The organism is Streptomyces sp. A 4/2 (assembly GCF_940670765.1).
GTDB lineage: Bacteria > Actinomycetota > Actinomycetes > Streptomycetales > Streptomycetaceae > Streptomyces.
Genome location: NZ_CALNVW010000019.1, coordinates 57,044 through 112,475 on the forward strand (window position 1 = coordinate 57,044; position 55,432 = coordinate 112,475).

Genomic DNA, 55,432 nt, shown 5'->3' on the forward strand with positions numbered 1-55,432 from the left:
ATCGGCGCCGGGGGTGTCGATGAGTGCGGGTCCTTCGGCGGGAGCGACCCGCACGCTGTGCAGCAGAAGTCCGAGGGCGGGGAGCACCTCCGTCGACGGTTGCAGAGCGTTGGTCAGGAGCAGCAGCGAACTCATCGCGGTCCACCTGCCGTGGTCGTCGTCCTACGGTCGTGCATATGTCGCTCGCCCATTACGTCGGTTCCTCCTCGGTCCGTGCGGAAGGGCACTGCTTTTGACTGTGCAGGTCAGCGCGGTTTCGTATACAACGCGCCGAAAGCACAAAAGGACCTGGCGGCAACTTTGCCCAGGTCCTCGTTCCACGAGAATAGCCCACATGACTTCCGCGTCAGAAGGCCAATTCCACAGATCGCCTGTTCCTTCGGTCACTCCGGGCGACCGGCGGGTGATGCTTCGTACCCGTGACGGGGTGCCGATCGAGGCCCTGTACGAGCCCTGCGCGGCCGGTCCGACGGACACCGCGATCGTGGTCGCGCACGGCTTCACGGGGGCGGTCGACCGCCCCGCGGTACGGCGCGCCGCCGGGGTGTTCGCCCACCGTGCGGCCGTGATCACCTTCTCGTTCCGCGGGCACGGACGGTCGGGCGGACGCTCGACGGTGGGTGACAGGGAAGTGCTCGATCTGGTTGCCGCAGTCGAGTGGGCGCGTGTTCTCGGTCACACGCGGGTGGTGACGGTCGGCTTCTCGATGGGCGGCTCGGTGGTGCTGCGGCACGCGGCGCTGGACGGTTCCCTGCACGGGGGGCGCACGGAGGCACGTACCGACGCGGTGGCCTCGGTGAGCGCCCCCGCGCGCTGGTACTACCGGGGCACGGCCCCGATGCGGCGCCTGCACTGGATGGTCACCCGGCCGCTGGGACGGCTGGTGGGCCGGGTCGGTCTGCACACCCGTATCCACCCCGAGGACTGGGACCCGGTCCCGTTGTCACCGGTCGACGCGGTGCCGCTGATCGCCCCGACACCGCTGCTGGTCGTGCACGGCGACCGGGACCCGTACTTCCCGCTGGACCATCCGCGGATGCTGGCCGCGGCGGGGTCCGCGGAGCTGTGGGTGGAGGCGGGGATGGGCCACGCGGAGAACGCCGCGGGGGACGAACTGCTGGAGCGGATCGCGGAGTGGCTGATGACCGCCGGCCGTCCTGGGGCCGGCCGGCCCTGACCGGGCAGGTCCTGAGGCCGGTCGCTCCTGATGCCGGGTCGGCCCCGAGGCGCGCACCCGGCATCATGGATCCGCGCGACGCACACCACTGAGGAGTACTCATGCCCGCGGGAACCATCCGCTACTGGGCCGCCGCCAAGGCCGCCGCAGGCACCGCCGAAGAGCCCTACGCGGCTGCCACCCTCGCCGAGGCGCTCACCGCGGTACGCGAGCGGCACCCCGGTGAACTGGCGCACGTGCTGCGGCGATGCTCGTTCCTCGTCGACGGCGATCCCGTCGGGACCCGTGGCCATGAGACGGTACGGCTTGCCGAGGGCGGCACGGTCGAGGTGCTCCCGCCGTTCGCAGGAGGGTGACCCCCACTCATGAGTGACCAGCAATATCCGTACGGGCAGCAGCCGCACCAGCAGCCGCACCAGCCGGGCCGGCAGCCGCACCAGCAGGCCCAGCAGGCGTTCCAGGACGCGTACGCGCAGGACCCGTATGCGCAGGATCCTTACGCGCAGGACCCTTACGCGCCGCAGGATCCGTACGCGCAGGGCCCGGCGCAGGGTTCGTACGCGCAGGGTTCGTACGCACAGGACCAGAGCGCCCACGACCCGTACACGCAGACCTGGGAGGGGCAGACCTGGGACACCCAGTACCAGCCCGTCCAGCAGCCGTACGCACCGCAGGCCACCCCGCAGCCTCAGCAGGAAGCCCCGCAGCAGGAAGCCCCGCAGGAAGCCCCTCGGGCGACCCCGCAGCAGCCGTACGCCCAGCAGCCGTACGCCCAGCAGCCGCAGCCGCAGCCGCAGCACCAGGCAGCTCAGCAGCACCAGCAGTACCAGTCGCCCCCGCCGCCGCAGTCGTACCCGCTGCCCCCCGAGGCCCCGACGCCCGCCCCGTACACCGCGCAGCCCGTGGCAACCGCGCCCGCGGCCGTCGCCGGTGACGGGCCCGCGTACAGCGCCCCCAGCACGCTCGGCAACGCGCGGATCACCGACGCCCAGCGCGCCCGCGCCGAAGGGCGGTCGCCGATCATCGCGCCCGGGATGCAGCCGGCCGCGCTGACCGCCGGGCTCGGCGTGCTGCTCGCGGTTGCCGCGATCGGCGGGCGGTTCGCCGTCGTCGTACCGCTGCTGGTCCTCCAGGCACTCACCGCGGCCGGCTGGTTCCGGCTCAACGGGATGTGGCCCGCCCGTCAGGGCATCGCGCTCGCCTTCCTCGGCGGCGCCGTCGCCGACGTCGCCCTGCTCGTCGCGGGCGCCGACCACGCACCCGCCGCGATCATCGGCACGCTCGGTGTCTGGGTGCTGCTCACGCTCGTGCTCCAGCTGCGCAGCCACGCGTCGGCGGACGAGCGGATGACCGGACTGATGGCCACCATCGCCTCCTCCGCCCTGACCGTCGTCGCGACCGGGATCCTGGCGGCCTCGACGGACGCGGTCACGGTCGGCTGCATCGCCGTCGCCGGCGCCGTACTCGTCCGCGCGCTGTCGCTGCCCGGCCCCGTGCCGGTCGTCGCGGCGCTCGTGGTGGCCGCGGTCGTGGGCATCGTGCTGGCCCCGATGACCGGGCTGTCCGGCGGCGCCCCGGGTGCGCTGCTCGGCTTCGCGGCCGGTGGCTGCGCGCTGATCGGGCTGCGCGTCGCGAGCTACGACTACCCGTCCCGGTTCGTCCACATGACGGCCGGAGTGGCCCTGCCGCTCTCGGCAGCGGCTCCCGCGATCTATCTGATCGGCCGGGTCATCGGCTGATCCGGCGGTTAGGCTCGCCCCCGGTGCCACAGGCACGCATCACGGGACACGGGGACGACCAGGGGGACCGACCGGCCATGCGCGCACTGCGGATACTGCTCATCTTCGTTGTGATTCTGGGCGGCCTCTTCGTCCTGGTGGACCGCGTCGCGGTGAACGTCGCGGAGAACAAGGCCGCGGACCGGATCCGCAGCAGCGAGGGCCTCTCCGGGACGCCGGACGTCGACATCAAGGGCTTCCCGTTCCTGACCCAGGTGCTCGACAAGAAGCTCGGCCGGGTCGACGTCACGCTCAAGGGCGTCGAGGCGAACGCGTCCGGCCGCCAGGTACGCATCACGAACGTGCGGGCCGAACTGCACGACGTGAAGATATCCGGCACCTTCACCAGTGCGGTGGCCGCGCGGGCGAGCGGCACCGCACACATCTCGTACGAGGACCTCACCAAGGCGTCCGAGTCCGGCGCGAAGATCGCGTACGGCGGGAACGGCAAGGTCAAGGTCACCGGCTCGGTCAACATCCTCGGCCGCACGCTCACCCGCAGCGTGACGTCCTCGGTGACCATGGTGGGCACCGACCGGATCAAGGTGCACGCGGACACGGTGCCCGGTGAGGGCATCCCCGGCCTGGAGGGCCTGGTCCGGCAGAAGACGGACTTCGACAGCGCGGTCGGCGGGCTGCCCGCCGGTCTGAAGCTCGACCAGGTGCGGGCGACGGAGGACGGCGTCGACATCGGGGTCACGGGTACGGACGTCGCGCTGGCCGGATAGTGAGACGGCACTGTCCGATCCGCAGATGGTGAACAGAACGGGAGCAGGCGGGAAGCGCGGCCGTAGCCCCTTCCTCCCCCTTGCATCCCACAGTGCGGACGATCCCGTCTTGCCATGCGGAACGACGGTGACATCTCCACCCGTACTTCCCTACGATCGATGGCATGAAGCGACAGGCTGATCTCACGAAGCGGCGGGCAGTGGACCTGTGCCGCGTCGCTGCCATGCTCTGTCGCGCTCTCTGAGCGGGAGTTCTGCCTTCCCGTGTCCCCCGGGCCCTTCGACCGTTGTCAGGGCCACCTCCTCGGTGCCGGACGCGCTCATTCCGCCGGTCTCCGTGGATCCGTACGCCGACACCATCGCACCACCCGCCGCACTTCCCCAGGCTCCGCAGGGAGCAGGGGATACCCCATCCCCGGAGGAGAACCCGCATGAGCCGCAGCGACGTCCTGGTAGACGCTGACTGGGTCGAGGCCCACATCGAGGACCCGCAGGTCGCCATCGTCGAGGTGGACGAGGACACCTCGGCGTACGAGAAGAACCACATCAGGAACGCCATCCGGATCGACTGGACGAAGGACCTCCAGGACCCGGTCCGCCGTGACTTCATCGACCAGGCCGGCTTCGAGAAGCTCCTGTCGGAGAAGGGCATCGGCAACGACACGACCGTCGTGCTCTACGGCGGCAACAACAACTGGTTCGCCTCGTACGCGTTCTGGTACTTCAAGCTCTACGGCCACAGCGACGTCCGGCTGCTCGACGGTGGCCGCAAGAAGTGGGAGCTCGACTCCCGCGACCTGGTCGACGCCGTGCCGTCCCGCCCGGCCACCTCGTACAAGGCCAAGCCGCAGGACGAGTCGATCCGTGCGTACCGCGACGACGTCGTGGCCGCGATCAACAACAAGAACCTGGTCGACGTGCGGTCGCCCGACGAGTTCAGCGGCAAGCTGCTCGCCCCGGCGCACCTCCCGCAGGAGCAGTCGCAGCGCCCCGGCCACGTGCCGAGTGCCCGCAACATCCCGTGGTCGAAGAACGCCAACGACGACGGCACCTTCAAGTCGGACGACGAGCTCAAGGCCCTCTACGAGGACGAGCAGGTCGACCTGGCCAAGGACACCATCGCGTACTGCCGCATCGGTGAGCGCTCCGCGCTGACCTGGTTCGTGCTGCACGAGCTGCTCGGCCAGGAGAACGTCAAGAACTACGACGGCTCGTGGACCGAGTACGGCTCCCTCGTGGGTGTGCCGATCGAGCTCGGCGCCAACAAGTAACCCCTCTCCCGCTTTCCCGACCTGAAGGACAGATCCGTATGTGTGGAGCAAAGGCCGGCGGCCCCGACGCTTCGACGATCAAGCCCGGTGAGACCACCATCCAGGGCAGCGTGACCCGCGACGGCGAGCCCGTCACCGGTTATGTGCGACTCCTGGACTCGACCGGCGAGTTCACCGCCGAGGTCCCGACCTCGGCGACCGGGCAGTTCCGCTTCTACGCGGCCGAGGGCACCTGGACGCTGCGCGCGCTCGTCCCGGGTGGCACGGCGGACCGTACGGTCGTCGCGCAGACCGGCGGACTGGCCGAGGTCGCGATCGCCGTCTGAGTCCGGTGGACCTTGACGGGATCCACGCACGGCTCACGCACGACTCATGAACCGGCCGGAGGGCCGCACCCCAGGGGGTTGGACGCCACTTGGAGCGGGTGCGGCCCTCCGCGCTGTCCCGGAACCACCCGCGGAGTCCCGGGTACGACGCGAGCAGGCCGACCCCGTCGTCCGGTCTTACGCTGGAGGCATGTACTCGCGACGTCGGCGCGGCTATTTCCTGCTGATGGGCGGATGCCTGGTGCTCTTCGTGTCCGCCTGGGCCTTCGTACGTCTCTGGTCGGTCCCGGCAGCGATCGCCATGTGCGGCGTGGCCATGATCATCCCCCCGGTCGCCGCGATCGTCGGCAACCGGCGCGGCCCCGACGACCACTGGTGGGACGAGCCGTCGGGCGACGACACGTCCGACAAGTGGTGGGACGAACTGGACGGCAAGGACGGCAAGAAGAGCAAGAAGCGCCGGTAGCTCTGGTGCGGCCGGTCCATGGACCGGTGCCGCCACACAGCACAGCACGGCCCGGCACGGCCCGGCCCGGAACGGTACGGCCCGCCACGGCCCGGCACGGCAGCGGTCAGTAGACCAGCGCCTGGACGCCGTCCGTCATCGCTTCCTGTACGAAGACCTGCGCACCCGCGATCCGTACGCCTTCCAGCACGTCCTTCTCGGTGATGTCGCGACGGGTCGCACACTGCGTGCAGAGCGTGACCCGACCGCCCGCCAGAATCGAGTCGATCAGGTCCGGCAGCGGCGCCGCGTGCGGCAGTTCGAACTCCGCGGCCCTTCCCGGCAGGGCGAACCACGAGGACTCACCGGTCAGCCAGAGCGAGACCTCCACCCCGCTGGCGACCGCGACCGCCGCCACGGTGAAGGCCTGTGAGCAGCGCTCGGGGGCGTCGGACCCTGCGGTCACCTTGATCACTAGCTTCTTCTGCGCCATGACCGAACTGTAATCGGCGGGCGTACAACCCCCGTGTCGCCTGGTGGGTCAGTGGGGTGTGCAGGTATCGGAATCTGTGCCTCAGGTCTCGTGGGGGGACCCCTTTGGAAGCGTCACACAACGTTCCTGAACAGCAGGAACAGCAGCAGGAGCTGCAGCAGGACCAGCAGGAACAGCAGGACCCCGAAAGAAAGCCGCGCCGCCGCGGCCGTACGACGCTGATCGTCGCCGCTGCCGCGCTGCTCGGCCTCGTCGGCGGCAGCGCCGTCGCGTTCAAGATCCAGGCCGACCGGCCGCCGACCCCGCTGCCGCCCCTGGCCCAGCAGCGGCTGTCGTACCCCGCCGAACCGCTCGCCAAGGGCGCGGGCCGTGCGCCGCTGTCCGTCAAGGACGACAGCCGGTTGCGGACCGACGGCGACCTGCGGAAGCTGCTCGTCGCCCGGCCGAAGGGCGCGCACGAGTCGGAACTGCCGATCTACGAAAAGGGACCGATCCCGTACGACCACTGGCTGTCCACGGACGAGTACGCCACTGAATTCCGCGACGACGCCAGCTTGTTCACCGAAATCACCGCGGCGGGCATCCGTCGGATCGCTGCGGCGGGCTGGATGCAGGGGCACCGTATGACCGGTGTGCGGCTGGTGCAGTTCCGGGCCGGTACGGAGATGGGTGCCGCGGACATGTTCCAGGGGCAGGCCGACTACATGGCGGAGTCCAAGTACGGCGCGGGCAACGGCGGCACCGCGGTCAAGGGCAGCGGCAATGCCAGGTATTACCTCTTTCCGGTCGACAACGAGCCCGGATACATGCCCAGTTACGAGGCCCGTGCACTGGGCTGGCGCGGCGACGTGATGGTCGACATCGTCATTTTCGACACCCGGCCGATCAGCAAGAAGGACATCAGGACGTTGGCCGAGCGGCAGCTGGAGCGCCTGTGAACGACGAACAGACCGCCCTGCCGGAGCCCTCGGACTCCCCGGAGCCGCTGAGTCTCCCGGAGGCGTCGGAACACCCGGAGGCGCCGGAAGTCCCGAAGCCGCCCGTGCAGCGGTCCCGCGCCTTCAGGATCGCGGCTGCCGTACTGCCGGTGGTCCTGGTGCTCGGTGTTGCCGGTGGCGGCATCGCGTACTCCGCGTCCACGGCGGACAAGGCCGACAAGAAGGCACCGACCCGGTCCTGGGGAGACGACCCCCGCGGGCCGGGCAAGGACCCGGTGACCAGGTCGGCCGAGGGGCGGCACGACACCGACCTGAGCAAGATGCTGCTGCCCGCCACGGGTGAGTACCGGCTCGGTCCGGACATCGGCGCGTACGGCAATGACGCCGAACTGACCGCCAAGCAGGCCGAGGCCATGCTGAAGGCGGGCGGCAAGGGCCTCTCCGGCACCCGGCGCCGGGACTGGAACGAGCGGGTGGAGAAGCTCGGCGCGAAGGGACAGGCGATGCGTTCGTACGCCAACGACTCCGGCGATCTCGTCATCGAGGTCCAGATCTCCCGTATGACGGACAAGAAGGCCGTGCGCAACGCCTACACCTTCCGCACGGAGCTCTTCAAGGCGATGGAGGTCTTCGAGGCCGGTCCGAAGGTCGAGGGCCACCGGAACACGGCGAACTGCTTCCTGCCGCCGAAGGAGAAGAGGTCGGGCCTCGACGAGATGATGTGCACCGCCTACGAGGGCGAGTTCCTGATCTCGTTCGATGCCTACGGTGTCCAGCCGTTCCCCCGGAAGATCGTCGCGGCCCTGTTGGAGAAGCAGATCGACTACGTCAAGTCCCCGGGGGAGTCCGTATGACCGAGCCTCTGATGTCGACGGATCCCGCCGAGCCGCCGACGGCGCCGGACAGCGGGACCACCGCACCGGCCGTGCCGCCCATGCCGACTGCGCCGCCCGTGTTCGCCACGAATCCGATGTACCACGTGATTCCCGGTGCTCCCGTGACTCCCGTGAAGAAGGACCGCAGGGCGCTGCGCGCGGTGGCCCGCTGGACCCTCGCGGCCGTCGTCTTCGGCGGCTGCGGCGCCGGGGCCGCAACCGGTCTCACCGCCATGCACCGCACCGATGTGCCGGGCCTGGCGACCGCGTCCGACGGCCGCTGGGACTTCGCCGACCTGAAACTGCCCGCGCTGCCCGCCGGGACGCCGCGGCCGTTCAACGACGGCAACACCGCGCAGATCCATGCCACGGACGCCCGTGACCTGCTGCTGCCCGCCCCGGCCGGGGCCACCCCGGACAAGAAGCTGACCGGGGGCTGGGTGACGGTCGGCCAGTACGCCTCCGAGTACAGCGGCAAGGACGCACGGGCCCTGCTCACCGAGCAGCTGCGCGACTACGCGGTACGGCACATCGCGGCCCGTGGCTGGACCATGCCGGACGGCACGTCCACCCGGATCTACCTGCTGACCTTCCAGTCGACTGCTTTCGCCGCGGCGTTCAAGGACCAAGTGATCGACTCCGGGACGGGGCGCGGCTCCGGGGCTCCCGTGCTGAACGGGGTGACCGACACCGAGATCGACGAGGGCTGGAGCAGCGCGGGCAGCCTGCGGGACATCGACGACTACGTGTACGTCGAGCAGCAGCCGTACGGCGCGCAGCAGGTCCGGCAGGCGTACTCCATCGCCGGGGACACGCTCGCGCTGGTGGTCGAGCGGGGGAAGGGTGCGGCTCCCGCGGTGCCGTTCCACCAGACGGTGATCCTCCAGGACCAGCTGCTCAGCTAGGACCAGCTGCTCAGAGCCAGGACCAGCTGCTCGGCCAGGACCCTGAGCCGAGGTCCGCCGGCGGCTCGCGACCGGCCGCCGCGCACCTCGCAGAGAGGGCCGGGCCCCCACCCATTAGGCTGGGACCCGGCCCTTCCTTCACACCGTTCATGCAAGGAGCACCTCGTGCTTGAGGCAATCTTCTCCACTCTGCTGGTTCTGGTCTGCGTCGGCGTCATCGCGTTCGCCGGTCTGTCCGTGAAGAAGCTCTACCAGGGCCAGCGCTGACCCTCGGCCCGAGAGCTTCCGAGCCCGAGCCCGCACCCTCCTCACAGATCGTCTGAGCCCTCATGATCGAGATTCCGTCGGACCTGCATCCGAGCCTCGTCCCCCTCGTGTTCCTCCTCGGCCACTGGGAGGGAGCGGGCGTCGCGGCTCCCTTCGGTGACGCCGGGGAAGGCAGCCCCGCCGGGGAGCAGTGCAACTTCGGCCAGGAAGTCGACTTCAGCCACGACGGCCGGGACTTCCTGGAGTACGTGTCGCACACCTGGGTGCTCGACGCCGAAGGCAAGAAGGTCAGGCCGCTGGAGTCCGAGTCGGGCTACTGGCGCGTCGACGAGCACCGCAAGGTCGAGGTCGTGATGGTCCGCGACCAGGGCGTCGTCGAGATCTGGTACGGCGAGCTGGCCGACCAGAAGCCGCAGATCGACCTGGTCACGGACGCGGTGGCGCGTACCGCGGCGTCCGGTCCGTACTCCGGTGGGAAGCGGCTCTACGGTTATGTGAAGAGCGACCTGATGTGGGTGGGGGAGAAGGCCACCCCCGAGATCGAGCTGCGGCCGTACATGTCCGCGCATCTGAAGAAGGTCGTCGACCCGAAGGAATGGGCGAAGGACGTCGTGGATCTGCCCGACGACGGAATCGCGTTCTTCAAGTAGCCCGCGTTCTTCGAGCAGCCTGCTTTCTCCGAGCGGGCTGCTTCCTCCAAGTAGCCCGCTCCGGGGCTGCCGCTCCTAGACTGGGGGTGTGGTGACCACCGACTGGCAGAGCGACCTCCGCAGCCGCGGGTACCGGCTGACCCCTCAGCGGCAGCTGGTGCTGGAGGCTGTCGACAGGCTGGAGCACGCGACGCCCGACGACATCCTCACCGAGGTGCGCAGAACCGCGGGCGGCGTGAACATCTCCACGGTCTACCGGACCCTGGAGCTGCTGGAGGAGCTGGAGTTGGTGAGCCATGCCCATCTCGGGCACGGCGCTCCCACGTACCACCTCGCCGACCGGCACCACCACCTCCACCTGGTGTGCCGGGACTGTACGAACGTGATCGAGGCGGACATGAGCGTCGCCGCCGACTTCACCGCGAAGCTCCGCGGGATGTTCGGTTTCGAGACGGACATGAAGCACTTCGCGATCTTCGGGCAGTGCGAGAAGTGCGCCGGGAAGGCTTCCGGCGGTCAGCCGTAGGCTTGCGTACATGAAGAGCCCGCTGCTGTCCCTGCCCGGTGCCGTCCCCGCCGAAGGACGAGACGAAGGTGTTGCCGCGCACTACGGCGACCTGTTCCGCGAGCAGCGCGCGCTCGCGGCCGGTACCGGCCTCGTCGATCTCTCGAACCGCGGTGTCGTCACCGTCTCCGGCGCCGACCGGCTGAGCTGGCTGCATCTGCTGATCACCCAGCACGTCAGCGAGCTGCCGCCGGGGGTGGCCACCGAGGCGCTGATCCTCTCCTCCAAGGGCCACATCGAGCACGCGCTCTACCTCGTCGACGACGGCGAGACGCTGTGGGCGCACGTGGAGCCGGGGACGCAGCAGGAGCTGGTCGCGTACCTGGAGAGCATGAAGTTCTACTACCGGGTCGAGGTCGCCGACCGGACCGACGCGTTCGCGGTCGTGCACCTGCCGGCCGGTTCGATCGCCGCGGTGCCGGACGGCGTGACCGTACGGGAGACGGCGTACGGCCGTGATCTCTTCCTGCCGCGGGAGCAGCTGGAGGCGTACGCGGCACAGCACGGCCCGGCCGTCGGACTGCTGGCGTACGAGGCGCTGCGCATCGAGGAGCACCGGCCGCGGCTGGGTCTGGAGACCGACCACCGCACCATCCCGCACGAGCTGGGGTGGATCGGCACGGCCGTGCACCTGGAGAAGGGCTGCTACCGGGGCCAGGAGACGGTCGCCCGTGTCCACAACCTGGGGAAGCCGCCGCGGCGGCTGGTCTTTCTGCATCTGGACGGGAGCGAGGTGCTGCTGCCGGGGCACGGTACGCCGGTCAGGCTCGCCGCGGACGGTGCCGAGGGCCGCCAGCTGGGCTTCGTCACCTCGTCGGCCCGCCACCACGAGCTGGGGCCGATCGCGCTGGCGCTGGTGAAGCGGAACGTGCCGGTGGACGCGGAGCTGATGGCGGGGGACACGGCGGCGTCCCAGGAAGTCGTCGTCGAGCCCTGAGACGTCAGCCCTGAGACGTCGGGCCTGAGCCGCCTCAGACCCGAGACGGCTGAGGCCCTGGATCTCCGAGGCGCCTCAGAGGTCCAGCACGATCGTGAACGGGCCGTCGTTCGTCAGCGAGACCCGCATGCTCGCGCCGAACCGGCCCGTTCCCACGGTCGCCCCCAGGGCCCGCAGCTGCGCCACGACCTCGTCGACGAGCGGCTCCGCCACCTCGCCCGGCGCGGCCCCGTTCCAGGTGGGCCGGCGGCCCTTGCGGGCGTCTCCGTAAAGAGTGAACTGGGAAATCACCAACAAGGGTGCATTTACGTCCGAGCAGGATTTTTCGCCCGACAGGATGCGTACCGACCAGAGCTTGCGGGCGAGCTGCGCTGCTTTTTCCTTTGTGTCCTCATGGGTGACACCCACCAGGACGCACAACCCCTCGCCGGTGATCTCACCGACCGTCTCACCTGCCACGACGACGCTCGCGCCGTCCACCCTCTGCACCACTGCACGCATACGGGCCAATGTACCGGGGGGCCGAACGGGTGCGATCGGTCGGCGCAGGGGCTACCGGGAGTGGCAACATGCACGGGAGGCGGTGCTTCCCCTCGGCTCTGAGGGCCCGGGGAGACCCCATGCACCGGTCGAGGGGACGGAATACGCATATGAGCACATCTGGTATCGGGCGCTCGCCCGGTCCCGTGTCCATGACCCGGATCAGCTCCGTACAGCGAGCACCCGCACCGAGGTCGGGCACCGCGCTCCCGGCGGTCACCGAGCACGACATCGGCGGTCTGCGTCTGCCCGAGCTGCGTACGCTGCGCAGGGACGCCCAGCGGGACGAGGCCGATCTGAGCTACGTACGGCGGATGCTGCACGGGCGGATCGACATCCTCCGCGCCGAGCTCTCCCGGCGTACCGGCCCGGAGTCCCCGGTCGTCGACCGGCTCTCCGAGATCCTCGCGGACGTCCCCTCCTCGCACCGTTCGTCGGCCCGGCACGTCACGCTCTCCCCGCCGCGCAGCGCGGAGAACAGCAAGCTGGCCACCGACATGCTGGCCGAGGTGGAACTCTCCGACCTCGGCGCCCGTACGGACGAGGAACTGCACACCGGCATGGGCCGTCTGGTCCGCTACGAGCAGCAGGTCTCGCGCCGCAGGCAGCACCTCCAGCGGACCGCCGACGATTGCAGCGCGGAGATCGCCCGCAGGTACCGTGAAGGCGAAGCACAAGTAGACGACCTGCTCACCTGAGGCGATCCTTCCGGTCGGGCGGGCCACCCCCGTTCGGAAGGCCGACCATGACCGCCAGTTCCCCTGCCCCGCTGTCCCCGGTTCTCGCGGAGGTCGTCCGGTCCGGCTTCGTCGAGGGGCGGCACCGGGGCTCGCTGGTGGTCCTCGCCGCCGACGGCAGCGTGGAGTACGCACTCGGCGACCCGTCACTGCCGGTCTTCCCGCGCTCCAGCAACAAGCCGATGCAGGCCGCCGCGATCCTGCGGGCCGGTCTGGATCTGGCGGGCGAGAGGCTGGCACTGACCTCGGCGAGCCACTCGGGCGAAGGCTTCCACCTGGCTCTCGTACGGAAGATGCTCGGCGAGTACGGGCTGAGCGAGGCCGATCTCCAGTGCCCGGCGGATCTGCCGCTGGACCCGGTCGAGGCCGAGGCGTACCTCGCGGCGGGTCAGGTCCGTGAGCGCGTCACCATGAACTGCTCGGGCAAGCACACCGCGATGCTGGCCGTCTGCGCGCGGAACGGCTGGCCCACCGACTCCTACCTCGACCCCGCGCACCCGCTCCAGCAGCTGGTGCTCACGGTGGTCGAGGAGGCCGCGGGCGAACGGGTCACCGCGATCGGTACGGACGGCTGCGGGGCGCCGCTGATGGCGCTGAGCCTGGTGGGTCTGGCCCGCGCGTTCCGTACGTTCGTCCTCGCCCCCGAGGGCTCGCCCGAGCGCCGGGTCGCGGACGCGATACGCGCCCACCCCGAGTACGTCGCGGGCACCCGCAGGCCCGACACCTGGCTGATGCGCGCCCTGCCCGGGACGCTGTCCAAGATGGGCGCCGAGGCGGTCCAGGCCCTGGCCCTGCCCGACGGCCGGGCGCTCGCCTTCAAGGTCGACGACGGCGCTACCCGGGTCCTCGGCCCGGTGCTGGCGCGGACCCTGGAGCGGATGGGCGTGGACAGCCCGGTGCTCGGCAGGCTGGCGGACGCACCGCTGTTCGGCGGCGCCGCCAAGGTCGGTGAAATTCGCGCGACAGTCTGAAACGGGGGCCGTTAGCGTGCGGCGTATGACTGTCGACGTCCGCACGATCACCGAATCCGAGTTCCCCGACTGGTTGCGGGCCCTGCGCACCGGCTTTCTGCGCTCGCCCCTGGTCACGGACGCCGAGGTCGAACTGCGCCGCCCGCGCCTCGACCCGCCGCGCACCCGGGGCGCGTTCGACGAAGGGCGCTGTGTGGCGACCTTCCGGTCGTTCCCGCAGGAGATCACCGTCGTCGGCGGGGCCTCGCTCCGGGCGGACGCGGTCTCCAACGTGACGGTCTCGCCCACGCACCGCCGCCGTGGCCTGCTCAGCCGCATGATGGCCGCGGACCTGGCCGCCGCGAAGGAGCGCGGGGACACACTGGCGACGCTGATCGCCGCCGAGTACCCGATCTACGGGCGGTACGGATTCGGGCCCGCCACCTGGGTCAGCGACTGGACGGTCGACGTGGCCCGGACGGGACTCGACCCGCGCTGGTCGGGGCCGGAGGACGGCGGCCGGATCGATCTGGTCGACGCCGACGACGTACGGAAGACGGGCCCCGAACTGCACGACCGCTTCCGGGCCGGGCAGCCCGGTGCGATCAGCCGCGACGAGCGCTGGTGGCAGATCGCCACCGGTCTCCACCCGCTGCCCGACGAGCCCTGGACGGAACCCTTCCACGCGGTCTACCGCTCGGCGTCCGGCCAGGTCGAGGGGATGATGACGTACCGGGCCGACGACGTCTGGGGCGACAACAAGCAGCCGCAGGACACCGCGACCGTGAGCCGGATGCTGGCAGTGACCCCGGCCGCCCAGCGGGCCCTGTGGCACTTCCTCTGCTCGGTCGACTGGATCACCACGGTCAAATCCGGCCACCTGGGCCCCGACGACCTGCTCCCGCTGCTGCTGCCGGACCCGCGGGCGGCCAGGCTCACCACGCACGCGGACTATCTGTGGGTGCGGCTGCTGGATGTCGTACGGGCGCTGGAGGCCCGGACGTACCCGGTCTCCGGCACCCTGGTCCTGGACGTCCGGGACGCGGACGGCCTGTCGGCGGGCCGCTACCGGCTGGACGCGTCACCGGACGGCGCGACCTGCGCGCCGACCACCGGGTCGGCCGATGTCACGCTGGACGTACGGGAGTTGGGGGCCCTGTACCTCGGCGACGAGTCGGCGCTCCGGCTGGCGGCGCTCGGCCGCATCTCCGAGGAGACCCCGGGCGCGGTCGCGGTCACGGAGGCGCTGTTCCGTACGGCGGCCAGGCCCTGGTGCCCGGACGTCTTCTGACCGGGATTCCGGCCCCGCTGCGGTCCACGTCGAACCCCACGTACGGATCCGGCACCGCACGCACGCTCGGGCCGTCTGAGGCGCGAGTCCGAGGCACGGGTCCGAGGCGCGGGTCCGAGGTGGGAGTTTGAGTGCGGGGGAGACGGCCAGGAGAACGGAAGGAAGCCCTCCCGCCGAAGTCAGAAGCTGGTAGAAGAGCCACAGAAGTGGTTCGATGCGGTCGGAACCACCAGCAGTTCGGACCTGGGGCTGTCCGAACGACCTCTGATACGACATGACCTCGGCCACGAGGCGAAGCGAACAGGCGGCATCCGTGATCCGTGAGAACCTCCGAGACCGGATCAGGTCGACCCGCTCCGTGCTGTTGGGTTTCGACGGTCCGATCTGCCGGCTGTTCGCCCGCCACGAGGCGCTGGGGGTGGCCGCCGGGATGCGGCAGTTCCTGGCGGAGCGCGGGGTGGACCTGGCTCCGGGCACGGCCCCGGAGACCGCCGGCCCGCACGACATCCTGCGGGCGGTGGGCGCGCTCCACCCGGGCAGCGCACTGATCGTGGACCTGGAGGAGTGGCTGGCCCGGCAGGAGCAGCTGGCCGTCCCCGGGGCCTGGCCCACGATGTACGCGGACGGGGTGATGCGGACCTGGTCCGCGAGCGGCTGCCGGCTGGCGGTCACCACGGACAACTCGGCCCGCGCGGTGGACGCGTACCTCGCGGCGCGGTCGCTGTCCGAGTGCTTCGGCCCGCACATCCACGGCCGCACGGCGGACATCCAGCTGCTCAAGCCGCACCCGCACACCCTGGAGAAGGCCCTGGCAGGCCTGGACGCCGACCGGTCCTCGACGCTGGTGGTCGGCGACACGGTGACGGACCTCGAGGCGGCCCAGGAGGCCGGTCTGGCGTTCCTCGGCTACGCGACGAACGACCGCAGCGTCGACGAACTGGCCTCGGCTGGTGCGGACTTGGTCCTCAACACCTGGGAGCCGGTCCTGGACATCCTGTGGGGACGCTGACGGGTGCCTGCGGTGCGCGGGGCCGGTGATCCGCGCCGTGCGAGGGGGCGGCGGCCGTCCCGGGAACGTGATGGCGCATATTGAGGACCATGCTGGAGCAGGACGAAGGCGACACGGGCAGCCCGGTGTGTACCGGCGGTCCGTCTTCGTTGATGCTTGCGGGAGCCGGAGACGGTGATCTGTGGGCCGCGTGAGTGGGGACGACATGGAAATCGTGGTGGATTTCGACCGGGACTCCCGGGCGGAGCGCCGACTGACCGAAGAGCTGCGCGCCGGGCTGCCCGGCGAGGGCGCGGACCTCGGTGAAAGCCGTCCGTACCCCGGGCTGCTGGGCACTGCGATCGCTCGGGCGGACGGTGAACTGCTCGGGTGGGCAGCGGTGTTCAGCCCCGGGCCCGACCCGGAGGCGGCGGCCGTCCAGTGGCAGCTGGTGTCCCTGGAGCGGGAGCGCATCGTCTCCGGGTGCGTGGCCGAACCGGACGGGACCGGCGACCAGGAGGCCGTGCTGGCCCGCCTCTTCCGGGTGGCGGCCGACGAGGCCCGCGCCGCCGGATTCCGCGCGCTGGACTGGGACGGCACCGAATCGGAGCTCGACGCCCGGGTGGCGGCCGAGCTGGAGGCGTCCGTGCACCAGGAGCTCGGCCGCAAGTGGGGCATCTCCGCGCTCGGCCGCTGGCAGCGGCCGGCCGGACTGCCGACCGTACGGACCCGCCGCGCCCCCGAGGGGACGGGATGGCAGGGGCTGGAGCTGCTGACGGCCGCGGGGCGTACGGCGGCCCGGATCGCGGCGGTGGTGGCAGGACCGGAGGTGTACGTCGAGAAGGTCGGTCACCACGGCGTGGACGCACCCGAACTGGGCTCCCTGGTCGCGGAGTTCGTCGAGCAGGTGCGCCGGGACCATCCCTCGGTCGAGTCCATCCAGGTCCGCGAGGTGGACGACGAACTCCTCGGGCGGGGGCTCAAGGCGGCCAAGCTCCGGATCAGCCACCGGTGGTGGCAGTACCGGCTGCCGCTCTGAACGCCCTTCCTGGGAAGGTGCGTTGGGCTATTGGCGCGGCCGGGCGGGCTGGACGCGGCCGGGCGCGGCAAGCCCGCAGGCCCGCGTGCCGACGGCCGTGCGCGCCCGCTCAGATCTCCCGTACGACCCGGGCCGGGTTGCCGACCGCGACCACATTCGCGGGCAGGTCCTTGGTGACGACCGAGCCGGCACCGACGACGGTGTTCTCGCCGATCGTCACACCGGGGCAGACGATGACGCCGCCGCCGAGCCAGACGTTGTCCCCGATGGTGATCGGCTGCGCCGCCTCCCACTTGGCGCGGCGCGGCTCGGGGTCGACCGGGTGGGTCGGGGTGAGGAGCTGGACGTTCGGGCCGATCTGTACGTCGGCGCCGATCGTGATCGCCGCCACGTCGAGCAGGACGGCACCGAAGTTGATGAAGGTGCGCGGCCCGATGGTGATCCCGCTGCCGTAGTCCACCCGTAGCGGCGGCCGTACCTCGCAGTCCTCGCCCACCTTGCCGAGGAGTTCGGCGAGTGCGGTCCTGCGGCCTTCCGGATCGGCCGCGGACGTGGCGTTGAACTGCTCGCTGAGCACGGCCGCGCGCAGCGCGTCGGCGGCCAGCTCGGGGTCGTCGGCGAGGTAGAGCTCGCCTGCGAGCATGCGCTGCTTATGACTGGTCACGACGGGTGTCCTCCTGATCGACCGGTGGTGCTCGGACATACGTATCGACAGTACGGGGACGCCCGCCGGGCCGTCGGCGGGTGCGCCGCCGGAGTGGTCGCGGGCAGCCGGAAAACAAGTGGCAGACAACCGTGGGGCGCGCATAACTTGATCGCTCGTGACTGATGATCCGGAGGCGCTCGCCGAGCAGTTGGCGCACGGCGCCACGCACAGCACTGACGGCACCGACGGCGACGGGGATGATCGCCCGCGAGGAGCGGGAGCCGACGCGGGTGCCGACGCCGGCGGCGGGCTGTGGTCCCGTAAGTACCTCGCTGCCACCGCCAGTTTCGCCGCGGTGATGTTCCTGACCGGGTTCGCCGCGCTCGCGGTGGTGCCCACCCTGCCGGTGGCCGCACGGGACCTGCACGGGGTGTCGCTCTACCCGCTGGTGGCGGGCTGTTTCGTGGCCGCGAGCCTGCTCGGCGGGGTGCTGGGCGGGGACTGGGCGGACCGCGCCGGGGCGCGCCGTCCGCTGGCGGCGGGGGTGGTGCTGGCGGTGGTCACCCTGCTGGTCTCGGCGACCAGTACGACGATCTGGCAGCTGGCGGCCGGGCGCTTCCTGGACGGGGTGGCGGCCGGGATGGTGGCGGTGTCCATCAACGCCGCCATCGCCCAGTCCTACCCCGAGCGCCTGCGCCCGCGCGCCCTGTCGATGATGGCGAGCTGCTGGATCGTCCCGTCGCTGGCCGGTCCGCCGCTGGCCGGGCTGGTGGCGGCCTGGTGGTCCTGGCGGGTGGTCTTCTTCGGCCTGGCTGTCCTGACCGTGATTCCGTCGCTTGCCGTGGTGGCCCTGCTGCGCGGCCGTTCCGGGCAGACCGGGACGGCGCCGTCCGGGGACAGCGGGCCGCGCCCCGCGCTACTGGTCGCGGGAGCCGTGAGCGTGGGTGCGGCGCTGGCGCAGTACGCCGTGTCCGGCTGGGACGTGCGCCATCTGCTGTCCGCGGTGGCGGGGCTCGCGCTGCTGGTGGTGTTCACCCCACGGCTGCTGCCCCGGGGCACGGGGCGCGCGGCGCGCGGCCTGCCCGCCGCGGTGCTGCTGCGCGGCCTCAGCTCGGGGGCGTACTTCACGCTGGAGGCCTTCGTACCGCTGCTGCTCGCCACCTCCCGGCGGGTGCCGCCGGTGGCCACCGGGCTGGCCTTCACGGGCGCCGCCGTGGCCTGGGCGGCATCGTCCTGGGTGCAGGGCCACCTGCTGGACCGCCGGCCCCGCCACCACCTGGTCACGGCGGGTGCGGTGGTGATGGCCGCGGCGGTCGCGCTCGCGGCGGCCGGGACACATCCCGCGATGCCCGCGCTCACCGCCGCCTCGGCCATGGTCGTCGCGGCCGTCGGCATGGGCGTGCTCGCCCCCTCCCTCACTCTGCTCTCGCTCTCCCACAGCCCGCCGGGACGGCAGGGCTATGCCAGCAGCTCGATGCAGACCAGCCAGAACCTGGGCCAGATCGCGGTCATGGGCATCGCGTCCGCCCTGTTCAACGCCTGCCTGGGCTTCGGCTCGGCCGATCTGGCGGGCTACGCCGCCGCGTTCGGGCTGCTGATCGTGCCGTGCGCCCTGGCCGCCGTGCTCGCTTCCCGCGCCCGTGTGGACGGACCCGCTGTGTGAGACGGCGGGGCAGGGGCCGTCGCCGGGGCGGGGCCACCCCATGCGTCGTACAGATGCGCCCCCACGCGTCGTACAGATGCGGCCCCGCCGCCTCGGTCACCCCTCGGCGACCGGCCGGTAGGTGCACACATGCACGCCGGTCCCGCTGGTGACGGTCGAGACCAGTTCGAGCGCGTGGAGCGCGCCGTCGCCGGGGAAGATCGACTTACCGCCGCCGACGATCACCGGCATGATCACGAGCCGCAACTCGTCGACCAGACCCTCGTGCAGCAGGGTGCGTACGAGGGTGGGGCTCCCCATGACCAACAGGTCACCGCCCTCGGCCGCGCGCAGCTCCCGGATGCGGGTGACGGACTCGTCGCCGGGGATGCGTGTGCTGTTCGGCCAGGTCCGGCCGGGGTCGCCCGGCTCCCGGGTCACGACGTACTTCGGGATGGCGTTCATCCGGTCGGCGAACGGGTCGCCCGCACGCTCGGGCCACGCCGCGGCCATCGACTGCCACGTACGGCGGCCGAACAGCAGAGCCCCGGCCTGCGTCAACGCGTCGTCGAAGGCGCCACCCACCACCTCCGGATCGAAGAAGCGGTGGGACCAGCCGCCGTGCGCGAACCCGCCCTCGGTGTCCTCGTCGGGACCGCCCGGCGCCTGTACGACGCCGTCCAGGCTCATGAACTCACTGATGACGATGCGCACGGACTCGCTCCTACCTCGTTAGGGGATACCGCAAGGGAGACTGCCGCGCCGCTCGGAACTCATCGCACCGCCGTGAAGCCGGGTGGGAATGGGAACGATACGGGCGGTCGCGCCAGGTGTACGGGACCTGCACTCGGCGCAATCCGGCCGTGGAGCGGGGAAGGGAAGCCCTGGCTTTTGTGCGGGTACGGGTCACGGAGAGCCGGGACAGTGCCGCTGAACTGGTCTAGCCGCACCAGCGGTTGGGGCGCAAAGGCGCAAAGGCGCGAGGGCGCGAGGGCGCGTTGCGCGGACGCGTGCGGACCGAGATGCGGCCGAATGAGGAACTTCTGAACCTCGGTCCACGTCTCATCTGACGTGAGACCTGCGGCTGTTGTGCGCGTGGCCCCTCCCCGGTGTGGCCCGGCTCACAGCCCGGCTCACAGCCCGGCTCACTGTGACGCAGTCCTCACCACACATCCGGCAAGGACACCGCAGCGGCCTCCCGTTCGACAGCCTTCATCGTTACCATTCCTCCATGCCTTCCGACCAGGACGTTCATGACTCCGCGCGACGGGACGCCGCCCACGCGAACGAGCAGATCCGGGCGCTGGTCGACGCGGGAAACCTGGCGGGCGACGAGTACGAACAGCTCCTGGCCGAGTGGGTCGCGGCCCATCTGCACGGCGACCGGCCCGAGGCCCAGGGGCCCCAGGGTCCCTCGTAGCCCTCCGCGTTGAAGGTCTGCGCGCGGTGGCTGTCACATCCGCGGACATGGCGGTGTCTCTATGCCGAACAGGCAAACTCCGAGGAGGACACCATGGCGCTACGCATACCGAAGGCCGAGCTCCCCACCGAGCTCAAGGAAGAAATGATCAAGCGGTTCGGCGCTACGGCCGAACCCGTCGAGGCGACCTGGCACAACCCCGAAGTCTCCCTTGCCAGCTCCGAGTTCGGGGGCAAGGTGGGCGCGTGGCAGGCGGCCGACGAGGGCCTCAAGTCGTACGCGCACATGGCCGTCGCGGCCCAGGTCGGCTGCGGCTGGTGCCTCGACATCGGCTACTTCCACGCGCAGAACCAGGACTTGGACCTGGCCAAGGCGAGTCAGGTGCCGCGCTGGCGGGAGTCGGAGGTCTTCACACCGCTGGAGCGCGACGTGCTGGAGTACGCCGAGGCCATGACGAACACGCCGCCGACCGTTACCGACGAGCTGTACGCGGGCCTGCTCGACCGGCTCGGCCCGTCGGCGATGGTCGAACTCACCGCGTACATCGCCTACGTCAACCTCGCGACCAGGAACAACGTGGCGCACGGGGTCGAGTCGCAGGGCTTTTCCACCGCGTGCGAGATTCCGCTGGCCGTACGTCCTGGGAACACCGGCGGAGCGTCGACGGCGTGACCGAGGATCCGTTCGTCGCCCATCGCAGCCTGCTGTTCACGGTCGCCTACGAGATGCTCGGGTCGGCGGCCGATGCGGAGGACGTGCTGCAGGAGTCCTGGCTGCGGTGGGCCGACATCGACCGGTCGCAGGTGCGCGATCCGCGGGCGTACCTCGTCCGGACCGTCACCCGGCAAGCGCTCAACCGGTTGCGTACGTTGTCGCGCAGCCGCGAGGAGTACGTCGGCGAGTGGCTGCCGGAACCGCTGCTGACCAGCCCTGATGTCGCCGAGGACGTCGAACTCGCGGAGAGTGTCTCGATCGCGCTGCTGACCGTGCTGGAAACGCTCGGACCGACGGAGCGGGCGGTGTTCGTGCTCCGGGAGGTCTTCGAGGTCCCGTACAACGAGATCGCCGAGGCCACCGGGAAGTCCGCAGCCGCGGTGCGGCAGATCGCGCGGCGGGCCCGCGAGCACGTGGCGGCCCGGCGGCCACGGGTGCAGGTGAGCCGGTCCGAGCAGCGGGCCGTGGTGGAGCGGTTCCTGCTGGCGTTGCGCACCGGCCAGTTGCACGAGCTGATGGAGGTCATGGCACCGGACGTGGTGCTGATCGCCGACGGTGGCGGGCTGGTACCCGCCGTGCTGGATCCGATCCACGGAGCCGGACCGGTGGCGCAGTTGCTCGCGCGGGTGAACCGTGTGGTGGCCGCGTTCGCGATGACGACCGTGTCGCTCAACGGCGCGCCTGCGGTCCGTATCGAGATCGACGGCCAACCGTCCGCGGTGAGCCTTGTGGTGGAGGACGGCCGGATCACCCGGATCTACGCGATCAGGAACCCGCGGAAGCTGACGCGACTGGACGAACCGTCTCAACTCGCCAGGTGAGCCGACTGCGTTCGCGGTCGCCCGTGCGGTGACCACGAACGCAGTCGGTGTCCGGCGTCCGGTGTCCGGTGTCCGTGCCGCCGTCGGCGGATCAGAGCGTGAGTACAGGCCGGGTGGTGAAGTCCTCGCAGAGGTCTTCACCACCCGGGCCGTACACGAACTCGGCGGTGAAGGGGTTGCGGTTGGCCGTGGCCAGGGGCAGCCACGCCAGCAGGAAGCCGTACCCCCCGCACGCGGACTCGCCGCCGTCACCGCCGCGGACCGAAGCGATGTCGCTCGTCAGCTCCATGCTGCTGATGCGGGCCGGTGCGGTTCTCGTAGGGGATGTCGTCGAGAGGGCAGTCGTTGCCCCACCGGAACAGCGTGTCCGCGCCCGCTCCGCAGGCGTGCTCCCACTCGTCGGAGCTGGGCATCCGGAGGCCGCGCGCCGCGAGGACGGCGGGCATGTCGGCGGGCGGTTCGGTCAGGGGCTCGTCCTCCACCGCCATGAGCACCGTGGCCAGGGTGACACTCCGGCGGGGGCTGAGCACCTGCGCGAGGTGGGCCCGCAGGTCGGGGCCGTAACCGAAGCCTTGATCCAGACTCTCCGCGTAGTCGGCGGCCTGCTCGGGCGTCGGCTGCCAGGCGTCGAGATCGAACCCGAGCGTCACCTCGCCTCCGGGTATCAGGGCGAATTCCTGCCCGCCCCGCTCGATCCGGACCCGGTGCAGCGGAGCACCGAGGTGCTCGACGGCCTCCACGGCGGTCACCTGGCCGTCCACCTGGTGCGCCGCCTCCTGGGCGACGCGACGTGCGGTGGGCAGCTCGAAGGACCGCCACTGGTCGAGACCGAGATCAGCAAGAGACATGGGTCGCAGTGTCGCACCCAGGTCTGACCCCGGCCGCGACCGGCGAACTCCGAAGCCGCGGTGTGCCGTTCGCGCTGCGGCGGACGCTCTCGAGACGGGTACTCCGTTCACCTCCTACTGGCCCACGACCTTTGGAGCACCCTTCCGGCAGGACCTGCGTCGAGTGGGAGAGTGTCAGCGCGCTGCGAAGTCCGTGGAGTCCGGGTCTGCGAGGTCTGCGAGGTCTGCGAGCAACCCGGCTGCGGGCTTCGGGTGGACGAGCCAGCGCAGGTGACTCCCCTCAAGCGTCCGGACGTCGAAGGGGTTGTCAGGTGTGAGCGCGTTCGCCTCGCGAATCATGCGGTCCTGCACGGCGAGCGGAATGCTGGCATCGGCTTCCAGACGTACATAGGTCTTGGGAACCCGGCCCCAGGTCGTGGCCTGTGCCCGGTCGGCGGACGTACCGGCGTCGAGGTTCTCGTCGGGCTGGAAGGTGTTCAGGAATATCCGGAACTCGTCATCGGTGAGATCGGCGGCGAACCCTCGCTTGAACGCGGCGAGCACCGCCGGGTCGGCGGTGCGGAAGTTGGTCCGGAGCAGGCCGAGTTCGGCCGGGTTCCCGACGAGCGAGGCAGCGAAGGCCCCCGGGTCGACGTCCGCCATCTCCGGCTGGGCGTAGTAGTCGTTCACGTCCAGATCGACCGGGCACCAGGCGGAGACGTACACGATCCGGTCGATCAGCCCGGGCCGGGCGTTGGCGACGGCGGTGGCCGTGATGCCGCCCCTGCTGTGGGCGACGAGGACGGTGGGGCCGTTCCGCTTGGCCCGTTCGAGGACTTCGATGACGCGGGCGGCGTTGTCGGCGAGCGTGACTCCCTTGATGGCTCCCGGTTCCGCAGCGAGGGCATCGAGATCCTGCGGAGCTTGGTACGCGGCGGGGAAGGTCGCCTCGAACCCGTGCCCGGGAAGGTCGACCGCGACCGAACGGTGCCCGAGCAGGGCGAGTTCGGCCTGCAGCGGCGCGAACGAGAACGAATTCGCGAAGGCCCCATGGACAAGGACGAATGTCGGCAGAGTCTGCATGCCTCAGCCTCCAACAGAAAGATCTTCAGAACAAGATCAGGGTTCGAGAGAGCCAGGCAGTGGTTCGCCTGCCCACGGAAGAGCGGACTGCCCACGCACCGCGGCGTCGAGTACCGACGGGGCCGCCGGGGGTGCCGCCGGGGGTGCCGAGGCGCGATGGGTGTCACCCGGAGGAACCTGGCTTAGTGATGTGCAATCGGGCCAGCACATACCTGCTCTGCTGGACCAGTCGCATCGGATCCGGCCTCCGAGTGCTGGACCGACCTCTGGTCGGCACTGTGCCACCAGGGCAGCGTGTACTCGGCCAGCTTCGACCAGCGGTGATCACGCGCTGTCGGACAATCACGTGGAGACGAAGGCTCTGCGTCCCACCGACCCCACCGGCCTGACCGGCATTGGTCGACCTCTCCACGATGTCGCGCTCGCTCACGACCAGCAAGAGGTCGCCAGGGTGTTGACCTACATCTTCGGCGATGCAACCTGCCCGGACTGCGAGGAGGACTTCTCAGTCTCTGCCCAGATCAGCGCCAACTGGGCGGCCACGCTGGGGTGATTCGGCAGATCAGATCGACAAATGGCCGAGGTTGACTGAGTCACGCGACCGAATGGTTCAGACAGACCGAGACTGGCCCACCTTCAGCGGAACAAGCCACGCGAGCAGCCAGCGAGGTTTCGTCGATGTTGCTTGCGTCATCTGCCCCCGCAGCGACAGGAATCGTCGAGTCTGTGAGCGGAACGGTATGACATCGCAGTAGCGCACGCCGGCTACCACAACGAATTTGCGCCCGCGGGATGGTGGTGTGTCGCCCTACCCCGGTGGGGCCAACAACTGCTGGAAGGCGACTGCTGACGCTGGAAGTTGTCCCGTCCCAGATAACTGTGGGCAGGGGGAGGCTCTGAGCTGTGTTGCCTACGGTTGAGTGGGACAGGTCGGCTGTCGGTGTCCCGCTCGGCCATAGGCAGCCGCCACTAGGGTGTTCATCGCGGAAGTCCACCGACCGGCTCGGAGATGCCATGCCCATGCAGATCAAGTTGGTTGCGATAACGCTCGATTGCTCTGATCCGCTGGCTCTGGCGGCGTTCTATCAGCAGGCAACCGACCATGAACTGCACCCGAAGTCAGATGCCGACTTTGCGGGTCTCAACGGCGAACACGGACTCCTCATCGGCTTTCAACGGGTCGACGACTACCGGGCTCCGAGCTGGCCCGACCAAATGGTCCCCCAGCAGCTCCATATCTGCTTCAAGGTCGATGAGGACTTGGACGTGGCCGAGGCCCGGTTGCTGGAGTTGGGTGCGGGCAAGCCGGACCACCAGCCACATGGCGACAGGGCGCGAGTCCTCACTGATCCGGCTGGGCATCCATTCTGCATCGTCAGAAGCTGATTGAGGGGTTCAGGAGGGCCTCTGCCGAGGTACTGACTGCTCTTCCGCGCACCGGTCGATGCGCCGTACTACCGTGGCGCGCTCCTGGCCGAGTCCGACGAGGGAGGGACCGGCCAGGGGAGGGGTGCCAACGGGTAAGCGGCGTTGGAACTCTGCGAGGTCTCGACCGATGTCGTCGGGGTGACCACGTCGGCCAGCATGTCGAGGAGCGCGTACGTGCCTCAATCTGGGAGATCGCCGGCAGCAGCATCCGAAGGGTCTCGTGGATGAGACCCGTCAGGAGTGCCAGCCGTGGCAGAACTACCGGAGTCCAGCGCCATAACGCGTCCCGTCCGCCTTTCGATCAGCACGTTTTTGAATGACGTCAGGGTTTTCGCCAGTTGGCCCGACGTCACGTGATGTGCGGCGGCGAGGCGGTGCAGATACCAGCCGAAGACCTCCGCGTGGGCTGGCGGCAGAGGAAGTGGCAGGAGCTGGACTGGGGCTTCCCAGGGTCCCACTACTCAGGCCGGCTTCGGCCTGCGGGCGCACTTGGCACGGGCGATCGGGCCGGGTCTCCACTGGTGCCCCTATCAGCCGATGAGCGCCTCGGTGATCTGCCGGGTGGTCTGCGCGGCGACCCGAGGGTTGACGGCGGCGTAGGAGGTGTAGGCGTTCAGACCGGTGGCCATGGCCCAGCCGCGGCCTCGCAACCATGTGGCGTCGTCCACACCGAGCGCGTTACGGAAGGAGGCTCGGCTGCTGGCCGTCATCAGGGTGAAGGCGATCAGCAGGTCGCAAGCCGGGTCACCGATACCGAGCCCGCCAAAGTCAATGACGGCGCTGAGGTGGCCGTGGATGGTCAGCAGGTTGCCCGTGTGGAAGTCGCCGTGGAAACACACCGGAGGGCCATCCCATCCGGGGGCGCTCACGGCCGCATCCCACAGCTTGGTCATCGCCGTGGCGTCGAAAATGCCATCGACCTTTGCGATGGCGACCCGCGTCGCGCGGTCTCGTTCGGACAACGACCAACTGGTGAGATATTCGCGGGCAGTCTTGGGTGTGTTCTCGGGTGTAAACCGCTGTAGAGCGGCCAGGAAGTGCGCCAGTTCGACCGCGGTCCTGGTGGAGTCGGCCAGTGCGTCGACGGTCGCCACTTCACCTTCAAGCCATCGGGACACCGCCCACGGCCACGGATAGCCCAAGCTGGATTCCCCCACCTCTACCGGTACCGGAATGGTCAGGGGGAGGTACGGGGCGAGTCGGGGTAGCCACTGGAACTCCTTCCTGGCCTGACCGATGACCCCGGCATGGCGGGGCATCCGGACGGCCAGCTCCTCGCCCAGCCGGTAGATCACATGGTCGGAGCCGGCCGGGTCAAGCAGCTTCAGAGGCAGTCTTGCCCACCGCGGGAACCGGGTGTCGATCAGGCGCCTGACGAGTGCGGCATCGATCTCGGGTCGGGAGTCCGCCGTTCTCGCGGTTGCCAAGACAGCTCCTGTGGTTGGTTCACTCCGTGCGGCGGACGGTATGGGGTCATCACAGTGTGTCGTGGCTCTGCCTGTCGTCCGATTTATCGCCGTGCGCAGCTACTCATCGGAGCGCGGTTGGCTCCGCAGATTTGATCGGGACCCGTTCAGTTCACATTGCAGGTCCGGGGTGCGTTGGCCACAAGCAGGCGTCCCAGCCCGAAAGGCGAGAAAGGTCAGGACTGCGAGGTCCGGAACTCGAGGTACCGGCTGAAGGCTTCGTGGCTGTCGGGGGTGAAGCGCCACTCCAGCAGGGCCGACCGCAGCTCCGGCTCGGTCAGCCAGCCATGCCAGGCGACCTCGTCAGGATCGGCGGCGACCGTGTCCGGCACCACGGCTTCGTGCACGCCGAGCCAGTGAGGGCTCACACCGCTGCGGTTGAGGAAGGTGAACAGCAAGCGCGGCAGCACACGAAGGCCCAGCTCTTCGGCCAGCTCGCGCGCGGCGGCCTGTTCATAGGACTCACCGACATCCACGGCACCACCGACCTCGACCTCGTAGAGCCCGGGGAAGCGCGACAGCTGCTCCGACCGTCGGTGAACGAGGATCCGTCCACGCTCATCACGACACACCGTCACGGCGACACGGTGCAGCCACCCCTCCCGGATGGCCTGTCGGCGGCTGACCACCACCCCCAGCACGCCATCTTGATCGTCGACACGCTCCACCAGTTCATCCACGACGCACACCCTGGCAGAGCCCACCGACAACGCCGCTTCCCGGCGGCTCGCGGAACCGGACCGAGAGCGCCTGCGCAGGGAGGCCGGACGCGCGATAGCTGTCGTGCACATGCGACACCTGTTGCGCTCAGGCGCAAGCAGCCATTCAGGTGGCATGGAACACTTTTGCAAGCGTCTGCTTGCAAAAGTTAGCAGGGTAGGTGCAGCATCGAAGCATGGCATCACTCAACGTCGGCAATCTCGGTGAGTACCTGCGCGAGCAGCGGCGCACCGCGCAGCTGTCCCTGCGGCAGCTCGCCGACGCTGCCGGGGTGTCGAATCCGTATCTGAGCCAGATCGAGCGCGGCCTGCGCAAGCCCAGCGCGGACATCCTCCAGCAGCTGGCCAAGGCGCTGCGGATCTCCGCGGAGACCTTGTACGTGCAGGCCGGGATCCTCGACGAGCGGGAGCGGGACGAGCTGGAGACGCGCGCCGTCATCCTGGCCGACCCCTCCATATCCGAGCGGCAGAAGCACGTCCTGCTCCAGATCTACGAGTCCTTCCGCAAGGAGAACGGGCTCGCGGTGGACGACGGTGCTGCCGGACAGCCCTCAGAGCACGAACCGAGCTGACAAGTACAGAGCTGACAAGTACAGAGCTGACAAGTACAGAGCTGACACGTACAGAGCTGACACGTACGGAACGACCCGCGCAGACGCGCACAGACACGTACAGACACATACCGAACTGATCCGGGAGGACCACAGTCATGGCCATCACCGATGACCTGCGCAAGACCCTCACCGACCCGACCCCCCTCTACTTCGCGGCCGGTACGGCCGACATCGCCGTGCAGCAGGCCAGGAAGGTCCCGGCGCTGATCGAGAAGTTCCAGACCGAGGCACCGGCACGTATCGACGCGGTGCGCAACACCGATCCCAGGACCGTTCAGGACCGGGTGGCCACGCAGGCCAAGGAGGCGCAGGCCTCCGTCTCCGCGAAGTTCACCGAGGTGATCGGCACGTTCGACACCGATCTGAAGAAGCTCGGCGAGACCGCGCAGGACCTGGCGCTGCGGAGCATCGGTATGGCTGCCGAGTACGCGGTCCGGGCGCGTGAGACGTACGAGAAGGTCGCCGAGCGCGGTGAGCAGTCCGTACGGCAGTGGCGTGGTGAGGCGGCCGACGATCTCGTCCTGTTCGGCACGGTCACCGAGTCCAAGGCTCCCGCCGGGCCGAAGGCCGGGTCGCGGACCGAGCCCAAGGCGGAGTCGAAGGCCGGGCCCAAGGCCGAGGCCAGGATCGCTCAGCCCAGGACCGCCCCGAAGCCGGGCCCCAAGCCCGCGCCGAAGACCGTGAAGTCCGAGGCCAAGCCGGTGGCCAAGCCCGCGGCGGCCAAGAAGACCAGCACCACCCCGCGTAAGGCGACGGCGAAGAAGACCACGCCGCCCGCCGGGAAGTAGAGCGCCGCACTGGAGCGGAAGAGTACGAGTTCAAGAGTTCAGAAAGAGTCCAGAAGTTCAGGAGTGGCCGGGGGAGCGGGCCGGGCATCTTCTCGGTGCCCGGGTCGTTCTCCCGGTAGCGTGGCCGCGTTGATGGCCGGTCTAACAGGCGGTGGGCACAGTGCTGATGCAGGGTTTCGCGGGATTCATGTCGCTGTTGAGTTTGGCGCTGATCCTCTTCAGTGGCTTCGCGCTGGTGGACGCGGCGATCCGCCGTGAGGACGCGTACCGGGCCGCGAGCAAGCAGACCAAACCGTTCTGGCTGATCGTCCTGGCCATCGCGTTCGTCGTGAACTGGCTGTTCTCGATCCTGTCGTTCCTGCCGGTCATCGGGCTGATCGCGACCATCGTCTACATGGTGGACGTGCGCCCCGCGGTGCGGCAGATCACCGGTGGTGGCGGTCGCCGGGGCGGCGGCTCCAGCAGCGACGGGCCGTACGGTCCGTACAACGGCGGGCGCTGAGCCTCAAGAGCGACGGCGGGCGCCGGGCCCGACTACGGCGGGGGCCGACCCGGCCGGCGGCTCAGGCGTCGCCGCGCCTGCGTTCCAGGAGCAGGACCGCCACGTCGTCCGTCAGCTCGTCGCCGTTCAGGTCGCGGACCTCGGCCACCGCCGCCTCCAGCAGGCTCTCGCCGCGCAGCCCCGCCGTCAGCTGCCGGTCGATCATCTCGACCATGCCGTCCTGGCCCAGGCGCTGGGTGCCCTGGCCGATACGGCCCTCGATCAGGCCGTCCGTGTACATCAACAGGTTCCAGGCGCCGCCCAGTTCGACCTGGCGGCGTGGCCAGCGGGCGCGCGGCAGCAGGCCCAGGGCCGGGCCGCCGTCCTCGTACGGGAAGAGCTGCGCCCTTCCGTCGCTGCGGGAGATCAGCGGGGCGGGGTGCCCGGCCAGGCAGAGTCCGGCCCGTTGTCCGTCCGGTGCTATGTCGACCGTGCAGAGCGTCGCGAAGAGCTCCTCGCTCTCCCGCTCGTGTTCCAGGACCTGCTGGAGCGTGCTGAGGAGTTCGTCCCCGGACAGCCCGGCGAAGGTCAACGCCCGCCAGGCGATGCGCAGTTCCACTCCCAGGGCCGCCTCGTCGGGACCGTGGCCGCAGACGTCGCCGATCATCGCGTGGACCGTACCGTCCGGGGTGCGGACCACGTCGTAGAAGTCACCGCCGAGCAGGGCGCGGGAGCGGCCGGGGCGGTACCGCGCGGCGAAGCGCAGGTCCGAACCCTCCAGCAGCGGCGTCGGGAGCAGACCGCGCTCCAGGCGGGCGTTCTCCTGGGCGCGCAGCCGGGACTCGGCCAGTTTGTAGTGCGCGGTGTCGGCGCGCTTGCGCTCTACCGCGTACCGGACGGTCCGGCTCAGCAGACGGCTGTCCAGCTCGTCGCGGAGCAGGTAGTCCTGTGCCCCGACCCGGACCGCGTGGGCCGCGCGCTCGACATGGCCGGACGGGGCCAGTGCCAGTACGGCGTGGCAGGGCGCGAGCTTCAGGACATGGCGCAGTACGGACAGCTCGTCGTCCTCGTCCGCGCCCGGCAGCGCCAGGTCCAGCAGGATGCAGTGGACGTCGTCGGTGAGCAGCCGCTCGGCCTCGGTGAGGTTCCGCGCGGTCCGGATGCGTACCCGGGTTCCGGCAGTGTCGAGCAGCTCCGGGACCGTGAAGGTGCCCGCAGGGTCGTTCTCGATCACCAGCAGCGTGAGGTCGGTGCTGCCGGTGGTGTCCGGTCCCCTGGTCTGGTGGGGCAGAACGGCCTGACCGCTCTCCATCGCTTCGGTTTCCTTCCCTCCCCCCGAGGGCAGTGGGGCGCCAGTCGACGCCTCACCAGACGGGGACCATAGCGGTTAGCGCGGCCCCAGCGGAATGGCGCCTCGAAAATCGCCGGGGTCATATGCCGCCTCCTGGCCCGCATCCGGCGGTTTGTCGGTGGTCGGGTCCATGACGAACGTCACTCCGCGGCCGGGCGGACGCGGGGTGACGGACGACACGGGGGTGATGTCGGACGCACCAGGAGGTGCGGTCGGACACAGGGACACAAGGACACAAGGGACACAAGGACACAAGGGACACAGGGACACAGGGACACAGCGGACGGCAGGGGAGAGCGGCGGTCGTGCCGGACGGTGCGGCTGCGTCGGCGGTGCGGCCGCGTGGCCGGGCGGCGGACGGGTCCTGGCCGCCGCCCCGCCTACGGACGGCGGTTACCCGCCGGGCCGGGCAGCGGCTACTTGTCCGGCCGGACGACGCCCAGGATCGGCATCGAGCCCGCCCCGCCGATCGTGATGTCCCTGCCGGGCCGTGGCGCGTTGATCATCGCGCCGTCGCCTATGTACATCCCGACATGGGTCGCGTCCGAGAAGTAGATGATGAGGTCGCCGGGGCGCATGTCCTTCACGTCCACGTGCTGCAACTGCTTCCACTGTTCCTGCGAGGTACGCGGAATGGGATGGCCGGCCGCCGCCCACGCCTGTGAGGTCAGCCCGGAGCAGTCGAACGATTGCGGGCCCACCGCGCCCCACTTGTACGGCTTGCCGATCTGCGCCGTGGCGAACTGGACGGCCTTCTTGCCCTGGGCGCTCGCCTTGTTGTTGATCTCCTTCAGGATGCCCGAACTCAGCCAGGCCGTCTGGGCCTTGTACTGCTGCTCGTCCTCCAGCTTGCGGAGCCGTTCGCGTTCCTTCTTCGCCAGGCTCGATTCGAGCTTCTTGGCGGCGCTGATCTTCTGGTCGATGTCCTTCTTGGTCTTCGCCTGCTTCTTGCGGTTGGACTCCAGCTTCTGCCACTGGTCGCTGGCGTCCTGGGTGTACGTCTTCAAGTCCTGCTGGGTCCTGTCCATTTCGGCCAGCAGGTTCTTCTGTGCCTGCTGCCCCGCGCGCAGCCGGTCGGCGCCGTCCAGGAAGTTGTCCGGGTTGCCGCTGAGCATCAGCTGCGCGGCGGGCGGCAGTCCGGCGTCCCGGTACTGGGCGCGGGCCTCGGCGCCCGCCTGGGTCTTGAGCTGGTCGATCCTCGCCTGACCCTTGACGATGGACTTGGCGAGTTCGACGATCTGCGACGACTGCTTCTCGGACTGTTCCTTGGCGAGGTTGTACGCGTCGGTGGCGGCCCCGGCCTTGCGGTAGAGGTCGTCGATCTCCTTGCGCACCTCTTCGAGGCTCTTCTTCGACGACGGCGCCTTGTGGGAGCCGGAAGAGCCGGAAGTGTCCGAAGAGCCGGAAGTGCCCGAAGAATGGGGCGGCTTGGGGGCGGCGTACGCGGTCGTCGGTACGGTCAGCGCGGTCAGTCCGCAGACCAGTGTGATCGCGGCGGCGGCACAGCGGCGTCGGTTCACGAGCTCCCCCTCCAGAGCTGATTTACCGTCAGTAACTTAGGTGACGTTGGCGCGATATTGCCATGCCCTGCGCGAATGCGACAGAGGTGTACAACAACTCCCCAGCCCCACCCGTGTTCCTGCGCCGCATCAGCCTTCGTGCGGTGTCTCTGCTTCGTCCGACGAACGGCACCCGCCCCAGGTTCCCGACGGCCCGCCGGATACCTCGTACGTGGTGCCGGATACCCCGTACGTGGTGCCGGTTGCCCCGTACGCGGTCCTGGTTACCCCGTACGTGGTGCCAGCGCCGCCCAGTCCACCGTGACTTCGCCCTGGCGCCACCGGCGGACATCGTCCGTGAGCGGCCAGTCGGTGGTGAGGGAGCGCGCCGCGGTGATCCAGCGCTGCCGGGCGCCCAGCGAGGCGTACGGCGCCGCCGCCGCCCACGCCCGGTCGAAGTCCCGCAGGAAGGCGTGCACCGGCTCACCGGGAACATTCCGGTGGATGAGCGCCTTCGGCAGCCGCTCCGCGAGGTCGGACGGCTGGTGCAGCGAGCCGAGCCGGGTCGCGAACGTCACCGTGCGCGGGCCGTCCGGTCCGAGCGCCACCCAGACCTGCCGCCGCCCGATCTCGTCGCAGGTGCCCTCGACCAGCAGCCCGTCCGGCGCCAGCCGGGCGCACAGCCGCTGCCACACGGCGGCGACCTCGCCCTCGTCGTACTGGCGCAGTACGTTCGCCGCCCGGATCAGCGACGGGCTGCGGCCGTCCAGCGGCACCTCGAAGCCGCCGTGCCGGAAGGACAGCCCCGGCTGCTCGTACGGCTTCGCCGCCGCGACCCGGGCCGGTTCGATCTCGATGCCCACGACCTCGGCGGCGGGAGCGGCCCCACGCAGCCGCCGGAGCAGTTCGACGGCGGTCCAGGGGGCGGCTCCGTACCCCAGATCCACCACTACGGGGTCGTCCGAGCGGCGCAGTGCGGGGCCGTGCACGGCGGCGATCCAGCGGTCCATCCGGCGCAGCCGGTTGGGGTTGGTGGTCCCGCGGGTCACAGCGCCGACGGGGCGTGCGCCGGTGGGGCGAGGGGCGGGCGGGGTCATGGGACGAGGGTATGCGAGGCGTGTCATGGTAATGATTCGGCAAAGAGGAAATGCGGGGCGGTGTTCTGCTGTTCCACACCTCTGAAGGGGACGGGGCAGGTACGCGTGCCCTGGCGTAGACCGTGCCCGCGCGAGGAGAGGACCGTCCACGTGAGCCAGTACGTGTCCCGGCTCGGCGGCCGGATCACGGGACCCGCGCGACCCCCCAGGCTGAAGTTCGCCGGGCATCGCAAACCGCGCAGGATCGCCATGCTCAGCGTGCACACGTCCCCCCTGCACCAGCCCGGCACGGGCGACGCGGGCGGGATGAACGTCTACATCGTCGAGCTGGCGAAGCGGCTCGCCGCGATCAACATCGAGGTCGAGATCTTCACCCGCGCCACCACGGGCGGCCTGGCGCCGCTCGTCGAGCTGGCGCCCGGTGTGCTCGTACGGCACGTGGACGCGGGCCCGTACGAGGGCCTGGCCAAGGAGGAGCTGCCGGCCCAGCTGTGCGCCTTCACCCACGGCGTGATGCAGGCCTGGGCGGGCAACCGGCCCGGCCACTACGACCTCGTGCACTCGCACTACTGGCTCTCCGGCCATGTCGGCTGGCTCGCGGCCGAGCGGTGGGGCGCGCCGCTCGTCCACGCCATGCACACCATGGCCAAGGTGAAGAACGCCGCGCTCGCCGCGGGCGACAGCCCCGAGCCCGCCGCGCGGGTCATCGGCGAGACCCAGATCGTGCGGGCCGCCGACCGGCTCATCGCCAACACCGCGGAGGAGTCCGACGAGCTGGTCCGCCACTACGAGGCGGAACGGGGCAAGGTCGCCGTCGTCCACCCCGGTGTGAACCTCGACCGCTTCCGCCCCGGCGACGGCCGGTCCGCCGCCCGCGCCCGGCTCGGCCTGCCGCGGGACGCGTTCGTACCGCTCTTCGCCGGGCGCATCCAGCCGCTCAAGGCGCCGGACATCCTGTTGCGCGCGGTGGCGGTCCTGCTCGACCAGGATCCCTCGCTGCGGACGCGGATGGTCGTACCGGTGGTCGGCGGTCCCAGCGGCAGCGGTCTCGCCAAGCCGGAGGGCCTGCAGAAGCTGGCCGCGCGCCTCGGTATCGCGGACATCGTCCGGTTCTGTCCGCCGGTCGGTCAGGATCAGCTCGCCGACTGGTTCCGGGCCGCGTCCGTGCTGGTCATGCCGTCGTACAACGAATCCTTCGGGCTGGTCGCGATCGAGGCCCAGGCGGCCGGTACGCCGGTGGTGGCGGCTGCGGTCGGCGGGCTGCCCGTCGCCGTACGGGAAGGGTCGACCGGTTTCCTGATCCCCGGGCACGACCCGACCGCGTACGCGGCGGCGCTGCGCCGCTTCATCGACAGCCCGGAACTGGTCGACCGGATGGGCGGCGCCGCGGCCCGGCACGCCGGACGCTTCGGCTGGGACACGGCCGCGGCGGCGACGGCCGAGGTCTACACGGCCGCGATGCAGGAACACCGCCGTCGCGTACGCTCGCATCATGGCTGATGTGCGACAGGTCATGGAGCAGGCGTTCGAGGATGCCGAGCTGGAGTGGGAGAGCCCCGAGCCGGGCTCCTACGTGGTGAAACTCCCCGGCACCCGGAAGCTCTCCACCACCTGCTCGCTGATCGTCGGCAAGCACTCGCTGTCGGTCAACGCGTTCGTGATCCGCCACCCCGACGAGAACGTCGCGGCGGTGCACCGGTGGCTGCTGGAGCGGAATCTGCGGCTGTACGGGGTGAGTTACGCGGTCGATCAGCTCGGCGACATCTATCTGGTCGGGAAGCTGCCGCTGTCCGTGATCACACCGGACGAGATCGACCGGCTGCTCGGATCGGTCCTCGAAGCGGCCGACGGGCCCTTCAACTCGTTGCTGGAGCTGGGCTTCTCGGCGGCGATCAAGCGGGAGTACGCGTGGCGGGTGTCGCGGGGGGAGTCGACGCGGAACCTGGATGCGTTCACGCATCTGACTCGCGGGGCCGAAGACGCGGGCGCGGAGGGCTGAGGCCAGTGCTTTCGGGGCGCCGCCCCCATCCAAGCCCCTCCGGCGATTGAGGAGCAGGGGTCCGGGGGCAGAGCCCCCGAAAGCTCGCCGCAGGCGCCCGCCCGCTTCGCCCCTGCACGACCCTTCCCCGCCCTGCGCCCCCCATGGCATGCTCACCGCCAACGCATGTATGAACTTCGTTCACATCCATGGAGGTTGGCTCGTGGGGAACAACATGGCGGACAACGTGGCGAACAACGTGGCGAACATCAGCAGACGCACACTGCTCAGCACCGCGACAGCCATCGCGGCTGCCACCGCGGCTGTTACCGCGACGGGAGGAACCGCCATGGCCGTACCCCGTGGAGGGACCCCCTCCGGAGGACGTACTCCGGTCACCCCCCTCTGGCGCGAGTTCGCCCGGACCCCGTACACCCACCCCCAGATCCCGTACATCGGCCGCGCCGGACGCCGTACCGGCGGCGAGGCCCGGTTCCCCCGGCGCCCCGTCGTCGCCGACGTGACGGACCACGGTGCGACGCCCGACGGCTCCACCGACTCGGCGCCCGCGATCAACCGTGCCATCGCCGCTGCCGGCGAACGCGGCGGTGGCACGGTCCTCGTCCCCGCAGGGACCTTCCGCATCGACGACCTCATCCGGATCGGGCACAGCAACGTCGTTCTGCGCGGCGCGGGCAGTGGCCGCACCAAGCTCTACGCGACGAAGAACCTCACCGAACTGATCGGCCCGTACGGGTCCCGGTACGGCGGCGACAAGTCGTCGTGGTCCTGGGCGGGCGGGCTGATCTGGCTCTGCCCCGAGGCGCGCTTCGCGTCACTGACCGCCGCCATCGAGGCCGCGACCTGGCCCTTCGAGGGGTGGACGGGCAACAAGCGCGACGAGTGGCGCACCCTCACCACCGTCGCTCCCGCCCGGCAGGGCGACCGCACCGTCACCGTCCGGGACGCGGCACGGCTGCGCCGCGGCGATCTCGTCCTGCTCCGCCTCGCCGACGACGCCGACCACACGCTCCTGGAGCACATGTCGGGCGGCGGCCCGGGGCCCGAGGCGTACTTCTGGGACGACAAGACCAAGCTGACCTCGTACGTGCCGTACGAATGGCCGGTACGCATCACCGCCGTCCACGGCCGCAAGGTCACCCTGGAACGCCCCCTCCCGCTGGACGTCCGGCCCGAGTGGGACCCCCGCCTCACCACCCATGTGGCGCCGCTGACCGGGTCCGCCGTGGAGGGGCTCACGCTGGAGGCGGTCCTCACCCCGCAGTCCCAGCACCTGCTCGACAAGGGGTACAACGGCGTCGCCTTCCAGTGCGCCTACGACTGCTGGGCCGACGACGTCGTCGTCCGTAACGTCGACAACGGCTTCGGGCTGGTCGCGGCGTCCGCCACCACGCTGCGCCGCACCCGCGTCGAGGGCCGCGGCTCGCACCACCCGTACTTCTGCCGGGAGGGCTCGCACGACAACCTGGTCGAGGACTTCGCCATCGCGCAGCGCACCGTCCCGGCCCCCGCGGGCACCCAGTTGCACGGCATCAACGTCGAGGGGCTGTCCAGCCACAACGTCTGGTCGCGGGGCGTGATGGAGATGGGCACCTTCGACTCGCACCGGGGGCTGCCGTTCGCCAACGTCCGTACCGACATCACCGTGAACAACGACGGGCGGCACGGCGGCGACGACTCGGCGGGACCGCTCTTCGGCGCCCGCTTCACGCACTGGAACATCCGGGTCACCAACGGCCGCGAGGGCCTGATGAAGATCGACGGTCTGGCCCCGTACAGCGCGAGCGTCGGGATCAGCACGGTCAGCCCGTTCGGCCAGATCGACGTACCGGACTTCACCGGCGATCTGCACTCCCGCCTGGAGGCGTACGGGGCGCCGGAGTCGGTACGTCCGGTCAATCTGTACGAGGCCCAGCGCGGCCTGCGCTGATCCGGGACGTTCGGACGCACAGCCGAGAGCGCTTGCCGCACGACCGGGAGCGGCCCGATCCGGGACGACGGGGTCGGGCCGCTCCTGATGCGGGGTGGGGGGAACGGCGTGCGGGGGCTCGGCTCGTACTACGCCTGCGACCGCTCCAACTCGCCTTCACGCGTGCCGCTTTCGAACGCGGCACGCTTCCCCGGAGTGAGGGCGGCAGCGACCTCGTTACGCCGAACCGTGGCCGGCAAGGCTCTACTGTGTCGCGGTGAACAACAGCCCTCTCGTCGGCCGCACCGTCCGCCTCGTGCCGCTGTCCACCGACCACGCAGAAGCCCTCCTGCCCTCCGCATCCGACCCGGAGGTATGGCAATGGATGCCCCGGCCGCGCCCTGAAAGCCTGTTACAGATGCGCGCGCTGCTCAGCCGGATGACAGCGGATCCGTCCAGGCGGTGCTTCGCCGTGCAGCGCTGTGACGACGACGTCGTGATCGGTTCGACCAGTCTGTACGACCTCGACCTGGCCGAGAGCCGCGCTGAGATCGGCGCGACCTGGTTCGACCGTTCCTGCTGGGGAGGTCCCTACAACGCCGAGTCCAAGCTGCTGTTGTTCGGCCATGCCTTCGACGACCTGCGACTCGCCAGGCTCGCCCTGCGCACCGACAATCTCAACCTGCGTTCCCAGCGCGCCTTGACCGGCCTCGGCCTGGTCCACGAAGGAACCCTGCGCAGTCATATGCGGCGTCAGGACGGAACCCGCCGCGATTCGCTCTACTACAGCCTGCTCGCAGACGAGTGGCCCACGGTCCGCGACAAGCTGCGCGCCAGGGTCGCTGCCAAGAGGGCCCGCTGATCCGTCTGGTCCGGCTGGTCCGTCTGCGATCCCTCTGGTCCCTCTGGTCCGTCTGGTCCGTCTGGTCCGTCTAAGCAGGCAGCGTGTCCGGGGACCGGACGCCGAGCCACTGCTCGGCGCCGTACTCCTCGTACCGCTGCACCTCGGTGAACCCCAGCTTCGCCGCGAGGTGCATCGAGCGGGCGTTGGCGGTCTGGGTGATGAGTACCACCGGCTCGCCGGGAAGTGCGCCGGTGAACCAGTCGAGTGCCGCTGTGCACGCCTCGGCGGCGTACCCATGTCCCCAGGCCTCCGGCAGGAACAGGTAGCCGAGTTCGGCCTCTCCGGCATCCGGACGGACCTGGCTCCGGTGCTCCGCGTCGCGCCGGTTGAGCTCGATCATGCCGATCATCGCTCCGTCGAGATCGGTCACGAACAGGCCGGGACGTCGCCGGGGTGCCTCAGGCACCGTGCGTTCGAGCTCATCACGCGATCGGTGGCCACCGATGTAGGTGCCCACCTCCGGCGAGGCGAACAGCTCGATGAGCGCCGCACGGTCCCGGGCCTCGGGCTCACGGAGCACGAGCCGTTCGGTCTTTATCGGGGCGGGTGGCCAGGCGACGTGTCCGAGTCCAGTCATGGCGGGCAAGTTATCGCACGTCCGCAGGGCAGGAGCGTCTGAACCCGTCGGCCTCAGCTGCCAGTAGGATCCCGATGCCGTCGAACCGGAGCAACTACTCGACCGGCGCACTCACCACGGCGGCGCCGTTCTGCTCGGCCGTTGCTGCCGTTGCTGCCGTTGCTGTAGTGGTCGTCGTGGCCGCCGTGGCCGCCGTAGTTGCCGTCGTAGCGGGGGACTTGGGCGAGACCACCAGATGCGGCTCCGGCGGCAGGTTCCGCATCAGCAGCCAGTAGCCGACCGCCGCGGCCGTGCCCAGGACGGCGCAGGTCGCCCAGAGCCACTCCGCCCCGTACCGGTCGATCACGAAACCGGAGAGCAGCGGCGCGACCAGGGCCGCCACGGCCCAGGACGTCGAGTACATGCCCTGGTAGCGACCGCGTCCATGGACGGGGGAGAGGCGGACCACCAACCCTGTCTGGGTCGGTGCGTTGACGATCTCGGCGAGGGTCCAGACGCAGACCGTCAGCGCGTACAGCCCGAGGGAACCGGCGAACGCGGTCAGCCCGAATCCGTAACCCGCCAGCACCGAGGAGATGATCAACAGGCGGCGCGGGTCCCGGTGTTCGATGAAGCGGGTCACCGGGATCTGGAGGACCACGATCAGCACACCGTTGACGGCCACGGCCATCCCGTAATCGGCGCTGCTGAAGCCCGCCTTGCCCATCGCCACCGGGAGGCCCACCGAGGCCTGTTGGAAGATCAGCGCGACCACGAAGGACAGGCCGACGACGCTCATGAAACGGCCGTCGCGCAGGACGGTCCCCAGCCGGACCGCCGACTCGGTGGCCTGTTCCACCGCCGTACGGACCGGCCGCGACTCCGGCAGCTTCAGGAAGACCACGACGGCGCAGACCAGGGTCAGCGCCGCCTCGCCGAGGAAGCCCGCCAGATAGCTGTACTGGGCGACGAAGCCCGCGAGCGCCGAGGAGACCGCGAACCCGAGGTTGATGGCCCAGTAGTTGAGGGAGAACGCGCGCACCCGGTCCTGCGGCTTCACGATGTCGGCCATCATCGCCTGCACGGCCGGGCGCGAGGCGTTCGACGCCATGCCGACGAGGAAGGCGACGCCCGCGATGGCCACCGGGTCGTGCATGAAGCCGAGCAGCGCCACCGAGAGGGCTGTCGAGACCTGCGCGACGAGGAGCGTGGGGCGCCGCCCGAGCCGGTCCGTCATGACCCCGGCGCCGAGCGACGAGGCGACCCCGCCGAGGCCGTGCAGGGAGGCGACCAGGCCCGCGTACGAGGCCGAGTAGCCGCGGTCGAGGGTGAGGTAGAGCGCCATGAAGGTGGCGACGAACGCGCCGAGCCGGTTGATCAGGGTGCTGGTCCACAGCCACCAGAACTCCCGGGGCAGACCGGAGACGCTCTCCCGTGCGGCGCGTCTGAGACCGGTGAGACCGGCGGTACGACCGGCTGTGGACGGCATTGGGCTTCCCCCAGGACAGATACATGTAAGTGGCGCTACGAACTCTGGGAGGTTACGTGCGCGCGCGTCGCGCCCGCCACCCGATTGACGAGGGCCGTCAATCCTTCTGACCGGGGGGCCGCCCATCCCTCGGTTCCCCGGCCGTTCAGCTGTGCGCAAGGGCGGTGGATTAGGCTCGGGACCATGGCCGACGCACCGTACAAGCTGATCCTCCTCCGCCACGGCGAGAGTGAATGGAACGCGAAGAACCAGTTCACCGGTTGGGTGGACGTCAATCTCACCGAGAAGGGCGAGAAGGAGGCGGTCCGCGGCGGTGAGCTGCTCACGGACGCCGGCCTGCTCCCCGATGTCGTGCACACGTCGCTCCAGAAGCGCGCCATCCGCACCGCCCAGCTCTCGCTGGAGTCCGCGGACCGCCACTGGATCCCCGTGCACCGCTCCTGGCGCCTGAACGAGCGGCACTACGGCGCGCTCCAGGGCAAGGACAAGGCGCAGACGCTCGCGGAGTTCGGCGAGGAGCAGTTCATGCTGTGGCGCCGCTCGTACGACACCCCGCCGCCGCCCCTGGAGGACGGCGCGGAGTACTCGCAGAGCGACGACCCCCGTTACGCGACGATCCCGCCGGAGCTGCGCCCGCGCACCGAGTGCCTCAAGGACGTCGTCGAGCGGATGCTGCCGTACTGGTACGACGACATCGTCCCCGACCTGCTCGCCGGCCGCACGGTCCTGGTCGCCGCCCACGGCAACTCGCTGCGCGCCCTGGTGAAGCACCTCGACGGCATCTCGGACGCGGACATCGCGGGACTCAACATCCCGACCGGCATCCCGCTCGTGTACGAGCTGGACGCGGACTTCAAGCCGGTCAAGGCCGGTGGCACGTACCTCGACGCGGACGCCGCTGCGGCGGCCATCGAGGCCGTGAAGAACCAGGGCAAGAAGAAGTAACCAGCCAGCTGTAAGCCCCCCACCTGCGGGTTCTCCGTGTGGTGGGGGGCTTTTCAGCCGGGCAGGCGGGCGACGGCACCGCACAGAGCTGGCGCACCGCCGCCGCAGGGCGGCACCGCACGGGGCAGGGCCCGGACCGCGATGCGCGGTCCGGGCCCTGCCCCGTATTGCCCTACCGGGCGCGGCCGGGAGGCGGTAGACCGATCCGCCGCCGGGGGTGGCCTCGGCCAGAGGCCCCGGAGTGGAGAGATCCGGGGCGCACACGCCAGAGGCCCCGGAGAGATCCGGGGCCTCTGGTGCTGCTCGTGGATCAGCGCAGGACGTCAGCGCAGGACGTTGAGGAAGTTGGTGGCGTCGTCGACGAAGTACACGGCGTCACAGTCCAAGTCCACCGCAAGGCCGAACAGCGCGCCCGCGCCGGGCGGGGAGCCGCTGTTGTCGAGTTGCCGGAACGCCACTTGGCGACCCCTCGGTGTGGTCTCGACGATGTTGCCGTCACCGCTGTTGACGGTCAGGATGTGGCCGTTGGGTGCGATGGCCAGGCCGAGGGGGCCGTTGAGCCGGCCGCCGCTGCTGACGACCCGGCCGGTGCCGGCGCTGGATCCCCGGGACAGTGCGCGCGGGATGACGGTGATCCGGTTCTTGACCGTGTCAGCAACGTAGAGCGAGCCGTTCTTGGCAAGGCCTACGCCTGTCGGGCCGATCACCAGGGCGGCGGGGTCGGTCTTCTGGGCGAAACCCGAGCCGATCCTGGTGGTCCTCAGCCGCTGCGGCGGCCGGTTGCCATGGCGCTTGAGGGTGATGCGCAGGACGGTGCCCCGGTCCACTTCGTTGCCGCCGCCCGCCACAGTGCCGTTGAGCACGTTGGTGACGAACAGGTCGGTACGGTCGCCGTGGCTCGCGGCGGTCATGTCCCAGGGTCCGTTGATGCCGCCTCCGGCGAGCGTCTCGCGGACCTTGCCGTGGCTGTCGAGTACCAGCAGGCAACCTGCCCGGGCGGTGGCGGATGTGCCGTCGGTGGTCGGCAGGCTGCCGACCACCACCCACCCGCCGGGCAGGATGCTCAGGGCGGTGGTGAGCCCCACGCCGCCGGGGCATCGGCCGGGCAGGCGGCGCGGATCGATCCGGGCGAACAGCTTGGCGGTGCCCCGCGGGCTGATCTGGACCAGTGTGGTGCCCGTGCCTTGCTGGTTCTGGCTGTTGTTGAAGTTGCTGACCAGCACGTTGCCTCGGTGGAGCCTCCCGGCGTCGCGCGCGACCACGGCCGTGCCGTAGGGGTTCACGTCGCCGTTCGCGGGGACCGTGGAGGCAATCTCACGCACGGTGTGCAGACGGCCGAGGAACGTCCCATCGGCCGAGGCGGCGCCTGCGGCAGCCGTGACCGAGAGGGCCACGGCGGCTGTCAACGCCGACAACCCCCGGGTCAATGGTGACAGGAAGTGAGGTTTCATGAGCGTTAAGTTAAAAGTGATGGTGTGTTCGGTGCGCACGGACACGCGCTCCCCGCGGGTATATCGCTCGGACGGTGGTCCGAGCGCGCAAAGCGTGCAGCCCGCAAGCGTGCGGGGTGCTGCGCAATCAGCCGTTGCTGTCGGAGCAGAGCTGCTCACCCCGGCAAGTGAATGTCGAAGAGGCAGCACTCTCGGCACCCGTAAGGCCACCCCCGTCACGCACGTCCGAGGACCTGCTGCGCCGACCAGCGAAGGGCCGGCTCGACCCGGATTGGTCGCAAGACCAGGGCGAGAAGAAGTAATTCCGCCCGGAAGGGCCCCCTGCCCGTGACGCAATCACGGGCAGGGGGCTTTTTGTGCGATATGTGTCATATGTGAATAAAGAACGCAGAAAAGGGCTATTCGTCGGTCCCGTGCCGGTGGTCGCAGCCGGGACCGCGACCGCGGCGGCGCTGACCGGGCTGCTGCTCGTGTACCCGGGGGCCGAACGGGCCGGAGCCGCTGCCGCCCCTGCGGGCGACACCAGCGCCGCCCTGATCCACCTGGACATCTCCCGGGTGGCCGCACTGCATGCGTCCGCGTTCCACGGGACGTACGGCACGGCGGGATCGCCGCCCCTGAACGGCGGCGAGGACACCGGCGACTTCTCCGACCCGGACGGGGTGCTGGCCTACTACCAGGACGGCACGCACGCCGTGACCACCTCGATCACCGACGCCAAGCACTACGCGAAGGTGGACGCGGCGGGAATCGTGATCAGCCTGCACGGGCTGGATCTCATCTCCACGAACCCCAGCGGTGCGATCGGCTCGCTGAACACGTACGCGGAGTGCACCCCGCCGCCGTTCGGCCCGTACGCCCTCGCCTACGCGCACACGGACGGACAGCAGATCGCGGTACTGGGCCACCGCGTGGACGTCGGCACCACGGAGCTCCCGGTCACCGGGGCCGAGCTGAACCAGCCCGACACCCTGGGAGACAGCACGTTGCGGGTGGTCTTCACGCACCACGTCGTACCGGGCGGTGAGATCCAGACGCCGGGGGCGTACGAGGCCGAGGCATGGTTCGACGTGTCGGTGACCGGGGTGCTGCGCGACACGTCGGGGGCCGTGGTCTACGACGGGCCGATCGCGGGTGCCCGTCTGGGAGAGGTGCACGCCCGCTGCAATCCGGAGTCGCCGTCTCCGTCGCCGTCACCTTCGGCCTCGGAGAGTGAGAGTCCGTCCCCGTCGCCGTCGGAGAGTGAAAGCCCTTCTCCGTCCCCTTCGGAGAGTGAGAGTCCGTCTCCGTCGCCGTCCGAGAGTGAGAGTCCGTCCCCGTCCCCGTCCGAGAGTGAGAGTCCGTCTCCGTCCCCTTCGGAGAGTGAGAGTCCGTCTCCGTCGCCGTCCGAGAGTGAGAGTCCTTCGCCGTCTCCCTCGCCGTCCGAGAGCGAGAGCCCTTCGCCTTCGCCGTCGGAGAGTGAGAGCCCGTCCCCCTCGGGCTCGGTGCCCTCGGATGACGGCGGAGCCTACGGCGACAGTGGTGGCTCCAACGGCGGTGGTTCCAACGGCGGTTCCAGCGGCGGTGGCGACAACGGCGGCGCCTACGGCGACAGCGGTGGCGGCAGCGGCGCCAGCGGTGGCGACAACGGCGGCGCATACGGCGACAACGGCGGAACCGGCGGCGGAGACGCTGGCGCCGGCGGTGAACTGGCCGACACCGGTGACTCGTTCACGCTGATGGGTGGCGTCGCCGTCGTACTCAGCGCCCTCGGTGCGGTGCTGTTCACCCGGAGGCGCCGCTACCAGCGACGTCACTGACCGTACTGACCGTTCGCGCACGGAGAGCCCCGTCCATCAGGCCTGAACAGGCGCTGGACGGGGCTCTCCCGGTTGTACGGAACCGCCCTACGGAACGGCGCGCGTCAGCCGTGGCACCCGCCGCACTGGCACGGTGCTCCCGACTGGCAGCCGCAGCCGCAGCCCGAGCCGCAGCCGCAGGCGCCGAGAACGCGCAGGTGGTGCACTTCGACAGCGGCTTCCTGCTGGGAATCGGTGACGGGGGAATCGGCCATGGGTTCCTCCTGATCAGACATACGAGGTCGTACTGCCTCTGCCATCCCATACCCATCCCGGCGGGGCGCATCAACGGCGCATACGCGCAAGCGCGCCGTTCACGCCCCCTCGACCTGCGCCGGGGCGGACTGGAGTTCGTCCGCGTGCTCGCCCGTCACCAGGTACACCACGCGCTTGGCCACCGACACCGCGTGGTCGGCGAACCGCTCGTAGTAGCGGCCGAGGAGCGTGACGTCCACCGCCGTCTCGATGCCGTGCTTCCAGCGGTCGTCCATCAGGTGCTGGAAGAGCGTCCGGTGCAGCAGGTCCATCTCGTCGTCGTCCGTCTCCAGCTGGAGGGCCAGGTCGACGTCCATCGTGATGATGACCTCCGCCGCCTTCGCCATCAGCCGCTGCGCGAGCTGACCCATTTCCAGGATCGTGGCGTGCAGATCGTTCGGAACGGCACGTTCCGGGTAGCGGAGCCGTGTGAGCTTCGCGACATGCTGGGCCAGGTCGCCCGAGCGCTCCAGGTCGGCGCTCATCCGCAGCGAGGTGACCACGATGCGCAGATCCGTGGCGACGGGCTGTTGCCGGGCCAGCAGGGCGATGGCCCGTGCTTCGAGGTCGTGCTGGAGGTCGTCGACCTTCTGATCGGCGGCGATCACGCTCTCGGCGAGCTTGAGATCGGCGTCGAGCATCGCGGTCGTGGCCCGGCCGATCGCCGAACCGACGAGCCGGGCCATCTCGACCAGACCTTCGCCGATCGAGTCCAGTTCCTCGTGGTACGCGTCCCGCATTGGGTTTCCTCTCTTGTACGACCGACTGCAACCGACGGAAGCCGACTGGAGCCGACACTGTCCGGAGGCGTCCTGCAGCTGTCCGGCCCCCACGCTTCCACGGTGCGGGCGGCACGCGTCCGTTTCAGTCACCCCAAGTGAATCGACCCTGTCCCCTCGGTGAACTCTGGGCGACGAACGTTCGAGCGGGCACCCATTTGGCTGGGGATGTGCCGGTGGGGCCGCATAACCTTGTGGCATGGACGTGAACGCGGCGGTCGCCGCAGCAAGCGCGATCGTCGGGCTGTGCACCGGCGTGATCGGCGTGCTGGCGTTCCGCTGGAGCGAGCGCGATCAGGCCCGCCCCACCCGGACCTCCCTGCACACCGGCGACGTGCTGCCGCCCGGCGTCGACACGGTTCTCTCGGTGCTCAGCTCGTCCGCCGTGGTGCTCGACGAGAGCGACTCGGTGGTCAAGGCAAGCTCGGCGGCGTACGCCCTGGGGCTGGTCAGGGGCGGCAAGCTGGCCGTGGAGCCCATGCTCCACATGGCCCGTGACACCCGGCGCGACGGGGAGATACGACAGGTCGAACTGGACCTGCCCCGCCGGGGCACCGGCCGGGGCGAGGCCCTCGCGGTCTCCGCCCGCGTCGCACCGCTGGGCTCCCGGCTGGTACTGCTGCTCGTCGAGGACCTCACCGAGGCCCGTCGTATCGAAGCGGTCCGGCGGGACTTCGTCGCCAACGTGAGCCATGAGCTCAAGACCCCGGTCGGCGCGCTCTCGCTGCTCTCCGAAGCGGTCATGGACGCGTCCGACGACCCCGAGGCGGTCACCCGGTTCGCGGGCCGGATGCAGATCGAAGCGACCCGGCTCACCAATCTGGTCCAGGAACTCATCGACCTCTCCCGGGTGCAGAACGACGACCCGCTGGAGGACGCCGAGCCGGTCCGGGTCGATGTCCTGGTGGCCGAGGCCATCGACCGCTGCCGTCATCAGGCAGGTACCAAACACATCACCATGGCGGCAGGCGGCACCGCCGACCTGCACGTCTGGGGCAACCGGTCGCAGCTCGCCGCCGCCCTCGGCAATCTCGTCGAGAACGCGGTCAACTACTCACCGGCCCGCACCCGGGTCGGCATCGCGGCCCGCCGCGCCTCCGCCCCGGGCGGGGACTTCATCGAGATAGCCGTCACCGACCAGGGGCTCGGCATCTCCGAGAAGGACCGGGAGCGGATCTTCGAGCGCTTCTACCGCGTCGACCCGGCCCGTTCGCGGGCCACCGGCGGCACGGGCCTGGGCCTCGCCATCGTCAAACACGTGGCCGCCTCGCACGGCGGGGAGGTCACGGTGTGGAGCTCGGAGGGCCAGGGCTCCACGTTCACCCTGCGGCTGCCGGAAGCCGGTGCCACGCGCAACGGCCGCAGCCGCAAGGATTCAGGGCCGGACGTCGTCGACGTGGACGACGACCAGCCGTACGCGACCTTCCTTTCCGCTGATCCCATTCCTGCCCCGGAGGTCCTTCCGTGACCCGAGTGCTTGTCGTCGAGGATGAGGAATCCTTCAGCGACGCCCTGTCCTACATGCTCCGCAAGGAAGGTTTCGAGGTCGCCATCGCGGCCACGGGACCCGACGGCCTCGACGAGTTCGAGCGCAACGGCGCCGACCTCGTCCTGCTCGACCTGATGCTGCCGGGGCTGCCCGGTACGGAGGTCTGCCGCCAGCTGCGCGGGCGCTCCAACGTCCCGGTGATCATGGTGACGGCGAAGGACAGCGAGATCGACAAGGTGGTCGGCCTGGAAATAGGAGCCGACGACTACGTCACCAAGCCGTTCTCCTCGCGGGAGCTGGTCGCGCGCATCCGCGCGGTCCTGCGCCGCCGCGGCGAGCCGGAGGAGGTTTCCCCGGCGGCCCTGGAGGCCGGCCCGGTCCGGATGGACGTGGACCGCCACGTCGTCACGGTCTCCGGCGCCAAGGTCGACCTGCCGCTGAAGGAGTTCGACCTGCTGGAGATGCTGCTCAGGAACGCGGGCCGGGTGCTGACCCGGATGCAGCTGATCGACCGGGTCTGGGGCGCGGACTACGTCGGCGACACCAAGACCCTGGACGTCCACGTGAAGAGGCTGCGCGCCAAGATCGAGCCGGACCCGGGTGCGCCCAGGTATCTGGTGACGGTCCGGGGCCTGGGCTACAAGTTCGAGCCGTAGACCGACCCGTACGCCCGTATGCCGTACGGCTGCATACGGAGGTGCCCCCGCCGGACCGTTCCGGCGGGGGCACCTCCGTATGCGTACGTGGACCGGGTCAGCCGATCGTCGCGGTGGCCGAGTCGGAGGGGGTCGCCTTGTTCGGCGGCACCGAGTTCGAGGGGATGGTCCCGTTCGGGGTGCCCTTGCCGGACGGGGTGCCGGTCGGGTTCACCGGCGTGCCGGGCGTGGCGGGCGCCGTGGGCAGGCTGCTCGGACCGAAGCCGGTGAAGTAGCTGGTCGCCGGGACGACGTACGCCGTCAGCGGGACCTTGCCGGTCTCGCTGAACTGGAAGACCAGGTTCTGGGTGCTGCCGTCCGCGGCTGCCTTGCGGCCGTCGGCGAGCACGGCGGCGGCGTGGTTCTTGCCGCCGATGAGGACCGAACCGTGCGCGGGCACGACGACCTGGCCCGAACCCTTGGCGGGGGTGATCTTCACCAGGGAAGTGGAGCCCGCGATCGAGATGTCGTCGAGGGTCTGGTTCGTGCTGCCGTTGTTGAAGAGCGTCGCGGAGATGACGGCGGGACCCTCGACGTCGGCCTTCGGCTGGGTGATCACCGTCGCGTTCTGGACCTTGATGACGCCGACGGAGGTGGCGGCGTTGTCCGGCTTGACCTCGATCGTCGCGGCGTCGTTGCCCGCGGCGCAGGCGGACAGGGAGGCGATCGAGACCACGATGGCAGAAGCGGCGAGGACGCCGCGTCGAAGGCTGCAGCTCACGGCGGCGGCTTCTCCTAGGACGTTCGGACAGAGGCGGGGGCGGGAGGGTGTAAAGCCTCCCTAAGGGTGTGTCAGCGCGCTCAGGTTACCGAGCCGTTGTCGCGGGCTCGCACCCGACCCGCCCCAGGCGGGGTACCGGTACCCCGCGGTTGCCCGATCGTGCGGCTTCGTACGGTGTTCACATATCGCGGGTGATCAATTCTCCGGGGCGCCACGTATTCCTTACGGAAAACCCTCTTGCGGCGCGCGGTGATCTCCTTCGTGATCTGCTTCGTGATCTCCTCCGTGATCTCGGTAGTGATCAATTCCGGATTGCGTCCGTACGGGTGATCGGCAACCGAACAGACGTAGCGAAGTTCACTGTTTGGAATCTGGCAAATCGGGACGTTAGCCCCCTGTGAGGGAGGTTCGGAACCCTGTAGGTTGTGCGTTTCTGTTCGCCCGCAGAGCGGCTCCGACCTGCGAATACCGTCTTCCGGAAGCCGTCCGCAGCACGTTCCTGTTGCTGTTGTCAAGCCCCGAGATATGCCCTGACCTGCGAAAACGTCATTCAGAAGAAGCCGTTCTCGTGTTACCCTGGATAGCCACGGAAGGGGTACCTGTCACATGACGTTCAAGGTTGGCGACACCGTGGTCTATCCCCATCACGGGGCCGCGCTGATCGAGGCTATCGAAACTCGCCAGATCAAAGGCGTGGACAAGACCTACTTGGTGCTCAAGGTCGCCCAGGGCGACTTGACTGTTCGTGTGCCGGCGGACAATGCGGAGTTCGTAGGCGTACGCGACGTGGTTGGTCAGGAAGGGCTGGACCGGGTCTTCGAGGTGCTTCGTGCACCGTACGCCGAAGAGCCCACGAACTGGTCCCGCCGTTACAAGGCAAATCTTGAGAAACTCGCCTCCGGCGATGTCATCAAGGTCGCCGAAGTCGTGCGCGACCTGTGGCGTCGTGAGCGTGAGCGCGGACTTTCCGCAGGTGAGAAGCGGATGCTCGCCAAGGCCCGCCAGATCCTGGTGAGCGAGCTCGCTCTTGCGGAGAACACGAACGAAGACAAGGCCGAGGCTCTGCTCGACGAGGTCCTCGCGTCCTGACGCATGACGCATCGAAATGCCGTGGTGCCCGTTGACGACATGGAATGACCTTCCGTGTGTCGTCGGGTGCTGCGGCATGTTGTTTTCTGTGGATCAACGCTTCTTGAGCAGTACTCCCTGAGCAGTGCCGCCTGAGCGCTGCCTGGTGTGCCGGGCCCGGGATGCCGACTCGACCAGTCGTCACGGAAGGGGCCGGTCAGGGCGTCGCGCCCGGCACGCTTGTGGCCATACCCATGTCGGCTGAGGACACAAACCCTGAACGCGCAACCGATGTCAGACGAAGCCGGGGACGAATCGCGCGGCGATTTCCCGGGCGATTTTCCGAGCGTGCCGCCGAGCGTCCCGCCCAACCTCTCCCCGAGCGTCCGGTCGGGCGCTCCGAGTACCTCCCCGAGCGGATCCGGCCACCTCACCGCCGCGGTGATTCCCGCCGCCGGCCGCGGTGTACGGCTGGGCCCCGGCGCCCCCAAGGCGCTGCGCGCCCTCCACGGGACTCCCATGCTGGTCCACGCCGTCCGGGCGATGGCCGGATCGCGTGCCGTCACGCTGGTCGTCGTGGTGGCCCCGCCGGACGGCGCCCCCGAGGTCGAGAAGCTGCTCGGCGAACACGGCTGCCCGCCCGGTACGGAGGTCGTCGTCGTACCCGGCGGTGACACCCGCCAGGAGTCGGTCCGGCTGGGGATCTCCGTACTGCCCGCGACCGTCTCCACCGTCCTGGTCCACGACGCGGCCCGGCCGCTCGTCCCGGTGGACACGGTGGACGCGGTGATCGAAGCCGTACGGGACGGGGCGCCCGCGGTCGTTCCCGCCCTGCCGCTCGCCGACACCGTCAAGCAGGTCGACCCGCGGCCCGACGGCGCGCCCGAGCCGGTCGTCGCCACCCCGGAGCGGGCCAGGCTCCGCGCCGTACAGACACCGCAGGGCTTCGACCGTGCGCTGCTCGCCCGCGCGCACGCCACGGTCACGCACGACGTCACCGACGACGCGAGCATGGTCGAACAGTTGGGGGTGCAGGTCGTGGTGGTCCCCGGGCACGAAGAGGCGTTCAAGGTGACCAGGCCGCTGGACCTGGTCCTGGCCGAGGCGGTTCTCGCCCGTAGGAGGGCCAACGATGGCTACTGAGCAGTCCGCCGTTCCGACGCTGCCGCTGGTCGGTATCGGCACCGACATCCACGCCTTCGAGGAGGGCCGTGAGCTGTGGTGTGCCGGTCTCCGCTGGGAGGGGGAGGGCTCCGGCCTCGCCGGGCACTCCGACGCCGATGTCGTCGCGCACGCCGCCTGCAACGCGCTGTTCTCCGCCGCGGGCCTCGGTGACCTCGGGGCCCACTTCGGCACCGGCCGCCCCGAGTGGTCCGGTGCCTCCGGGCTGACGCTGCTCACCGAGGCCGCCAGGATCGTCCGCGCCGAGGGCTTCGCCATCGGCAACGTGGCCGTCCAGGTCATCGGTCTCCGGCCGAAGATCGGCAAGCGCAGGGAAGAGGCGCAGAAGGTCCTCTCCGGGGCCGTCGGCGCGCCCGTCTCGGTCTCCGCCGCCACCAGCGACGGACTCGGGTTCACCGGCCGGGGCGAGGGGCTCGCCGCCGTGGCGACCGCGCTCGTCGTCCGTACGGAACGGCCCCAGGCCGGGTAGGCGGTAGGCGCAACGGTGTCCCGGGCGGGGTAGGCAACCGTCCGGGTCGGGTAGGCAACCGTCCCGCCCGGGGTAGGCATGGGTCACACCCCGCTCACCCCCAGGAGGCCAGCCCCGTGTCTGCCGTACTCAGTGACGAGCTCAAGAAGCTCCTCGACGGTCCCGTATTCGTCAGCATCGCCACCATCCAGCCCGACGGCAGCCCGCAGGTGTCACCGGTCTGGGTGAAACGGGACGGGAACGACGTCCTGATCTCGACGACCGTGGACCGCCGCAAGGAGAAGAACCTGCGCCGCGACCCGCGGGTGACGGTGCTGGTGCAGCCCGCCGACAACCCGTACGCGTACGCCGAGATCCGCGGCACCGCGACGCTCACCACCGAGGGCAGCCAGGAGCTGATCGACGAGCTGTCGCAGAAGTACCAGGGCAAGTCGTACGCGGAGTTCAACCCGGACTCCGCCCACGACGGCCCGCGGGTGGTCGTCCGGATCACCCCGCGCAAGGTCGTGGGCCGGATCTGAGCGCTGCCGCCCGGTCGGCGTTCACCCGGCAGCCACCGGGCCGGACGGCCCGCCCGGGGCTGCTCCGCAGCACTGTTGCGTCACACTTCGGTGCCCCGTGGCCGAAAGGGTCGCGGGGCACTGGTATGGGCCCACTACCCTGGTGGGGTGACTATTCGTCTGTACGACACCAGCGCCCGGCAGATCCGTGACTTCGTCCCGCTCACAGCGGGCTGTGTCTCGATCTACCTCTGCGGCGCCACGGTGCAGGCGGCCCCGCACATCGGGCACATCAGGTCCGGGCTGAATTTCGACATCATGCGCCGCTGGTTCAGCTACCGCGGGTACGACGTCACGTTCATCCGGAACGTCACGGACATCGACGACAAGATCATCAAGAAGTCGGCGGAGCAGAACCGCCCCTGGTGGTCGATCGGCTACGAGAACGAGCGGGCCTTCAACACCGGCTACGACGTCCTCGGCTGCCTCCCGGCCACGTACGAGCCGCGGGCCACCGGGCACATGACCGAGATGATCGAGATGATGCGCGGTCTCATCGAGCGCGGCCACGCCTACGCGGTGGACGGCAACGTCTACTTCGACGTGCGCTCGTACGACGGCTATCTCCAGCTCTCCAACCAGGACCTGGACGAGCTGCGCCAGCCGTCCGGCGAGGGTGAGCTCGGCAAGCGCGACCCGCGGGACTTCGCGCTGTGGAAGGCGGTCAAGCCCGGTGAGCCCTCCTGGGAGACCCCGTGGGGGCGCGGCCGTCCCGGCTGGCACCTGGAGTGCTCGGCGATGGCCCACAAGTACCTGGGCCCGGCCTTCGACATCCACGGCGGCGGGCTCGACCTGATCTTCCCGCACCACGAGAACGAGATCGCGCAGTCCAAGGCGTTCGGCGACGACTTCGCCGCGTACTGGCTGCACAACGCCTGGGTCACCCTGAGCGGCGAGAAGATGTCCAAGTCGCTGGGCAACTCGGTGCTGGTCTCCGAGATGGTCAAGCAGTGGCGCCCGATCGTGCTCCGCTACTACCTGGGCACCCCGCACTACCGGTCGATGATCGAGTACAGCGACGAGGCGCTGCGGGAGGCCGAGTCGGCCTTCGCCCGCATCGAGGGCTTCGTCCAGCGGGTCGTCGAGAAGGCCGGGCCGGTCCCCCCGGCCGCCGAGGTGCCGCCCGCGTTCGCCGAGGCGATGGACGACGACATGGGCGTCCCGCAGGCGCTCGCGATCGTCCACACCACGGTCCGGCAGGGCAACTCCGCACTGGCCGCCGACGACAAGGAAGCGGCCGTCGCCAGGCTGGCGGAGGTCCGGGCGATGCTCGGCGTCCTCGGTCTCGACCCGCTCGACGAGCACTGGGCGGGCGAGAGCGACCGCGGGGAGGACCTGCACGGGGCCGTCGACACCCTCGTACGGCTGGTGCTCGAACAGCGCGAGGGCGCCAGGGCGCGCAAGGACTGGGCCACCGCGGACGCGATCCGCGACCAGCTCCAGCAGTCCGGCCTGGTCATCGAGGACGGCCAGAACGGACCGCGCTGGACCCTCGGCCCGCGGTGAGCGCCCGGCCGCCATTGGCGGCACACTTTCCTATACGTACGTACTGAGCAGCAAAGAAACAGGTAGGTCATGGCCGGGAACAGCCAGCGCAGGAACCGCCGCACGTCCAACAAGAAGGGCGCGCAGGTCGGCAGCGGGGGCCAGCGACGCCGCGGCCTGGAGGGCAAGGGCCCGACGCCGCCCGCCTCCGAACGCAAGGGACACAAGAAGAACCGGATCGCGGGCGCCCAGGCCCGGCAGGCCGCGGCCCGCCGTCCGGCGCCCCGCCGCGGCGGCGTCAAGGGCACGTCCGAGATGGTCGTCGGCCGCAACCCGGTCTACGAGGCGCTGCGCGACGGCGTCCCGGCGGTCACCCTGTACGTGCAGCAGTACATCGACAACGACGAGCGGGTCCGCGAGGCGCTCCAGCTGGCCGGCCAGCGCGGCAACATCAACCTGATGGAGGCCCCGCGCCCCGAGCTGGACCGGATGACGAACGGCCTGAACCACCAGGGTCTCGTCCTCCAGGTCCCGCCGTACGAGTACGCGCACCCGGAGGACCTCACGGGCGCCGCGTACGACGCCAACGAGGACCCGCTGATCGTCGCGCTCGACGGGGTCACCGACCCGCGGAACCTGGGCGCGATCGTCCGTTCCGTCTCCGCGTTCGGCGGTCACGGCGTGGTCGTCCCCGAGCGCCGTGCGGCCGGGATGACGGCGGGTGCCTGGAAGTCGTCGGCGGGCACCGCGGCCCGTACGCCGGTCTCCCGGGTGACCAACCTGACGCGGGCGCTGGAGGGCTACCAGAAGGCGGGCATCACGGTCGTCGGCCTCGCCGCGGACGGTGAGCACGAGGTCCAGGACCTGGAGGCGCTGGGCGGCCCGGTCGTCATCGTCATCGGCAGCGAGGGCAAGGGCCTCGGCCGGCTCGTCGGCGAGACCTGCGACTACCGGGTGCGCATTCCGATGCCGGGTGGCGCGGAGTCGCTGAACGCGGGCGTCGCGGCGGGCATTGTGCTGTACGAGGCCGCGCGTCGCCGGGCCTGACAGCAAGGCTTTCTCTTTTCCTCTGCCGGGCGGTCCCGTATATACGGGACCGCCCGGCAGTGCGTTGTGCGGTCACTGCCGGTGCGGTGTGCCAACTCGGTCTGGTACAGGCCAAGTTGGCGCGTCGCATCGGCAGTCTGCTTTACGCGGCATTCAGCGGCATTCATGAGACTTCGGTGAACTGAAAATGAGCCGCGACTGTGGTGCGGCTGAGTTGTTCATTAAAGATCGATTAAACAGAAAGTCATGTTACGGTCGCCTGCTTGCGGGAGAAAATTGCTTCTCCTGACCGTCGTCGCGGGAGATCCCATGAATTCGTTCGCGCTCGCCCCCTTTCCTGCATGAGCACCACAACTCCCGCCAGGATCCTCGTCACCGGCGGCGCCGGGTTCATAGGTTCGGCGTACGTCCGCATGCTGCTCGGCCCGGACGGCCCGCCCGGCGTCACCGTCACGGTCCTCGACAAGCTCACGTACGCGGGCACCCTGACCAACCTGGCGTCCGTACTCGCCGACCCCCGCTTCCGTTTCGTGCGCGGCGACATCTGCGACCCCGCGCTCGTCGGCCGGCTCACCGCCGAGCACGACCAGACCGTGCACTTCGCCGCCGAGTCCCCGGCGGACCGGCCGGCCGAGGACAGCGGGGTGTTCGTGCGGACGAACACCCTCGGCACCCGGACCCTTCTCGATGCCGCCGTGCACCACGGCACCCGCAGGTTCGTCCATGTCTCCACCGGCGAGGTGTACGGACCGATCGCCGAAGGCTCCTGGACCGAGGACCGGCCGCTCGCGCCCGACTCGCCCTGGTCCGTGTCCAAGGCGTCGTCCGATCTGCTCGCGCTGGAGTACCACCGCGAACTCGGCCTCGACGTACGGATCACGCGGAGCGCGGGCACCTACGGGCCGCACCAGTTCCCCGACAAGGTCATCCCGTTCCGGGTCACCCGGCTCATCGACGGACACCGCGTACCGCCGCCCCGGGACGGCGCGGAGGTCCGCGGCTGGGTCCACGTCGAGGACCACTGCCGGGGCATCGAACTCGCCCGCACCGGGGGGCGTCCCGGCCGTACGTACAACATCGGCGGCGGCACCGAAC

Annotated in this window: 60 protein-coding genes and 1 pseudogene (2 of these 61 cut by a window edge); 43 read left to right on the top strand and 18 right to left on the bottom strand. The window is 69.9% G+C overall.

Annotation, left to right across the window (positions count from 1 at the left end):
* Positions 1-135, bottom strand: partial view of a response regulator transcription factor gene (locus NBY69_RS12825; RefSeq protein ID WP_250300955.1) — the 5' portion only. It extends 678 nt beyond the left edge of the window; the window shows 135 of its 813 coding nt (coding positions 1-135); it begins with the start codon at positions 133-135; the stop codon falls past the left edge of the window.
* 199 nt (positions 136-334) lie between these two features.
* Here NBY69_RS12825 and NBY69_RS12830 point away from each other — a divergent pair, with 199 nt between their 5' ends.
* The 8 genes from NBY69_RS12830 to NBY69_RS12860 all read left to right on the top strand — a co-directional run bounded on the left by NBY69_RS12830 (position 335) and on the right by NBY69_RS12860 (position 5,746).
* The gene (locus NBY69_RS12830; RefSeq protein ID WP_250300956.1) at positions 335-1,177 is read left to right on the top strand and encodes an alpha/beta hydrolase; all 843 of its coding nucleotides are present in this window, start codon (positions 335-337) and stop codon (positions 1,175-1,177) included.
* Positions 1,178-1,278: 101 nt separating this feature from the next.
* Positions 1,279-1,533, top strand: coding sequence for a MoaD/ThiS family protein (locus NBY69_RS12835; protein WP_250300957.1), 255 nt, complete (start codon positions 1,279-1,281; stop codon positions 1,531-1,533).
* Positions 1,534-1,542: 9 nt separating this feature from the next.
* Positions 1,543-2,916, top strand: coding sequence for a hypothetical protein (locus NBY69_RS12840; protein ID WP_250300958.1), 1,374 nt, complete (start codon positions 1,543-1,545; stop codon positions 2,914-2,916).
* Between the two features lie 77 nt (positions 2,917-2,993).
* On the top strand, positions 2,994-3,683 hold the full coding sequence (locus NBY69_RS12845; protein ID WP_250301342.1) for a DUF2993 domain-containing protein: 690 nt from the start codon (positions 2,994-2,996) through the stop codon (positions 3,681-3,683).
* A gap of 164 nt (positions 3,684-3,847) precedes the next feature.
* Positions 3,848-3,928, top strand: coding sequence for a putative leader peptide (locus tag NBY69_RS37620; RefSeq protein WP_350797220.1), 81 nt, complete (start codon positions 3,848-3,850; stop codon positions 3,926-3,928).
* 186 nt (positions 3,929-4,114) lie between these two features.
* Positions 4,115-4,954: a sulfurtransferase gene (locus NBY69_RS12850; RefSeq protein ID WP_250300959.1), complete on the top strand. Its 840-nt coding sequence runs from the start codon at positions 4,115-4,117 to the stop codon at positions 4,952-4,954.
* Positions 4,955-4,992: 38 nt separating this feature from the next.
* Entirely contained in the window at positions 4,993-5,280 is a 288-nt protein-coding gene (locus NBY69_RS12855) for a DUF1416 domain-containing protein (RefSeq protein ID WP_215095097.1), read from the top strand.
* Positions 5,281-5,470: 190 nt separating this feature from the next.
* Entirely contained in the window at positions 5,471-5,746 is a 276-nt protein-coding gene (locus NBY69_RS12860) for a DUF3099 domain-containing protein (protein ID WP_250300960.1), read from the top strand.
* Between the two features lie 106 nt (positions 5,747-5,852).
* Here the strand turns inward: NBY69_RS12860 and NBY69_RS12865 are convergent, their stop codons facing one another.
* Complete coding sequence (locus tag NBY69_RS12865) at positions 5,853-6,218, bottom strand: DsrE family protein (protein ID WP_250300961.1); 366 nt, start codon at positions 6,216-6,218, stop codon at positions 5,853-5,855.
* A gap of 104 nt (positions 6,219-6,322) precedes the next feature.
* Between NBY69_RS12865 and NBY69_RS12870 the strand changes: the two genes are divergently transcribed.
* The 6 genes from NBY69_RS12870 (at position 6,323) to NBY69_RS12895 (ending at position 11,355) form a co-directional block, all read left to right on the top strand.
* The gene (locus NBY69_RS12870) at positions 6,323-7,156 is read left to right on the top strand and encodes a hypothetical protein (protein ID WP_250300962.1); all 834 of its coding nucleotides are present in this window, start codon (positions 6,323-6,325) and stop codon (positions 7,154-7,156) included.
* Positions 7,153-8,010 carry a hypothetical protein gene (locus NBY69_RS12875; RefSeq protein WP_250300963.1) on the top strand — a complete coding sequence of 286 codons (858 nt, stop codon included), beginning with the start codon at positions 7,153-7,155 and terminating at the stop codon, positions 8,008-8,010. Before NBY69_RS12870 ends, NBY69_RS12875 begins: the two co-directional genes overlap by 4 nt.
* Positions 8,007-8,936 (top strand): hypothetical protein, encoded by a 930-nt coding sequence (locus NBY69_RS12880; RefSeq protein WP_250300964.1) that lies wholly within the window; start codon positions 8,007-8,009, stop codon positions 8,934-8,936. Before NBY69_RS12875 ends, NBY69_RS12880 begins: the two co-directional genes overlap by 4 nt.
* A gap of 329 nt (positions 8,937-9,265) precedes the next feature.
* Positions 9,266-9,853, top strand: a complete 588-nt coding sequence (locus NBY69_RS12885) for an FABP family protein (RefSeq protein WP_250300965.1) — start codon at positions 9,266-9,268, stop codon at positions 9,851-9,853.
* A gap of 88 nt (positions 9,854-9,941) precedes the next feature.
* Positions 9,942-10,379 (top strand): Fur family transcriptional regulator, encoded by a 438-nt coding sequence (locus tag NBY69_RS12890; protein WP_250300966.1) that lies wholly within the window; start codon positions 9,942-9,944, stop codon positions 10,377-10,379.
* Between the two features lie 10 nt (positions 10,380-10,389).
* Complete coding sequence (locus NBY69_RS12895) at positions 10,390-11,355, top strand: folate-binding protein YgfZ (protein WP_250300967.1); 966 nt, start codon at positions 10,390-10,392, stop codon at positions 11,353-11,355.
* A 75-nt stretch (positions 11,356-11,430) separates the two neighbouring features.
* Here NBY69_RS12895 and dtd read toward each other — a convergent pair whose 3' ends face one another.
* Positions 11,431-11,856 (bottom strand): D-aminoacyl-tRNA deacylase, encoded by a 426-nt coding sequence (gene dtd, locus NBY69_RS12900; protein WP_250300968.1) that lies wholly within the window; start codon positions 11,854-11,856, stop codon positions 11,431-11,433.
* Between the two features lie 149 nt (positions 11,857-12,005).
* On the opposite strand from dtd, the gene NBY69_RS12905 reads away from it, so the two are divergent.
* The 5 genes from NBY69_RS12905 to NBY69_RS12925 all read left to right on the top strand — a co-directional run bounded on the left by NBY69_RS12905 (position 12,006) and on the right by NBY69_RS12925 (position 16,900).
* Positions 12,006-12,593 (top strand): ABC transporter substrate-binding protein, encoded by a 588-nt coding sequence (locus tag NBY69_RS12905; RefSeq protein ID WP_250300969.1) that lies wholly within the window; start codon positions 12,006-12,008, stop codon positions 12,591-12,593.
* Positions 12,594-12,640: 47 nt separating this feature from the next.
* Entirely contained in the window at positions 12,641-13,603 is a 963-nt protein-coding gene (locus NBY69_RS12910; RefSeq protein WP_250300970.1) for an asparaginase, read from the top strand.
* Positions 13,604-13,628: 25 nt separating this feature from the next.
* Positions 13,629-14,873 (top strand): GNAT family N-acetyltransferase, encoded by a 1,245-nt coding sequence (locus NBY69_RS12915; RefSeq protein WP_250300971.1) that lies wholly within the window; start codon positions 13,629-13,631, stop codon positions 14,871-14,873.
* A 313-nt stretch (positions 14,874-15,186) separates the two neighbouring features.
* Positions 15,187-15,882: an HAD family hydrolase gene (locus tag NBY69_RS12920; RefSeq protein WP_250300972.1), complete on the top strand. Its 696-nt coding sequence runs from the start codon at positions 15,187-15,189 to the stop codon at positions 15,880-15,882.
* Positions 15,883-16,087: 205 nt separating this feature from the next.
* On the top strand, positions 16,088-16,900 hold the full coding sequence (locus NBY69_RS12925) for a hypothetical protein (protein WP_250300973.1): 813 nt from the start codon (positions 16,088-16,090) through the stop codon (positions 16,898-16,900).
* 109 nt (positions 16,901-17,009) lie between these two features.
* Here the strand turns inward: NBY69_RS12925 and NBY69_RS12930 are convergent, their stop codons facing one another.
* The gene (locus tag NBY69_RS12930) at positions 17,010-17,543 is read right to left on the bottom strand and encodes a sugar O-acetyltransferase (protein WP_250301343.1); all 534 of its coding nucleotides are present in this window, start codon (positions 17,541-17,543) and stop codon (positions 17,010-17,012) included.
* 361 nt (positions 17,544-17,904) lie between these two features.
* Here NBY69_RS12930 and NBY69_RS12935 point away from each other — a divergent pair, with 361 nt between their 5' ends.
* Positions 17,905-19,209, top strand: a complete 1,305-nt coding sequence (locus tag NBY69_RS12935) for an MFS transporter (RefSeq protein WP_308409481.1) — start codon at positions 17,905-17,907, stop codon at positions 19,207-19,209.
* Positions 19,210-19,305: 96 nt separating this feature from the next.
* On the opposite strand, the gene NBY69_RS12940 is transcribed toward NBY69_RS12935, so the two are convergent.
* A complete protein-coding gene (locus NBY69_RS12940; RefSeq protein WP_250300974.1) occupies positions 19,306-19,902 on the bottom strand; it encodes a dihydrofolate reductase family protein in 597 nt (198 codons plus the stop codon).
* Between the two features lie 517 nt (positions 19,903-20,419).
* Between NBY69_RS12940 and NBY69_RS12945 the strand changes: the two genes are divergently transcribed.
* From NBY69_RS12945 to NBY69_RS12955, 3 genes are all read left to right on the top strand, one after another.
* A complete protein-coding gene (locus tag NBY69_RS12945) occupies positions 20,420-20,608 on the top strand; it encodes a hypothetical protein (RefSeq protein ID WP_250300975.1) in 189 nt (62 codons plus the stop codon).
* Between the two features lie 93 nt (positions 20,609-20,701).
* A complete protein-coding gene (locus tag NBY69_RS12950) occupies positions 20,702-21,280 on the top strand; it encodes a carboxymuconolactone decarboxylase family protein (protein WP_250300976.1) in 579 nt (192 codons plus the stop codon).
* On the top strand, positions 21,277-22,143 hold the full coding sequence (locus tag NBY69_RS12955) for an RNA polymerase sigma-70 factor (protein WP_250300977.1): 867 nt from the start codon (positions 21,277-21,279) through the stop codon (positions 22,141-22,143). Before NBY69_RS12950 ends, NBY69_RS12955 begins: the two co-directional genes overlap by 4 nt.
* Before the next feature lie 91 nt (positions 22,144-22,234).
* Here the strand turns inward: NBY69_RS12955 and NBY69_RS12960 are convergent.
* Both NBY69_RS12960 and NBY69_RS12965 read right to left on the bottom strand, forming a co-directional pair.
* A pseudogene (locus NBY69_RS12960) lies at positions 22,235-22,991 on the bottom strand (hypothetical protein).
* Positions 22,992-23,165: 174 nt separating this feature from the next.
* Positions 23,166-24,053, bottom strand: a complete 888-nt coding sequence (locus tag NBY69_RS12965; RefSeq protein WP_250300978.1) for an alpha/beta fold hydrolase — start codon at positions 24,051-24,053, stop codon at positions 23,166-23,168.
* Between the two features lie 346 nt (positions 24,054-24,399).
* Between NBY69_RS12965 and NBY69_RS12970 the strand changes: the two genes are divergently transcribed.
* Both NBY69_RS12970 and NBY69_RS12975 read left to right on the top strand, forming a co-directional pair.
* Positions 24,400-24,606, top strand: a complete 207-nt coding sequence (locus tag NBY69_RS12970) for a hypothetical protein (RefSeq protein ID WP_250300979.1) — start codon at positions 24,400-24,402, stop codon at positions 24,604-24,606.
* Positions 24,607-25,067: 461 nt separating this feature from the next.
* Entirely contained in the window at positions 25,068-25,439 is a 372-nt protein-coding gene (locus tag NBY69_RS12975) for a VOC family protein (RefSeq protein WP_250300980.1), read from the top strand.
* 572 nt (positions 25,440-26,011) lie between these two features.
* Here NBY69_RS12975 and NBY69_RS12980 read toward each other — a convergent pair.
* Positions 26,012-26,908: an aminoglycoside phosphotransferase family protein gene (locus NBY69_RS12980; protein WP_250300981.1), complete on the bottom strand. Its 897-nt coding sequence runs from the start codon at positions 26,906-26,908 to the stop codon at positions 26,012-26,014.
* Between the two features lie 215 nt (positions 26,909-27,123).
* Positions 27,124-27,627 carry an NUDIX hydrolase gene (locus NBY69_RS12985; protein WP_374211267.1) on the bottom strand — a complete coding sequence of 168 codons (504 nt, stop codon included), beginning with the start codon at positions 27,625-27,627 and terminating at the stop codon, positions 27,124-27,126.
* A gap of 215 nt (positions 27,628-27,842) precedes the next feature.
* Between NBY69_RS12985 and NBY69_RS12990 the strand changes: the two genes are divergently transcribed.
* The 3 genes from NBY69_RS12990 (at position 27,843) to NBY69_RS13000 (ending at position 29,570) form a co-directional block, all read left to right on the top strand.
* Positions 27,843-28,238: a helix-turn-helix domain-containing protein gene (locus NBY69_RS12990; RefSeq protein WP_250300983.1), complete on the top strand. Its 396-nt coding sequence runs from the start codon at positions 27,843-27,845 to the stop codon at positions 28,236-28,238.
* A gap of 137 nt (positions 28,239-28,375) precedes the next feature.
* Positions 28,376-29,068: a hypothetical protein gene (locus tag NBY69_RS12995; protein ID WP_250300984.1), complete on the top strand. Its 693-nt coding sequence runs from the start codon at positions 28,376-28,378 to the stop codon at positions 29,066-29,068.
* Between the two features lie 160 nt (positions 29,069-29,228).
* The gene (locus NBY69_RS13000; protein WP_250300985.1) at positions 29,229-29,570 is read left to right on the top strand and encodes a DUF2516 family protein; all 342 of its coding nucleotides are present in this window, start codon (positions 29,229-29,231) and stop codon (positions 29,568-29,570) included.
* A gap of 61 nt (positions 29,571-29,631) precedes the next feature.
* Here NBY69_RS13000 and NBY69_RS13005 read toward each other — a convergent pair whose 3' ends face one another.
* From NBY69_RS13005 to NBY69_RS13015, 3 genes are all read right to left on the bottom strand, one after another.
* Positions 29,632-30,861: a PP2C family protein-serine/threonine phosphatase gene (locus NBY69_RS13005; RefSeq protein WP_250300986.1), complete on the bottom strand. Its 1,230-nt coding sequence runs from the start codon at positions 30,859-30,861 to the stop codon at positions 29,632-29,634.
* Between the two features lie 455 nt (positions 30,862-31,316).
* Positions 31,317-32,420 (bottom strand): NlpC/P60 family protein, encoded by a 1,104-nt coding sequence (locus NBY69_RS13010; protein WP_250300987.1) that lies wholly within the window; start codon positions 32,418-32,420, stop codon positions 31,317-31,319.
* Between the two features lie 263 nt (positions 32,421-32,683).
* Positions 32,684-33,496, bottom strand: coding sequence for a class I SAM-dependent methyltransferase (locus NBY69_RS13015; protein WP_250300988.1), 813 nt, complete (start codon positions 33,494-33,496; stop codon positions 32,684-32,686).
* Positions 33,497-33,646: 150 nt separating this feature from the next.
* Between NBY69_RS13015 and mshA the strand changes: the two genes are divergently transcribed.
* The 4 genes from mshA to NBY69_RS13035 all read left to right on the top strand — a co-directional run bounded on the left by mshA (position 33,647) and on the right by NBY69_RS13035 (position 38,266).
* Positions 33,647-34,996, top strand: a complete 1,350-nt coding sequence (gene mshA / locus NBY69_RS13020; RefSeq protein WP_250300989.1) for a D-inositol-3-phosphate glycosyltransferase — start codon at positions 33,647-33,649, stop codon at positions 34,994-34,996.
* Positions 34,989-35,495, top strand: a complete 507-nt coding sequence (locus NBY69_RS13025; RefSeq protein ID WP_250300990.1) for a YbjN domain-containing protein — start codon at positions 34,989-34,991, stop codon at positions 35,493-35,495. Before mshA ends, NBY69_RS13025 begins: the two co-directional genes overlap by 8 nt.
* Before the next feature lie 214 nt (positions 35,496-35,709).
* On the top strand, positions 35,710-37,425 hold the full coding sequence (locus tag NBY69_RS13030) for a glycoside hydrolase family 55 protein (RefSeq protein WP_250301345.1): 1,716 nt from the start codon (positions 35,710-35,712) through the stop codon (positions 37,423-37,425).
* Positions 37,426-37,681: 256 nt separating this feature from the next.
* Complete coding sequence (locus tag NBY69_RS13035) at positions 37,682-38,266, top strand: GNAT family N-acetyltransferase (protein ID WP_250300991.1); 585 nt, start codon at positions 37,682-37,684, stop codon at positions 38,264-38,266.
* Between the two features lie 70 nt (positions 38,267-38,336).
* On the opposite strand, the gene NBY69_RS13040 is transcribed toward NBY69_RS13035, so the two are convergent.
* The gene (locus NBY69_RS13040; RefSeq protein WP_250300992.1) at positions 38,337-38,885 is read right to left on the bottom strand and encodes a GNAT family N-acetyltransferase; all 549 of its coding nucleotides are present in this window, start codon (positions 38,883-38,885) and stop codon (positions 38,337-38,339) included.
* Positions 38,886-38,979: 94 nt separating this feature from the next.
* Positions 38,980-40,353 (bottom strand): MFS transporter, encoded by a 1,374-nt coding sequence (locus NBY69_RS13045; RefSeq protein ID WP_250300993.1) that lies wholly within the window; start codon positions 40,351-40,353, stop codon positions 38,980-38,982.
* 183 nt (positions 40,354-40,536) lie between these two features.
* Here NBY69_RS13045 and NBY69_RS13050 point away from each other — a divergent pair, with 183 nt between their 5' ends.
* Complete coding sequence (locus NBY69_RS13050; protein WP_250300994.1) at positions 40,537-41,298, top strand: phosphoglyceromutase; 762 nt, start codon at positions 40,537-40,539, stop codon at positions 41,296-41,298.
* Between the two features lie 323 nt (positions 41,299-41,621).
* Here the strand turns inward: NBY69_RS13050 and NBY69_RS13055 are convergent, their stop codons facing one another.
* A complete protein-coding gene (locus NBY69_RS13055) occupies positions 41,622-42,788 on the bottom strand; it encodes a hypothetical protein (protein ID WP_250300995.1) in 1,167 nt (388 codons plus the stop codon).
* Positions 42,789-43,162: 374 nt separating this feature from the next.
* Between NBY69_RS13055 and NBY69_RS13060 the strand changes: the two genes are divergently transcribed.
* Positions 43,163-44,548, top strand: a complete 1,386-nt coding sequence (locus NBY69_RS13060) for an LPXTG cell wall anchor domain-containing protein (protein WP_250300996.1) — start codon at positions 43,163-43,165, stop codon at positions 44,546-44,548.
* A gap of 104 nt (positions 44,549-44,652) precedes the next feature.
* Here the strand turns inward: NBY69_RS13060 and NBY69_RS13065 are convergent, their stop codons facing one another.
* Together NBY69_RS13065 and phoU are read right to left on the bottom strand one after the other, a co-directional pair.
* Positions 44,653-44,802, bottom strand: a complete 150-nt coding sequence (locus NBY69_RS13065) for a hypothetical protein (protein WP_250300997.1) — start codon at positions 44,800-44,802, stop codon at positions 44,653-44,655.
* A 99-nt stretch (positions 44,803-44,901) separates the two neighbouring features.
* Positions 44,902-45,582: a phosphate signaling complex protein PhoU gene (gene phoU, locus NBY69_RS13070; RefSeq protein WP_250300998.1), complete on the bottom strand. Its 681-nt coding sequence runs from the start codon at positions 45,580-45,582 to the stop codon at positions 44,902-44,904.
* A 238-nt stretch (positions 45,583-45,820) separates the two neighbouring features.
* On the opposite strand from phoU, the gene NBY69_RS13075 reads away from it, so the two are divergent.
* Positions 45,821-47,089: a cell wall metabolism sensor histidine kinase WalK gene (locus tag NBY69_RS13075; RefSeq protein ID WP_250300999.1), complete on the top strand. Its 1,269-nt coding sequence runs from the start codon at positions 45,821-45,823 to the stop codon at positions 47,087-47,089.
* Positions 47,086-47,766, top strand: coding sequence for a response regulator transcription factor (locus NBY69_RS13080; protein WP_102918029.1), 681 nt, complete (start codon positions 47,086-47,088; stop codon positions 47,764-47,766). The genes NBY69_RS13075 and NBY69_RS13080 overlap by 4 nt, the downstream gene beginning before the upstream one ends.
* A 97-nt stretch (positions 47,767-47,863) precedes the next feature.
* On the opposite strand, the gene NBY69_RS13085 is transcribed toward NBY69_RS13080, so the two are convergent.
* Positions 47,864-48,526 carry a DUF461 domain-containing protein gene (locus tag NBY69_RS13085; RefSeq protein ID WP_250301000.1) on the bottom strand — a complete coding sequence of 221 codons (663 nt, stop codon included), beginning with the start codon at positions 48,524-48,526 and terminating at the stop codon, positions 47,864-47,866.
* Between the two features lie 606 nt (positions 48,527-49,132).
* On the opposite strand from NBY69_RS13085, the gene NBY69_RS13090 reads away from it, so the two are divergent.
* The 7 genes from NBY69_RS13090 to NBY69_RS13120 all read left to right on the top strand — a co-directional run.
* The gene (locus tag NBY69_RS13090) at positions 49,133-49,615 is read left to right on the top strand and encodes a CarD family transcriptional regulator (protein WP_006380568.1); all 483 of its coding nucleotides are present in this window, start codon (positions 49,133-49,135) and stop codon (positions 49,613-49,615) included.
* A gap of 327 nt (positions 49,616-49,942) precedes the next feature.
* On the top strand, positions 49,943-50,737 hold the full coding sequence (gene ispD / locus NBY69_RS13095; protein WP_374211268.1) for a 2-C-methyl-D-erythritol 4-phosphate cytidylyltransferase: 795 nt from the start codon (positions 49,943-49,945) through the stop codon (positions 50,735-50,737).
* Positions 50,727-51,245 carry a 2-C-methyl-D-erythritol 2,4-cyclodiphosphate synthase gene (gene ispF, locus NBY69_RS13100; RefSeq protein ID WP_250301001.1) on the top strand — a complete coding sequence of 173 codons (519 nt, stop codon included), beginning with the start codon at positions 50,727-50,729 and terminating at the stop codon, positions 51,243-51,245. Before ispD ends, ispF begins: the two co-directional genes overlap by 11 nt.
* A gap of 116 nt (positions 51,246-51,361) precedes the next feature.
* A complete protein-coding gene (locus NBY69_RS13105; RefSeq protein ID WP_250301002.1) occupies positions 51,362-51,766 on the top strand; it encodes a PPOX class F420-dependent oxidoreductase in 405 nt (134 codons plus the stop codon).
* 147 nt (positions 51,767-51,913) lie between these two features.
* On the top strand, positions 51,914-53,311 hold the full coding sequence (cysS, locus tag NBY69_RS13110; protein ID WP_250301003.1) for a cysteine--tRNA ligase: 1,398 nt from the start codon (positions 51,914-51,916) through the stop codon (positions 53,309-53,311).
* Between the two features lie 69 nt (positions 53,312-53,380).
* Complete coding sequence (gene rlmB, locus NBY69_RS13115; RefSeq protein ID WP_250301004.1) at positions 53,381-54,337, top strand: 23S rRNA (guanosine(2251)-2'-O)-methyltransferase RlmB; 957 nt, start codon at positions 53,381-53,383, stop codon at positions 54,335-54,337.
* Positions 54,338-54,678: 341 nt separating this feature from the next.
* Positions 54,679-55,432, top strand: the 5' portion of a protein-coding gene (locus NBY69_RS13120; RefSeq protein ID WP_250301005.1) for a dTDP-glucose 4,6-dehydratase. Its footprint extends 236 nt past the window's final position; only the first 754 of its 990 coding nucleotides appear in the window; its start codon is at positions 54,679-54,681; its stop codon lies beyond the right edge, outside the window.

Bases quoted from the DNA above. Each gene is read 5' to 3' on its own strand.
- NBY69_RS12995 (WP_250300984.1), top strand. From the start codon at position 28,376: ATGGCCATCACCGATGACCTGCGCAAGACCCTCACCGACCCGACCCCC.
- phoU (WP_250300998.1), bottom strand. From the start codon at position 45,582: ATGCGGGACGCGTACCACGAGGAACTGGACTCGATCGGCGAAGGTCTG.
- ispF (WP_250301001.1), top strand. From the start codon at position 50,727: ATGGCTACTGAGCAGTCCGCCGTTCCGACGCTGCCGCTGGTCGGTATC.
- NBY69_RS12925 (WP_250300973.1), top strand. From the start codon at position 16,088: ATGGAAATCGTGGTGGATTTCGACCGGGACTCCCGGGCGGAGCGCCGA.
- NBY69_RS12915 (WP_250300971.1), top strand. From the start codon at position 13,629: ATGACTGTCGACGTCCGCACGATCACCGAATCCGAGTTCCCCGACTGG.
- NBY69_RS13090 (WP_006380568.1), top strand. From the start codon at position 49,133: ATGACGTTCAAGGTTGGCGACACCGTGGTCTATCCCCATCACGGGGCC.
- NBY69_RS12840 (WP_250300958.1), top strand. From the start codon at position 1,543: ATGAGTGACCAGCAATATCCGTACGGGCAGCAGCCGCACCAGCAGCCG.
- NBY69_RS13005 (WP_250300986.1), bottom strand. From the start codon at position 30,861: ATGGAGAGCGGTCAGGCCGTTCTGCCCCACCAGACCAGGGGACCGGAC.
- dtd (WP_250300968.1), bottom strand. From the start codon at position 11,856: ATGCGTGCAGTGGTGCAGAGGGTGGACGGCGCGAGCGTCGTCGTGGCA.
- NBY69_RS12910 (WP_250300970.1), top strand. From the start codon at position 12,641: ATGACCGCCAGTTCCCCTGCCCCGCTGTCCCCGGTTCTCGCGGAGGTC.
- NBY69_RS12965 (WP_250300978.1), bottom strand. From the start codon at position 24,053: ATGCAGACTCTGCCGACATTCGTCCTTGTCCATGGGGCCTTCGCGAAT.
- NBY69_RS37620 (WP_350797220.1), top strand. From the start codon at position 3,848: ATGAAGCGACAGGCTGATCTCACGAAGCGGCGGGCAGTGGACCTGTGC.
- NBY69_RS12855 (WP_215095097.1), top strand. From the start codon at position 4,993: ATGTGTGGAGCAAAGGCCGGCGGCCCCGACGCTTCGACGATCAAGCCC.
- NBY69_RS13015 (WP_250300988.1), bottom strand. From the start codon at position 33,496: ATGACCCCGCCCGCCCCTCGCCCCACCGGCGCACGCCCCGTCGGCGCT.
- NBY69_RS13045 (WP_250300993.1), bottom strand. From the start codon at position 40,353: ATGCCGTCCACAGCCGGTCGTACCGCCGGTCTCACCGGTCTCAGACGC.
- NBY69_RS13050 (WP_250300994.1), top strand. From the start codon at position 40,537: ATGGCCGACGCACCGTACAAGCTGATCCTCCTCCGCCACGGCGAGAGT.
- NBY69_RS12935 (WP_308409481.1), top strand. From the start codon at position 17,905: ATGTTCCTGACCGGGTTCGCCGCGCTCGCGGTGGTGCCCACCCTGCCG.
- NBY69_RS13040 (WP_250300992.1), bottom strand. From the start codon at position 38,885: ATGACTGGACTCGGACACGTCGCCTGGCCACCCGCCCCGATAAAGACC.
- NBY69_RS12865 (WP_250300961.1), bottom strand. From the start codon at position 6,218: ATGGCGCAGAAGAAGCTAGTGATCAAGGTGACCGCAGGGTCCGACGCC.
- NBY69_RS12930 (WP_250301343.1), bottom strand. From the start codon at position 17,543: ATGCTCGCAGGCGAGCTCTACCTCGCCGACGACCCCGAGCTGGCCGCC.
- NBY69_RS13025 (WP_250300990.1), top strand. From the start codon at position 34,989: ATGGCTGATGTGCGACAGGTCATGGAGCAGGCGTTCGAGGATGCCGAG.
- NBY69_RS12845 (WP_250301342.1), top strand. From the start codon at position 2,994: ATGCGCGCACTGCGGATACTGCTCATCTTCGTTGTGATTCTGGGCGGC.
- NBY69_RS13075 (WP_250300999.1), top strand. From the start codon at position 45,821: ATGGACGTGAACGCGGCGGTCGCCGCAGCAAGCGCGATCGTCGGGCTG.
- NBY69_RS12880 (WP_250300964.1), top strand. From the start codon at position 8,007: ATGACCGAGCCTCTGATGTCGACGGATCCCGCCGAGCCGCCGACGGCG.
- NBY69_RS12860 (WP_250300960.1), top strand. From the start codon at position 5,471: ATGTACTCGCGACGTCGGCGCGGCTATTTCCTGCTGATGGGCGGATGC.
- NBY69_RS12885 (WP_250300965.1), top strand. From the start codon at position 9,266: ATGATCGAGATTCCGTCGGACCTGCATCCGAGCCTCGTCCCCCTCGTG.
- NBY69_RS12835 (WP_250300957.1), top strand. From the start codon at position 1,279: ATGCCCGCGGGAACCATCCGCTACTGGGCCGCCGCCAAGGCCGCCGCA.
- rlmB (WP_250301004.1), top strand. From the start codon at position 53,381: ATGGCCGGGAACAGCCAGCGCAGGAACCGCCGCACGTCCAACAAGAAG.
- NBY69_RS13065 (WP_250300997.1), bottom strand. From the start codon at position 44,802: ATGGCCGATTCCCCCGTCACCGATTCCCAGCAGGAAGCCGCTGTCGAA.
- NBY69_RS12895 (WP_250300967.1), top strand. From the start codon at position 10,390: ATGAAGAGCCCGCTGCTGTCCCTGCCCGGTGCCGTCCCCGCCGAAGGA.
- NBY69_RS12905 (WP_250300969.1), top strand. From the start codon at position 12,006: ATGAGCACATCTGGTATCGGGCGCTCGCCCGGTCCCGTGTCCATGACC.
- NBY69_RS12945 (WP_250300975.1), top strand. From the start codon at position 20,420: ATGCCTTCCGACCAGGACGTTCATGACTCCGCGCGACGGGACGCCGCC.
- NBY69_RS12830 (WP_250300956.1), top strand. From the start codon at position 335: ATGACTTCCGCGTCAGAAGGCCAATTCCACAGATCGCCTGTTCCTTCG.
- NBY69_RS12975 (WP_250300980.1), top strand. From the start codon at position 25,068: ATGCCCATGCAGATCAAGTTGGTTGCGATAACGCTCGATTGCTCTGAT.
- NBY69_RS12850 (WP_250300959.1), top strand. From the start codon at position 4,115: ATGAGCCGCAGCGACGTCCTGGTAGACGCTGACTGGGTCGAGGCCCAC.
- NBY69_RS12950 (WP_250300976.1), top strand. From the start codon at position 20,702: ATGGCGCTACGCATACCGAAGGCCGAGCTCCCCACCGAGCTCAAGGAA.
- NBY69_RS12990 (WP_250300983.1), top strand. From the start codon at position 27,843: ATGGCATCACTCAACGTCGGCAATCTCGGTGAGTACCTGCGCGAGCAG.
- NBY69_RS13030 (WP_250301345.1), top strand. From the start codon at position 35,710: ATGGCGGACAACGTGGCGAACAACGTGGCGAACATCAGCAGACGCACA.